Here is a 57,671-nt window from a genome sequence, read left to right on the forward strand (position 1 = left end):
GGAGATGAGTATAAGAGACAGCTACTTTCCGATCCGCAACGCATCCGCGTAACCCGTCAGTTCCAGATAGGCTCGCCCTACATCCGCATTCTGTTGACTCACCCGTACCGCGCCTTCCCAATACACGGCACCGGTCGACTGTCGTGAGTCGAGTTCCTGATCGTCCATCAGCGGATCGAGTCGCCATGTCAGCGTTCCCGCTCTAACCGTCATCGAGACCGGATACGAAGTATTCGTGTGCGGCGAGCGCCACATGCGACGCGGCGTGAAGTCGACTTCACCGGGGTCGAAATTCGTTACCTGACCATCGGGTCTGCGAAGCGTCGCGTGGGCCCATATTGCATGTCCGTCGCGGCTGCGGATCTTGAATGCCATTAGCGCCGAGCCGTCCGTCAAATTGGCGCCGAGCCAATCCCATCCGACCGCATTGGCGTCGAGCAACGTGCTCGACCACTCGTGATCGAGCCATGCGGTCCCCGTCACTGCTGCATCGCGCGTCGTATCGTTTCCACCTCCGGCTGGGCGCACCACAGTGCCCGTCACGCGGAGTTGCGGTTCGCTGTAGTAATAGCTCGCCTGTTCGGGCCGCGGTCCTTTGCGCGAGTAACCGCGCTCGCCCTGAATCAGCGGAGGCTGCGTTGGCGTGAGTTGGAGGTGTAGCGAGAATCCACTTGCATCGGCGGTGACGTCGTAGTGGCCGTCCGCGGCGCGCATCATTTTCCAGGCGTCGAGTTTGACGTCGGTGTTGGCGGTCTTCGCGTAGGCGAGCCCGAGACCCTGCCGAGCGATGCGTTGATCGTGAACGAGGTGTCCGATGGCCGGATCGCTCAGCGCAGCGTGCGCGATGATCAGTTGCGACGGGGCGAAATCGCTGGGATCGGCGGCATCGTGACCAGTCGCTGTACGGAAGAACGTGATCTGGAATCCGAGCGGTCGGTTGTCGGGCGTCGTGAGCCAGCCTGTCGCGTACCACCACTCGGTGCGGAAAGCCGGATGAGCACCGCTGTCCCGCGGAAACGAGATCGGATGGTCTGGCGTGACTGCCGCGAAGGCGACCGGGGTGGATCGAGTGGAGTCGCTACTAGCGGCGAAAGAGGGCCACACAGCGGCTATGCCAATCCAAAGTAGCCCTCGGAAAAAAAGCTGAAGGCGCCGCGGAGGTGACCCGCCGTGTCGGCGCGCGATGCACGTCGCGCAGCCATCAAGCGCAGAGCAAACCTGGCGAGTGGCCGCGCTATCCCAGATCAACCGCATTTTCCACGCACGCCGCGCAGCTGGCATCACCAGTCCTCCTTCACCGCGCGCACTGCATCCACCGACACCGCGCCGCGTCCCGCGACTACCGCCGTCGTACACGACAGCACCAGCATTACCAACGCGACTGTGCCCAGCACGAACCACGGTACATGCAGCGACATGCTCCAGTGAAACGACTGTGGATTGACGACGAACACGAGAATCAGGCTGATCGCGAAACCAAGCGCGAAACCGAGCGCAATGCCGCATGCGGTGAGCAGACCGCCCTCCGAAGCGAGGATCGCGAGAATCTGCGCGCGCGTCACCCCGACGTGGCGCAACATCCCGAACTCACGGGCGCGCGCGAGCGTCTGCGCGGAAAACGTCGCTGCGACGCCGAACAATCCGATCACGATCGCCACCGCCTCGAGCAGATACGTGACCGCGAAACTGCGATCGAAGATCGCCAGCGTGCGCGCACGGATCTCGCCCGGTTGCGACACCTCGAGCGAAGCGCCGAACGGCAGCGCCTTCAAACTTGCGACGACGCGTTCGACAGTCACGCCCGGCTCGACGGTCACGGCGACATCGGTTGCGGTGGAGTCGCCGGTCAGCCGCCGATAATCGGCAAGCCGTATCTGGATCGCGCCGCTCTGCCGCGCGTAGTCGCGCCAGACGCCGGCTACGACGAACGTCTGGCCATGCTCGCCGAGCGACAACCGCACACGTTGACCTAACTCATACCCATACAGGTCGATCATTGCTTCGGAGACCCAAATAGGTATGTCGCCGGCGCGAAGCGCGGACGGCGGCAGCACCGCGCCGGTCATCTGCAGAGTCGCGCCCGGATCGGTCGCGTCGATTTCGCGGGCGAGCAGCGCGACGTCCGGGCGCGCGGGATCGAGCGTCAGATGTGTGATGCGCGCGAACGCGGCGTTGCCGATGCCGGGCACCGTCGCGATGCGCGTCTGTTCGTCGGGCCGCAAGCCGCCACTGTCGCCGCTATTGCCGCCCGACGCTACGCGCACATACAGATCGGCGGACAGCAGATGCGTGATCCAGTCGTCGACAGACACGCGGAAGCTGGCCACCATGATCGCCATCGCGACGATCAGCGCGAAGCTCGACAGCACGCCGCCCATCGCGATCGACGCCTGCCCCGGCGCATTCGCGAGACGCGCAATCGCGAGCGTGCCCGTCGCGCCCGCGCGGCGTCGCGTGCCGCGCGCGCGGCCTGCCGCGCCGAATATCAGCGCGGTCACGCGCGGCATCAGCGCAATGCCGCCGACGAGCAGCAACGCGACCGCCAGATAACCGGCGATCGGCGCATCGAACCACGGCGGCACGCGCGTCAGCGCGGCGGCCGCCAGCAAACAGCCGAACGCCGGCCACGGCGTGGCGAGCCGCGCCAATGCGCTTTCCTCGGCACCGGCCTTGAGTGCCGGGGCAGGCCGTGCGCGCGCCGCGTCGATAGCGGGCGCTACGCTGCCCAACACCGACACCGCGACCCCGAGCGCGAGAAACACCGCGCTCGCGAGCGGCTCGAAACCGACTCGCGGTTGCACGCCCGGAAAATAGCCGCCGCCGAGATCGCTGCCGAAGAAGCGCAGCGCACCGCTGGCCATCGCGTAGCCGAGCGCAAGTCCACACAACGAGCCGAGCAACCCGAGCAGCGCGCCCTCAAGCAGGATCTGCCGCAATAGCTGAGCGCGCGTGAGCCCGAGCACGCGCAGCATCGCGAATTGCGATCGGCGTCGCACGACACCGAGTGCCTGAGTCGAAAACACGAGGAACGCGCCCGTGAACAGCGCGACCAGCGCGAGCACGTTCATGTTGATCCGGTAAGCACGCGACAGGCGATCGGTGCGGCTCTCAGTGTCGCGCGTCTCGACGACTACCCATGTGCTGCCGAGCTGCTGTTGCAGATCGCGTTTGAAGCGTTGCCGATCGACGCCGCGTGCGAGTTGCACGTCAACGCGCGTCAGCTTGCCCACCTTGCCGAATCGCCATTGCGCGGCGGCGATGTCCATCACCGCGAGCCGTTGACCCGGCCGCGTGCGCACGAGCCCGCCCGCGACGCGCAGATGCAGATCCGACGTACCGCTGCGTAGCGTGACGTCGTCGCCGGTCTTGACGTTCAGCCATTGCTGCGCGGCCGTCGACAGAAATATCGCATCGGAGGCGAGCGTGTCGAACGGGCGATCGGGCGAGGGCACGCCGATCAGATCGGGCGTGATCGACCTCGCCTTGAAGACATCGATGCCGAGAACGGGCAGTGCACCGGTGCGGCCCGGCACCGCGACGTCGAGCGCGAGCACGGGACTCGCCAGCACCACGCCCGGTTCGTTGGCGAGTCGCGGATAGAGGGACTCGTCGACAAAAGGCTGCGCGCCGCGCACCTGCAGATCCGCTTCGCCTGACAGACTGCGCGCGGCCGCCGAGAATTCGTTGAAGGCGGCGCTGTTGATCAATTGCACCGCGTAGCCGAGCGCGACGCCTAGCGCGATCGTCGCGATGGCGACGAGTGCGCGTCCGCGATGACTGCGCCATTCCGCGACCATCAGCCAGCGCGCGAGAACACGATATCCCGGCGCGCGCGGCAGTGGACGAAGGTCAACGGCCATCGTGGGTCGAGCGGGCCGCGGCGTGCGCGACGTTCGCGGCCTTATCGCGCGCGCCATGCAAGCCGCCCTCGCTGAGGATCAACACGCGGTCCGCCACGGCGGCCGCGGCCTCCGAATGCGTGACCATGATCGTCGCCGCGCCGGTCGCCTTGCTTTGCGCGCGGAACAGGCCGAGCACGTCGCGCGCGGTGGCAGGGTCGAGGTTGCCGGTCGGTTCGTCGGCGAGAAGCAGCGTCGGACGATGCACGAGTGCGCGTGCAATGGCTACACGCTGCAACTCGCCGCCGGAGAGATCGCGCGGAAAGTCGTCGCCGCGTCCGCCGAGGCCGACCGCCGCGAGCATGTCGAGCGCGGCGGCCGTCGGTAGATCATTGAGCAGCAGTGGCAGCGCGACGTTCTGCGCGAGCGTCAGATGCGGCAGCACGTGAAACGCCTGGAACACGAAGCCGAGCTTCTGGCGCCGCAGTCGCGTCGCGGCGTTGTCGTCGAGTTGTTCGACCGGGCGTCCGTCGATTAGCACGCTGCCGCTATCGGCGCGGTCGAGCCCGGCGATCAGGTTGAGCAATGTCGACTTGCCGACGCCCGAGTCGCCCATGATCGCGACGAACTCGCCCGCAGCGAGTGTGAAGTCGAGCTGCGCGAGCACGATGCGGCCGGTGCCGTACCGCTTGCTCAGGCCGCGGCATTCGAGTGCGGATACGACGTCGTCACGAAGCGCCATGCGAGGAGGTCCGGAAAAGGAGTCGGGCGAGGGGAGCCCGCTGCGCGAATTGAGTGTGCCTCGCCGCGCGAGTTTCTGCAGCAGTAACAATCGCGCGGCGGCGGTCTGTGTAAGGAAGATGGAAGATTCGTGCGCCTGGAGCGGAACAGTTTCAGCGCACCTTGATCGAGGCGCGCGGCACCGCTAGCGACTTCCTCGCCGGTCGGTTTAGACCGCCCGCACAAAAATTTTTTTATCGCCGACGAGGCAAATTTTTGTTTGGTTGCCGCTCGTCCCCGACCGTCAAAAAGCACTCGACAGCACGATCCGTTCCAGTCGAACCAGCCCCATAAACAGCGAATGTCTAACAGCGGCCAACCTCCGGCTAATTGCCAGCTTTTGCTGCGAAACTGCCAAGGCCTATCGACGCCTTTGTAACAATGTGCAAACGCACATTTCGATCCATTTTGCAAGCGCCCACGTCGCAACAATGTATTGTGGCGCGGATTTCGCGGCTGTTGCGATGCAAAATTATTCTTATCTTGGTAATCTCCCACCCTTGGTAAGTTGGCTGCGGGTAAACGTGTAGCGGGAATCCCCTCCACGTGTCAATTTCAGCGAACTCCAACTTACATTTCCATTTCAATGTCTGCTTGTTTCAGGGGGCGTTGACGCGGCGTTTTGTACTTCAAGTTTTGACAGAGCACATGCCATTGCCTCTCCTAAGTCTTCTCATCTGGATCCCCATCGTCGCCGGGTTCGTCGTTCTGCGCGCCGGGTCGGACGCGGCGCGTGATCGCACGCGCTGGCTCGCGCTGATCGGCGCGGTGGCGGGTTTCTTGCCGGTGATCCCGCTCGTGGCGAGTTTCCGTAACGACGTGACCTCGATGCAGTTCGTCGAGAACGTCCGCTGGTCGCCGACGTTCGATATCGCATGGCATGTGGGAATCGACGGGATTTCGCTGTGGCTGGTCGCGCTGACCGCGCTGACGACGATCATCATCGTGATCGCGTCGTGGGAGTCGATCACGCAGCGCACCGCGCAGTACTTCGGCGCGTTCCTGATGCTGTCGGGCTTCATGCAGGGTGTGTTCACGTCCCTCGACGGCATGATGTTCTTCATTGCGTTCGAGGCGACGCTGATCCCGCTGTATCTGCTGATCGGCACCTACGGTCACAAGAACCGCACGTATGCGGCGGTGAAGTTCTTCTTCGTGTCGTTCCTCGGCTCGCTGATGATGCTGATGTCGCTGCTCTACCTGTATAGCCAGACGCATAGCTTCGACCTCGCCGTGTGGCGCGAAGCGCACCTCGACATGGTGCCGCAGGCGCTGATCTTCCTCGGCTTCCTTGCCGCGTTCGGCGTGAAGGTGCCGATGTGGCCGCTGCACACGTGGCTGCCCGACGTGCACCTCGACGGCCCGACGGGCGCCGCGGTGATGATCGGCATGCTGAAGATCGGCGGTTACGGTCTGCTGCGTTTCGCGCTGCCGATCGCGCCGCAAGCGAGCCATTTCTTCGCGCCGATGATGATCACGCTGTCGCTCGTCGCGGTGATCTATTCGAGCCTGCTCGCACTCGTGCAGACCGACATGCGCCGCCTGCTCGCGTATTCGACGGTCGCGCATATGGGCCTCGTCACGCTCGGTCTGTTCGTCTTCAACCGCTTCGGCCAGTCCGGCGCAATCGTGCAGATGATCTCGTACGGCGTGGTGTCCGGCGCGATGCTGTTGTGCACCGGCATGCTCTACGACCGCACGAAATCCGCGTCGATCGCCGAATACGGCGGCGTCGCCAACACGATGCCGCGCTTTGCCGCTTTCGTGATGCTGTTCTCGATGGCCAACATCGGTCTGCCGGGCACGTCGGGTTTCGTCGGCGAATTCATGGTGCTGATGGGCGCGATCCGCTTCAACTTCTGGATCGGTGCGATCGCCGCGACCACCCTGATCCTGAGCGCGGCCTACACGCTGTGGATGTACAAGCGCGTGATCTTCGGTGCGATTGCCAACGCGCGCGTGGCGAAGCTGAAGGACCTCGGCAAGCGCGAGTTCGCGCTGCTCGGTGCGTTGGCGCTGCTGGTGCTCGCGATCGGTCTCGACCCGAAGCCGTTCACCGATGCGATCGATCCGTCGGTCGGCACGCTGCTCGCGCAATCGGAACGCTCGGCGCTGCCTTCGGACTCGGTGCCGACGGAGGGCGGCGAGCATCTGCAGGCAGCGGCGCCCGGACCGGCTCCCGTCGCCACGCAGACTCCGGGTTAAAAGAACAGAGCGCAAGAATCGGTGTCGCACCCGCGCGTCAGGATGCGGCGACGCTTTTGCGCTTTTGCGCGTCGTTATCAATCCCTTTGTGAATGCATGCGTGTTGCAGTACGTCGAAAACCGCTGCGCGTCCAGCGATTTTTAGCGCTTGTTTCAGGGGACTTTTGCGATGCGTCAGCTTTTCGATGCTTCGTTTCGAAGCGTCGCAAACGACGCTGGTGAATAGGGTGCGCGGGGAAATGCGGCAACGTGTCGCACTGCGTCGCGACGCAATAGTTCGTTGCTAAATCGAGTGTTTATTAGCATCCGATGCCCCCCTATTATGCGAGCGCTTATTAATGGAGAGCCGTCGAATGACGTTCGTTGAAGCCAAAAAAACGAGGCAGTGGATATGAAAGGACGGACGCTAGGAAGGCCGGCAAGTTTCATTTCCGCCAGCCTCATGTTGCTGCTTTCGGGTTGCAGCAACCTCGATATTCTGAATCCGAAGGGCAGTGTGGGACTCGCGGAGCGTGATCTGATCGCGACTTCGACGTGGGCCATGCTGATCGTCGTGGTGCCCGTCATTGCGTTGACTCTGTTTTTCGCGTGGCGTTATCGCGCGTCGAACCGGAACGCCGAGTACCGTCCGGGTTGGACGCATAGCACCGCAATCGAAGTCGCTGTCTGGACGATTCCGACGCTGATCATTCTGTTCCTCGCCGTGTTGACCTGGAAGAGCACGCATGAGCTCGATCCGTATCGTCCGCTCGAGTCGCAGGTCAAGCCGATCAACGTCGAAGTCGTCGCACTCGACTGGAAGTGGCTGTTCATTTATCCGGACCTCGGCATCGCATCGGTGAACCAGCTCGCGATCCCGGTCGGCACGCCGGTGAACTTCCGGATCACGTCGGACACGGTGATGAACTCGTTCTTCATCCCGCAGCTGGGCGGCCAGATCTACGCCATGGCGGGCATGCAGACGCGCCTGCATCTGATCGCGGATCACGCCGGCGACTACGCGGGCCTCGCGGCAAACTTCAGCGGCAAGGGCTTCTCGGACATGAAGTTCCGCACGCTCGCGACGTCGCCTGAAGACTTCAACGCGTGGGTTGCGAAGGTGCGCGCTTCGTCGGACCGCCTCGACATGGACCGCTATCACGCGGTGTCGGAGCCGAGCGAAAAGGACCCGGTCCGGTACTTCTCGACCGTCGATCCGAAGCTCTTCAACAACATCATTGCCCGCTACAACAACGGCAACGTCATCGACAACTTGAAGGACGCCAACTGTGCGCCGAAGGGGTAACGCATGTTCGGAAAACTAACGCTCGATGCGATTCCGTATCACGAGCCCATCATCGTTACGGCGGGCGGCGGCATGGTGCTCGCCGCGCTGGCCGTGCTCGGCGGAATCACGTATTTCGGCAAATGGCGCTACCTGTGGAGCGAATGGCTGACGTCCGTCGATCATAAGAAGATCGGCGTCATGTACATCGTCGTTGCGTTCATCATGCTGCTGCGCGGCTTCGCCGACGCGATCATGATGCGTATGCAGCTGGCGCTGTCGTACCTGAGCCCTGGCTTTCTGCCGCCGCATCACTATGATCAGGTCTTCACCGCGCACGGCGTCATCATGATCTTCTTCATGGCGATGACGTTCATGGTCGGTCTGATGAACCTCGTCGTGCCGCTGCAGATCGGCGCGCGCGACGTCGCGTTCCCGTTCATCAACTCGCTGAGTTTCTGGATGACGGCCGTCAGCGCGATCCTGATCAACATTTCGCTGGTGATCGGTGAATTCGGGCAGACGGGCTGGCTCGCTTATCCGCCGCTGTCCGAACTGCAGTTCAGCCCCGGTGTCGGCGTCGACTATTACCTGTGGAGCTTGCAGCTCTCCGGTATCGGCACCTTGCTGACCGGTGTGAACTTCTTCGTGACGATCGTGAAGATGCGCGCGCCCGGCATGTCGTTCATGAAGATGCCGGTGTTCACGTGGACCGCGCTGTGCACGAACGTGCTGATCATGGCGTCGTTCCCGATCCTGACCGTCACGCTCGCGCTGCTCGGTCTGGACCGATACCTCGGCATGCACTTCTTCACAAACGATGCCGGCGGCAACGCGATGCTGTACCTGAACCTGATCTGGGCCTGGGGTCACCCCGAGGTGTACATCCTGATCCTGCCGGCGTTCGGTATCTTCTCGGAAGTCGTCGCGACCTTCGCGAAGAAGCCGTTGTTCGGCTACAAGACGATGGTGTGGGCGACGTGCGCGATCATGGTGCTGTCGTTCCTCGTGTGGCTGCACCACTTCTTCACGATGGGTTCGGGCGCCGACGTCAATGCGTTCTTCGGTATCGCGACCATGGTGATTGCGATCCCGACCGGCGTCAAAGTGTTCAACTGGCTGTTCACGATCTACAAGGGTCGTCTGCAATTCACGACGCCGATTCTGTGGACCCTCGGCTTCATGGTGACCTTCACGATCGGCGGTATGACCGGCGTGATGATGGCGATTCCGGGCGCGGACTTCGTGCTGCACAACAGCCTGTTCCTGATCGCTCACTTCCATAACGTGATTATCGGTGGCGTGCTGTTCGGCTATCTGGCCGGCTTCAACTACTGGTTCCCGAAGGCGTTCGGCTTCAAGTTGAACGAGAAGATAGGCAAGGCCGCGTTCTGGTTCTGGCAGGTTGGCTTCTGGGTTGCGTTCACGCCGCTGTACGTGCTCGGCTTCATGGGCATGACGCGTCGTCTGAACCACTACGACAACCCGGCATGGCATCCGTGGCTGATCGCCGCCGCGTTTGGCGCGGTGCTGATCGCAATCGGTATCGCTTGCCAGCTGCTGCAACTGGTCGTCAGCATCCGCGATCGCAACCTGCCGGAAAACCGCGACCTCACGGGCGATCCGTGGGACGGTCATACGCTGGAATGGGCGACGAGCTCGCCGCCGCCGGCCTATAACTTCGCGCACATTCCGGACGTCCGCTCGCTCGACGCGTTTACCGAAATGAAGTCGCGCAAGGGCGGTGTGAAAGTGCCGGTGTATCGCGACATTCACATGCCGTCGAATACGTCCGCGGGTCTGTTGGTGGGTCTGTTCTCGCTGGTGCTCGGTTTTGCCGGTGTGTGGCACATCTGGTGGCTTGCGATCGTTGGCGCGGTCGGCGCGATCGCCACCGTGATCATCTACAGCTTCATGGACAACGACGGCTATTACATTCCTGCCGACACTGTCGCGCTGATTGAAGAGAATCGCAACGGCGGTGCTGGTGCCGTGGCCGGTGTCGGCGCAAGCGCCGGCAAGCAGGTCGCGCTGGAGGTGGACTGATGTTACAGAAGACAATTGCGGTTGAGCCGCAACTCGCGCCGGACCACGTGCCGTCGCACTCGGTGTTCGGTTTCTGGCTGTACCTGATGACCGACTGCATCATCTTCGCGGCGCTGTTCGCGGTGTTCGCGGTGATGAGTCACCAGTTCGCGGGTGGTCCGAGCGGCAAGGACCTGTTCGAGATTCCGGGCGTCGCACTTGAAACGACGATGCTGCTGCTCTCGAGTATCACGTACGGCTTCGCGATGCTCGGCGCGCACAAGAACCGCAAGGGCGTGCTGCTCGGCTGGCTCGGTGTGACGTTCCTGCTGGGCCTCGCGTTTCTCGTGCTGGAAATGCGCGAGTTCTCGCACCTGATCGCCGAAGGCGCGGGTCCGAGCCGCAGCGCGTTCCTGTCGTCGTTCTTCACGCTGGTCGGCACGCACGGTCTGCACGTGACGTTCGGTCTGATCTGGATGGTGGTGCTGGCGCTGCAGGTGATGCGTCATCGCGACCTGACCGAACGCGACATGATCCGTCTGACGTGCCTGAGCCTTTTCTGGCACTTCCTCGACGTCGTGTGGATCGGCGTTTTCACCTTTGTCTATCTTGCGAGCGTGATCTAAATGGACCATAGTCATAGCGCCCATGGCGCACACTCGGAAGGCGGCCACGGCAGCTTCGGCAGCTATACGGCGGGCTTCGTGCTCTCCGTCATTCTGACCGTCGCGGCCTTCGCGATCGTGATGACCGGCACGTTGACGGGCCAGAGCGCGTTGCTCGCGATCGCGGGTCTCGCGGTCGTGCAGATCCTCGTGCATCTGGTGTTCTTCCTGCATATGAACACGTCGTCGTCGCAGCGCTGGAACGTGACGGCGTTTGCGTTCACCGTGATGACCGCTGTTATCGTGGTTGGCGGGACGTTGTGGGTGTTGCATAACGTCAGCATGAATATGATGTCGCGGTAGGCGGATAACGCTTTAGCGTCAGCCTCGGAAAAAAGCCCCGCAAGATTTCGATCTTGCGGGGCTTTTGGTTTGTCTGGACGGTTTGTTTTTTTACCATGCTCATGGCGCGCGCTTTTGCTGAAGGCGCCATATGGCGTGGCGAATTGCATTGCGGCTCCAGCGAAAAGCTTTGAGAAGCGGCCGCATCCGGTTGCCGCGTACTTTTTCGAGCGGCCGTGCGGCTTGTGGTGCGAGTTGTTCGACCACGGCTTCCGGGGTCGTGAAGAGACGGGTTTTCCAATCGAAGTACAGTGGGTAGCGCAGCAGCACGCCCGCGCACAGCATGTCGAGCGTCAATGTGCGATGACGCCACGGCAGCGGCGCGAGCGCGTCGTGGGTGAGTCCCCAGCCCGCGTAGAACGGCAGCCCGTAGGTGAACACCGCTTTGCCGCGCAACAACGCGTCGAAGCCCGCAAGCGACGAGAGCGTGTGAACTTCGTCCGCCGCATCGACGAGCGACAGCAGGTCCGCTTCGGTATCGACGACGTCGGCGAGTTGCTGCGCGTCGATCAGACCATGGCGATTGCCTGATAGCACGTCGGGATGCGGTTTATAGACGACGAATGCGTCGGGACGCAGGCGGCGGACTTCGCGCAGCAGCGCATCGGCGGTGCCGATTGCGCGCGTGCCGAGGCGGATAGATGCATCGTCGGCGACCTGGCCGGGGACCAGCACAATTTGCTTGCCTGACGTTGCGGTCCATGCAGGGCGCCGGCGGCCGAGGTTGTACTTAGTGACGCCGAGTTGCACGACCTTGTTGCGAAGTGCCGCGGCGCGCGCCAACTCGGTGTCGCTGAACTCGGTCTCGTTGAGCAGCACGCTCAGATCGCTCGGCTGACTCGCATCGAAGTACAGTCCGCGGCGATCGATCACCTGACTGCGCGGCGCGATCATGTCGGAGCCGAGACCTGTCGAGTGGAAGAAGCCGTCTTCGATCCGGACGCGACGAATTTCCGGCGCGAGGTTGTCTGCGCTGCGCGCGCCCCACAGTACCGCGCACTCGTGGATTTGCACCGATTGCGGTTCGGCGGTCCAGCGTAATGCCGGATTGCCCGCGGTGATGTATGGCGTCGCGAACGGGCGCTTCCACCATTGGAAACGCAGTGCTGCTACGTCCTGCAAATCGGCGAAGCGTTGCTGGACCGCGTGTTGCAGCTCGATGCTGTCGAGCAGATCGTCGAGCGTGCCGGGAGCATGCGTGGTCGGGTTCAGATAGCGCGTCGAGCGGACGAACACTACGTCGAACAAGGTGGCTAGCGTGGGACGCGCAGTTCGGTTCGGCAAGGGCTGATCGTCATGCGTCAGGCCCCAGCCCGCGTAATACGGTGCGCCGAATACGTGGACGCGCGCGCCGGCCAACAGAGCATGCACGCCTTCCGACGCGCCGAGCGTGTAGACGTGATCGACGTGAGGCAGCGCGGCGCACAGGGATTCGTGGTCGGCGATACGCCGGATGTCGGCGGGCAACATCGGTTCCGATGAAGCGGAGAGCCAGCGGCCTCGTGCTGGATCGGTCGATCGAGCGATCCAGAATTCGGCTTGTGGATGCGCGCTCATCGCCGCTTGCACCATTCGCGCAAAAGCTTTGGACGAATGGCGCGTTGCGCTCGCGCTCGATCCTTTCGATCGCACGCGTTCGTCGATGAGCAGTACGCGTTCCTTGCTTCGTGGCTCAAGTAGCGCTACCGGGCAGGAGGATTGCGAGTCACGTATTGCCGATGCGTGACTGCGCGCGAACCGCTGCATCAACCGTTGCGATTCGGAGGCCGTCTGGGCGCTGCGATCCTGCTCGATTGCGGCCGCGAGTGCTTTGTTCAGCGCGGCGGCGAATGTCTCCGCGCGGGCATCGGCAAGCGGCATCGAAAACCACGACAATAGCGGGGTGCCCGATGGTCCATGGGACCAGACCGGTCCAGGCCACGCGGCGTTGATTTGCTTGCGGAGTAAACCTGCGACGCGTAATGCAATGCGCCCTTGCCAACGGTCGATCCATACATGCTCGACGCTCCGTTGACGGAGTCCGCTCCACAGACGAAAGCCGCGCGTGAGACTGCGCAGATCGATTGCGAGGTTCGCGGATGCCTGTTCGTTGGCGATGACGCGTTGCTTCATTTAGCGCAGCGTTTCCAGAAAGGCGTCGACGCGTTCGAAATGCTCCGCCCACGTCGGCTCGCGGAATCGTCCCATGCGGCTTAGCTGCGCATCGCGCTCGGGGCTATTCGGCTGCGCGTAGGCCTGAATGCGCGCGAGCCAGCCGGGGCCGTCGAGTGGATCCAGATAGTCGGGAATGTCGTCGGCGATTTCCTGGAAGACGGCGAGACCGCTAGCGAGTACCGGTACTTTTAGCGCGAGTGCTTCGGCGAGTGGCATGCCGTAGCCTTCGACGAACGAAGGGAACAGCAGCGCCTGGCAGTGTTGCAGATAGGCGTGCAGTTTTTCGTCGGAGCAGTGGGGTTCTTCTATTACGACGCCTTTTAGCGGTTCGCAGCGCTCCAACATGTCGATGACGTTTTCGCATTCCCAGCCGCGGCGGCCGATTACGACGAGCTTGGGTGCTGCGGTGCCGAGTTGTTCGACGAGGCGGCGCCAGGCTTGCAGGATTAACCAGTGGTTTTTGCGCGGTTCGATCGTGCCTAGCATCACGAAGTATGGTGTGACGATGGGGCGCGGCGCGAGTGGGCGTGGGGTTACGCCGGAGGCGAGGCGGGCGACGACGGTTGGTGGAAGCGGAAGGTTCGCGCGTTCGGCTTCGGCGGCGAGGGAGTCGAGCGTGGCTTGCGAATTCATGATGAGGCCGCTTGCGTGCTCCAACGCCGTGTGCATGCGATTGCGATGCGTGGCGTCGACGCCGGGGCGGCAGTATTCGGCGTGAGTCAACGGGATCAAGTCGTGGACCATGAATACGGGGCGAATTTGACGTCGTGTCACCGCACTGTAATAACGACCGAATTCCATTCCGTTGTGACTGGTGTGCAACAGCACGCCATTAAGTCTTGTTTCTCGCAAGCAATTAAGGCAAGCGCGTGCGACCAAAGTGCGGATGGCGTTTCTATTGCGGATCGATGAGAGAAGCATCGCAAACGTTTGCTGCGAATCTCTCTCGGACAGAACTGTGGCAAAACCGCGCTCGCTAAGGATTGCGCGCGCTCGAGCGCCGTATTTTTCAATGTATTGGAGCCCGACGCGATCTACGCCAGTGGGCAAAAGCCCGTCGTAAAGACGCGTAAGGAGGCGCGTGACGTCCAGGTGGATGGTTGACACGAGATTGCAGTACGGTTGTAAGCTGGCGCGCAGACTATTTTAGTGTTTCGAGTGTGGATTTTTTTCACAGCACGCCATTCTACCCGAGTGCGTGAGACAATTCGCGCCGAAGTTCTACTTACCAACTCTTGCTAAGTGCTGTAATCAATGTCTCGTCGTCTTGTTTTTGCCGTGATCGCCTTTGGGGCGATCTCGCTTGGCGGTTGCTCGGCTATTCCGACTTCCGGGCCCAGCAGATCGCAGATTAGCAGGGCTGGGGGGGCGGCCAGCCCGGAGGGTATCCAGATTGTCGATGTGACGGATGACGTAGCGCGCAGGCTTTTTGCGGAGCGCAGCATCGGTGATTTTTCGACCACGTTAGGCAATAGCACTTCATACCAGCAGCAGCTCGGTGTTGGCGATACGATCGAAGTGTCGATCTGGGAAGCGCCGCCAGCGACGTTGTTCGGCGCTGGGCAAATCGACGCGAAGGGCGGCACGAGCAATGCGCGTGTAACCGTTTTGCCGGATCAGACGATCGATGGCGACGGCAGGATCAATGTGCCCTTTGCGGGGGAATTGAAAGCGGTTGGCCGCACGCCAACTGAGCTGCAGCGTGACATTGCTGCGCGGCTGAAGAATATTGCTCATGATCCGCAAGTGCTGGTGAAGCTTTCGCGGAACGCAACGTCTTATGTGACGATGGTGGGTGATGTGGCGAGTAGCAACCGGATGCCGCTGAGCGCGCGTGGTGAGCGCGTGCTGGATGCCCTGGCAGGTGCGGGTGGGGTAAAGCAACCGGTCGACAAGATCACGATTCAGGTGACGCGTGGCGACACAGTGGCCTCGTTGCCACTTGAGACGGTGATTCGCGATCCGCATCAGAATGTACCGTTGCACGCTGGTGACGTGGTGACTGCACTGTTTCAGCCGTTCAGCTTCATGTCGCTTGGAGCGACCGGGAAAAGTCAGGAAATCAATTTTGAGGCGCAGGGGATTACGCTTGCGCAGGCTTTGGCGCGATCCGGTGGTCTGGAAGATTCGCGATCTGACGCGCAGGGTGTGTTCATTTTCCGGTTCGAGAGTGCGAAGGCATTGCCGTGGCCAAATACGCCGGTACACACGACGGCGGACGGCAAGGTGCCAGTCGTCTATCGGGTGAATCTGCGCGATCCGAATTCGTTTTTCGTGGCGCAGAACTTCATGATGGACGACAAGGATCTGCTGTATGTGTCGAATGCCCCGATCGCCGAGGTGCAGAAGTTCCTGAACGTGGTCTTCTCGGTGGCGTATCCGGTCATTACAGGCGTTCAGACATTTAAGAAATGATGGTCGGGGTGGAAATAGTAGCGGCCGAGTGAATTTTTTTAATTGCCCGGCCGCAAATGACAATTCAAAGGAATCCGATAGAGAGAACTAGAGGATATGACGTTTGCGTACTCGGAACCATTACGCATCACGGTGATGAGTGGTTGGAGGCGCACCCTTTCAGGGCGCCTCAGCGTTCGAGTCGTCTGCCTACTTTATGCGAAGTAATTCGCTCAAGTGCGTCTTAACCAAATGGGGCTGAGCGACTAGAAAATAGTTCTCCGAGAACGGGCGAGTGGCAAGGAAGGGGCGAATATCAGCAATGGCAAACTCTTCAATCGTGCCATCATCGTGGACCGCATATGCGGCCCGGCCGTTCCCGCCACAAAGTGGAATGAGGTCTTCAATCTGATGCGTGCCTTCCCATCGCCGCATATTCAATTCGATCATAGTCGCGCAGTCTTCCGAATTGGCTAAAGTCTGGGTCGCACCCTTTAAGATTTTTGTTTCGTAGCCTTCGGCGTCCAGCTTGATCAAATCAATCTTTCTTGACATCGGTATCAAATTGTCCAGCACTTTGATTTCGACGTCGACAGAGTAATCGGCATCCTGTTCGCCAAGTAAATTGGCAGATGCCATATTGCTGTTTGAGCGGGTTAATGTTGCGGTCGCCTCCACGTCGCCGAGAGCGTAGTTGAAGATGCGACAGTGACCTGTCAAATTATTGATTTTGATGTTCTCGAGGCAAACGGCGTTTACCTCTGGATTGGGATCGAATGCAAACAGCGAACCGCTGGGTGTAATTTTCGTGCCCAGCTTGACTGTGTAGTACCCCATGTTGGCGCCTATATCCAACACGTTCATACCCGGTTGGGCGTAGGCCATCAAAACACGATCAACATTGGGCTCCCAATGGCCTCCCATGATTATCCAGGGAGTAATATTTCGGTCCATCGTGTTGACGAAAAAAGGCTGACCCGTATTTAAATGAGTAAGCCCCCATCCATCATTGAGTGGATAATATGGCCGACTGCTGCGATGGCCATAGGTTTCAAAGTGATTTGAAGAAACATGCAGATTTTTATCAAGATATGCCAGTGCGACATTCAGGGCTTCTTCAATTTTAGAAACTTTCTGCGCCAGCTCCTGCAAATCAATATCATAATCGTTTATATCGCTGCCTCGCATTTGCCCTTCCTCTTTATTGCCCGGATGGAAAATTTAATTGTTATGTTGCTGATGCGGATAAAAATCACGCAATCTCCAAATTTACCATAGCATGGTCGCGTGGCAACTTGGTGAAAATGCTACACGGGAGTCTACTGACCCGGGAGCGCATTCGGTACTCTGCATTATTGGTCCAGCGTGATGCGAGCACGGGCGTGGTGACGGCGACGAAGTGCAGGCCCGCCAAGGTGTCGGAAAGGCGCTCGTAGCCGAGTGCGTACCGCTGAAGCGGTTAAGCCAGCCGAAGCTGCATTCGACCATCCAGCGACGAGACAACGGCACAAAGCTTTTCTTAGCCTCGCGCAGTTTAACGACCCGCACTCAATGCATTCTATACGTGCGGCCTGCGTAGTCGCGGGCATCGGCGGTCATGGTGAAAACTTCGCCGGGTCGTTTAAAGGAAGCACCTAAGATGACGCACTATTGAGCGACATGCACGTGCTGTCGAACGTTGGCAAAAAGCGCGGCGTAAAAGAGTTACGCCGCCGGCAATTTACGCTTGCTCGACGAGTCGAACTACTGCGGTTCCACGCGCATGCTGGCGTCTCGAACCAGTGCCAGGCCAACGAGCAAAAGCATCAGACTAGTTGTCACCATGTAGCCAATGTCATAGTGTGCCTTGACGAGCGGTCCAAAGTAACCGCTGCGTACCATTTCAACGCCATGAACCATTGGAAGCAAGAGAACCAGTTTTTGCGCGAAAGGAGGGAGCCATTCGACCATGAACAGCGCCCCTGACAACGGAAACATAAGATAAGTGATGGTGTGCCAGACGCGATCGACTGTTTCGCTTCTCTCGCTCAATGAGCCGACGGTGAAGCCAAGGCCCAGTCCAAGAACTGCCAGGTATACCCAACCGAAAATGATTAACGTGATGTTGTGCGGGGGTTTCATTATCCCGATGAAAACAAACAGCACCGTTAGCATGATGAAAGACATCGTCGCGCCAGCCACTTCGAGGAGTACTCTGGCCAGGAACAGGTCAATGACGCGGACATTGCGGTGATAAAGCAGGCTGTGGTTGGGCTCGATCGCAAGCGCGCAACGATTGGCGCAATTTCGCCAGAGTAGAACCGTGGAGTACCCGGTTACGGCGAATTCAACGATCGGCAGGTTCGAGCCGTGAGTGGCCTTCGTTGCGACCCACAGTCCCGTTACACCCAGCGTAAACAACATTGGTTCGAAGAAGATCCAAAGAAAGCCAATATTGTGGCGTCCATAGCGCGTCAATATTTCGCGCATTAACAGCGCGTAGACCACGCGGCACTGAATGTGAAACGCCCGAAGTGCGGTCTTATCCCTATTCATGTTTTATCTCTCTCGCCGGTCAACGCGACGAAATGGTAGTAGCCGATTGCGACCGCTGCCGGGCAGGTTGCCGTTGGAGCGAGGGTCTATCGATGTTCTGTGTCGAGGGCATCTCGCACGTGGTCTGCGTTGTCGCGGTGCCGTCAGATGTGTTTTCCAACATATTTCCAAGCTGATTGGCCTCATTGTGTTTGCTGCCGCAATGAAGCACAAATGTCAATGATGTTCGCGCCAATCCGCTCGCGAACCTTCAAATTATATGCGAGGCCGACGCGATCGACACAGGGGGCAGGAGTGCGTTGTAAAGGTGTGTGACCGTCTAGGAAAAGGGTTGGCACGGCAGTAGCGCGGCTTTTTTTAGCTGGCGCGTTGAATGTCGGGTTGCGCGCTGTGAATTTTTAAACACAGCATGCCATTCTACCCGACTGCATGAGACAATCTGCGCCGAAGTTGCACCCACTAACTCCTTTCAACTTTCGCAATAAATGCCGCGTTTGTCTCGTCGTCTTGTTTTTGCCGTGATCGCCTTTGGGGCGATCTCGCTTGGCGGTTGCTCGGCTATTCCGACTTCCGGGCCCAGCAGATCGCAGATTAGCAGGGCTGGGGGGGCGGCCAGCCCGGAGGGTATCCAGATTGTCGATGTGACGGATGACGTAGCGCGCAGGCTTTTTGCGGAGCGCAGCATCGGTGATTTTTCGACCACGTTAGGCAATAGCACTTCATACCAGCAGCAGCTCGGTGTTGGCGATACGATCGAAGTGTCGATCTGGGAAGCGCCGCCAGCGACGTTGTTCGGCGCTGGGCAAATCGACGCGAAGGGCGGCACGAGCAATGCGCGTGTAACCGTTTTGCCGGATCAGACGATCGATGGCGACGGCAGGATCAATGTGCCCTTTGCGGGGGAATTGAAAGCGGTTGGCCGCACGCCAACTGAGCTGCAGCGTGACATTGCTGCGCGGCTGAAGAATATTGCTCATGATCCGCAAGTGCTGGTGAAGCTTTCGCGGAACGCAACGTCTTATGTGACGATGGTGGGTGATGTGGCGAGTAGCAACCGGATGCCGCTGAGCGCGCGTGGTGAGCGCGTGCTGGATGCCCTGGCAGGTGCGGGTGGGGTAAAGCAACCGGTCGACAAGATCACGATTCAGGTGACGCGTGGCGACACAGTGGCCTCGTTGCCACTTGAGACGGTGATTCGCGATCCGCATCAGAATGTACCGTTGCACGCTGGTGACGTGGTGACTGCACTGTTTCAGCCGTTCAGCTTCATGTCGCTTGGAGCGACCGGGAAAAGTCAGGAAATCAATTTTGAGGCGCAGGGGATTACGCTTGCGCAGGCTTTGGCGCGATCCGGTGGTCTGGAAGATTCGCGATCTGACGCGCAGGGTGTGTTCATTTTCCGGTTCGAGAGTGCGAAGGCATTGCCGTGGCCAAATACGCCGGTACACACGACGGCGGACGGCAAGGTGCCAGTCGTCTATCGGGTGAATCTGCGCGATCCGAATTCGTTTTTCGTGGCGCAGAACTTCATGATGGACGACAAGGATCTGCTGTATGTGTCGAATGCCCCGATCGCCGAGGTGCAGAAGTTCCTGAACGTGGTCTTCTCGGTGGCGTATCCGGTCATTACAGGCGTTCAGACATTTAAATGAGTTAGGCACGAGCATTTGCGCGATAGGCGGGATCGCGTCCCGTTGTCGCGCAAATGAGGCGCCTTGCTACGGGGTTACTCAAACAAAGAAAGGATGAGATGAAGCGCGTTGTCGCAATCGATGGGCACAATCTCGCGCTGCAGCGCGGGACTGGCGTAGCCACTTATGCCAAGAACTTAGCTAATAACATCCAAGAAATTGGCTGGGATTCGTGGACCTTGTATGGCGGACCAATCTCGGGCCGCCAGTTGCCGCTTTTGCGCGAAATTTCTTTCTTTGACTACTTGGGCGGTACGACTCCTAAAATGGGTTGGGCATCTGATGCGTACGCCCAAGCTAAGGAGCTTTTTCGGGCACCTCTGGGATATACAGCGATCGATATCCCCACGACCGGTAGAGTTGAAGCGCGCCGGTTCTCAGGACGATTGCCAGATGAGTCGAGGATTTTCAACGTCGAAAATCTGTTTAACGTCTCGCGCCGTTATTTCCGAAAATACAATAAATTTCTGAAGGTTAGGTTTTCAGAGAAACCCGATATCATGCATTGGACCTATCCATTGCCAATCAAGGTGGTTGGGATTCCAAATATTTATACCATTCACGATCTCGTGCCCTTGCGTCTTCCGTACACGACGCTTGACAACAAACGGTACTATCATCGTCTGATTAAGGGTTGCATCGAAAACGGCGATCACATTTGTACCGTTTCCGAAAAATCCAAAGAAGACATTCTTCACCTGTTTGATTTGCCGGAATCAGGAATTACGAATACATATCAATCGGTAGAAACTGATCTGTTGACGGACTCCAAGAGCCAGCGTGACGCGGAGCAGGAAGTTTCCGGCATCTATGGACTTGCGCCGCAGAGTTACTTCCTGTTCTTTGGCGCGATTGAGCCCAAGAAGAACGTCGCTCGACTGGTCGAGGCATTTCTGTCTGCGAGGCTTGATGCCAAGCTTGTGATTGTCGGTTCTCTCGCCTGGAAATCAGACGAGGAGATGAAATTGTTGAACAGTATGCTCAAGCAGCGTTCGGGTTTGAACCAGCGGATTCAGGTCTTCGATTATGCTCCCCGTCCATTTCTGCTCAGTCTGATCCGTTCGGCGAAGGCGGTGGTATTTCCGTCCTTGTATGAGGGTTTTGGCTTGCCGGTTCTCGAAGCTATGCAACTGGGCGTGCCAACCCTTTGCTCAACCGAGGGATCATTGCCCGAAGTAGCCGGCAATGCGAGCCTGAACGTCGACCCATACGACGTCGCAGCGATTGCACGCGGTCTGCAAATACTTGATCAAGACTGCGAAGTCTGCCGGCAATTGGTTCTTGCCGGCACCGAAAGGGCGAAGATGTTCGACGCGGGCAACTATAAGACAAGATTGCGGAACATGTACGAGAAGGTAGTGTAAAGGCACGGCCGAACGCCGATGTTGCGTCACCAACCTGCGCAGCGGATGTTGCGCAGGCGTGTCTTCCGGTTTTAAAAGTCCCGCAATTTGCTACGATTTGTCCCAGCCCGGCTCTTTCGGCAATGCAAGCCGATCATTGTCAACGGCGATGTTACGGTAATGCAACGCCAGACGCCAGAGCGGGAGCGATGCAATCGATTGCCGATAAACCTTCGCCCATTCGATGTAAGCATATAACTCAGCGTCAAGACGATTTCGTTCTTCGGAACTTGCTGTCAGTTTTGTTAGAGCGTTGTCGCGCTCTAGCATAGTCTCTTCGAGCGAGTGGGCAAGTCGATCGAGGTCAGCCGCCAACGCGGCGTGCAGTTTTTCGTTTTCCGCTCCTTGATGTACCAATTCTCTCGCGACATCGTCTTTGTCTTTACATAACTTCTGATTGTGCGCGTGTAGATCGTTTCCTCGCTTGACCTCGGCGTTGAACATTTGCTGGAGTTGCTGCTGGTCTTCGCGCAAGGCTGCTTCGATTGCTCGCATTTTGTCGCACTCAGCGGTGGTTTCAGCGAGTTCCTCAGAAAGCGTTTCGGACTTCTTTGTAACTGCCAGTGCTTCAAGTCGGGCCCTATCGCGCTCCTCGGTCAAAATTGCAATTTGCTTCGTCAAATCGTCTCGGTCAGTAGCAGCGGCGCGCCATTCTTGCAGTAGCCCTTCCTTTTCGGAAACGTTTTCGGCAAATTTTGCTCGCACGGTATCAAGTTCGAAAATTAATTCGGCTAACTTCTGATTCACGCGATCCCGATCGGCGACCGCCGCTTTCCATTCCGATTCGAACACGTTGCGTTGGGCAGTCGCTTCGCCGAGTTGGCGTTCCAACTGTTCGCGCAAGCATCCTTGCGAGCTACGGTCTGTATTCCTGACGCATCCTCTGAATCTGAATAAGCCCGCGGCTTTCTCGAGCGTCCATTCAGTTGTGTCCGAAAACCATTCCATATGGTCCTCGGCCGTACTCACGGCCCTCATCAATTCGATGAGCGGATTGATGTTCTTATCGAGAACCTCATGAGACAGGGCGAGCCGATTAGTCAGAAAGCAAAGAATAGACGCGACTTGATCGTCGTTTAGCGTAGGCGCATCAGCAATTTTCGCGGGATCGCTCTCGCACCATTTGTTGTAAGGCGAACGTCCGGTGACAACAACGCGCTTTTGAAAGAGGAGCCCTGTCATCGCCGTAGTGGACGAAATGGTTACCATTCCATCTGCAACCAGCAGCATCGGCTCAGAAAGACCTCGCGACAACGTTTGCGGAAGAAAGCGCAGCCGAGGCGTCGCTGCAGCTAGGGCAGCCTCCATTTCTTCGGTCAGTTGCTGTCCGCCGTGGTAGGTGGGCACGCCGATCCAGCCCGGCGGAAGCGCCTCAGACCACGCATAAAGTAGGTTCTCGAGTTCTATTGGCTGATACGAACCCTCATATGTCACCGCATCAGTAGGCTGCGTCACGAGAAGGGCGACCCGATTCTCTCGCCGAAGTTCTTCCAGTGCTGCTGCAACCTGAACGCCTCGCGCGTCCGCGACGTTCGCAGTCTGCTTGATCGCAGATAGTAGACTCAAAGCCTGGCGACGAACCTGCGGTGTCAGGGGAAGCGAACTGATCCGGTCGGCTTGCGTTTCCAGCAATGACATTGTCTGATGTCCGCTTGGATCGAACGCTGTGCGCGTGGGATGACCGAGCCGTGGCAGAGGAGCCTGCTCGATGGAGAGGATAGGCAAACCTGCGAACGCGTGCCGTGCAAACGAGTTTTGCGAAGTCATCACGACGAGGGTCGGGCGAAACAATTCGCGAATCTCCGCGAGCCGGGTAAACAGTGGGTTGTTCCCCTCTGATTGACCATAAGCTGCTTTGGCGTAGTTTTTGCGTTCGTAATCGAATGCAGCTAGCGTTTCAAACGGATTGACTTCATAAAGCGTTATCGCATCAACCGTCTCCGGTCGGAGGGCCGTCCAGTTGGCGCAGGTCGACGTGTTGGCCGTTAAGGCAAAATGCCAGCCTTCTTGGGCGCAGGCGCATCTGAAGTAGTCGACCCACTGAAAATGGGCTGATATCAGTGATGGCGAGTTCCGGAAGATGACAGGCTCGAGAAAGAAAAGAACTCGCATCATTTCTCCTTTTTTTTTTTTGAAGGCATAGATAGATAAGCGTGCGTCGACTGAACGTGGGGTTTGCCGGGTATCATCGACGCTCGTTCAAAGGTCGTGCGCTCGATTGCCACTTTATAATCTCGAACATCTGTTTCCTCATTTTTCCCGTTCGCTTTCTTCCTCGCTACCGCGACCTTTCTATCTATTCGCTGATCCGCTCTGCTTCATGAACACTTACGGTCTTCCATGCGTGAGATTGGAGCAACGTGTGTACGTAAGTCGTAAGCGACTCGTTCCATGCGGGCATGATGTCAATTCCGAGCGCCTGCAATCGCGCGTTCACCGCCCCTTCGTTCGGAGAGACTTTCGCAAGCCTCGCGAAGGCAGGTCCTGGACGGACCTTGCATGCCAAGCCTGACGCCTCGACGATCGCTGCAACATATTCAAACCGGCTGACGACACCGTTGGCAACAACGTTGAAGATCCCATTCACCCCGGAGTCAATAATCTTCATGACTTGGCGGGCGACATCCTCTACGTAGGTAGGATTGCCGCGCTGAGAAGCGTCACTTGTCATTTCCGTCTTATCGCGTGCTTCGAGCAATCGTTTCCAGACGAAGTTTTTGGCTAGGGCAGGGGCTCCGCCGTAAAGCCACCCTGTACGGACAATAATGTGACGGCAGCCGCTTTGCACTATTGCCGCTTCCCCGTCCAGTTTGTTGCAGTGGTGCACAGTAGTCGGATGCATTTCATCCGCTTCTACGTACGGTTCGGCTTTCCAGTCGCCATAACAACCGGTACTCGAGAAGTGAACCAGCAGCGCGTCGGTCTCCTTGCACGCCCGGGCAAGGGCACCAGGTAGGCGCGCATTTGCTGCGGAGTCTTCTTCGGGATTTTGCTCTGCGCCCTCTACGTTGGTGGCCGCAGCACAGTTAATGACGATGCTCGGTTGCAGGAAGCGAATCGTTTCGATCAGCGCTTCCTCGGTCTCCGTTTGCAATTGATCGCGGTGCAGGCGTGTCAGATCGACGCCGGCTAGGACGTCATGAAAGGCGCTGCCCAGCAGACCGCCCCCCCCGGTGATAACGAACTTATTCATCGAGTTTCGAGCCAGGACCAGGTGAATGCTTCAGTATCGCGCCTCTCCGACTCCATGGGATCATGCGGGATGCTTGCCAGGTTAAGTAACAGATTGACACCTTCTCCCAATCCTCCAAATGCAACCCAAAGCTTTGGAGGAATGGTCAGACGCGCATAGGTTTCGGCGGTGCTTGGACTCAGACGAAAGTCCCGGCTTGTGTCCGTTGTCTCGTCATAGACGCGAACCTGTATTTCGCCGCAGGGAACCACGAAGTTAAGGGTCATGGCGCGATGAAGCTTCCACCCTTTAACTGCGCCTTTATTTACCATTGAGAAGTAGGCCTCGCCGAAACCGGAAAAGCCATGGTCAGTGGCCTTCATGCCATGTAGCACATCGCCACCGGGGGTGGCAATTCGCTTTAAAGGAGTGAGTGAGATTCCCTGCATATTGCGTCGCTCCTATTGTGTCCAGGTTCTTTGGCGCTCACCGGCAACGCGCTCGTATTCCGCGATCTGGCGCGAAGTCAACTCGGACGCCGAGGCATCAGCTTTTTGAACGTCGCGATACCAGACTCCCGTTATCTCCATGCACTCCGAGTAGGAGAGATTCGGTTCCCAGCGCAATTCCAGCAATGCCTTGTCGATATTGAGCTTGAGCAGACTGGATTCCTGAAAGGGGGAGTTGTTAGTGACGACGTAACCTTCGCCCGGATCTGAAAAACCCCAGATTTTGGCTAGCGATCTCAGAAGTTCGAGCACCGTTGCGTTTTGTTCCGCACGGGGGCCGAAGTTAAAGCTCTCGCCGTGCAACTCGACCCGGTCGACCATTTTGCTGGCAAGCGTCAGGTAGCCGCTCAGCGGTTCCAGCACGTGTTGCCATGGGCGGGTGGCGTTCGGGCTGCGCAGATCGACGGGCTTCCCGTTGCACCAAGCACGAATACAGTCAGCGACGATGCGGTCAACCGCCCAATCTCCACCGCCGATCACGTTGCCCGCGCGTGCCGTTGCCAGACGGACGGGGCAGTCTGGCTTCGCGAAAAACGAGTGGAAGTAAGAATTGAAGACGAGTTCCGCCGCACCTTTCGAACCGCTATAAATGTCTTTGCCGCCGAGACGGTCGGTTTCGCGATAACCCCACGGCCATTCGACGTTGTCGTAAGCTTTATCGCTAGTAATGACGACTGCTACGCAGGGCCAATCGACCAGCCGCAGTGCTTCGAGTACCGCTGCCGTCCCCATCGCGTTCACGCCGAAAGTTTCGAATGGTTCGGCATACGAGGTCGAGACAATGGCTTGCGCGGCAAGATGAAAGACAAAATCCGGCTTGTATTCAAGGCACAGGGCACGCAAACGAGCTACGTCTCGAATGTCGCCGAGCTCGTGGCGGATGTTCTTTTGAATGGACGCTGCTTCGAAAAGAGATGGAGTTGTCGGAATACCGTTGGAATATCCGCATACCTCGGCTCCCAGCTTTGTCAGCCAGCTCGCAAGCCAGCTCCCCTTGAAGCCAGTATGTCCAGTAATCAGAACCTTGCGGCCTTTGTACGCGTTGTTGAAGAGCGACACGTTGAATTCTCCGGCTTTAAGCATTATTTCCAGCACTTCCACGGGGCATTGCCCTTGTCCCACAGTTCTCGCAGATAAACGAGATCGCGAACCGTGTCCATACATTGCCAAAATCCATCATGGCAAAAGGCGCTAAGTTCCTTATCTTTAGCAAGCATTTCAAGAGGAGTGCGTTCCAGAATCGTGTCGTTCGATCCGATCAGGTCGACAATTTGCGGTTCAAAAACCATGAATCCGCCGTTGATCCAACCCTCGCCGATCTGCGGTTTCTCCGTGAACGTGGTAATCGTCGAATCCTGGATTGCAAGACCACCAAAGCGAGCAGGCGGACGCACCGCCGTCAGTGTCGCGAGACGACGCTGTGCACGGTGATGGGCGACGAGATCGCTGATGTTGATATTCGCAACACCGTCTCCGTACGTCGCCATAAAAGTGCGGTTCCCGAGAAATTGGGAGGCTTGCTTGATACGGCCACCGGTCATGGTTTCAGCACCTGTTTCAAGCAAATGCACCTTCCACGAATCCTTGCCGGAATTCTGATGCATGGTGACGCCACCGTTCTCAAGGTCGACGGTCAGGCTGCCTTGGCGGGTATGGTAGTTCAGGAAGAAGTCTTTGATCTTCTCGCCTTTATAGCCAAGACAGATGACGAATTCGTCAAAGCCGAATGAGGCATAGTTTTTCATGATATGCCACAAGATCGGATAGCCGCCCACTTCCACCATCGGCTTCGGTTTGGTTTCCGTTTCTTCTCTTAGGCGGGTTCCCAGGCCGCCGGCCAGAAGTACAACGGGAATTTTTTGGTCCTGTTCCATATTGGTTCGATAGTTAATGTTGTTTTCAGTAATCACGGAAATTTATCGGGTGATGCTAACTCAGCCTTTTGAGCGCCACGCCGGAAAGCGCGAATTCCGAAAGCTTGCTCACGTGTAACCGGAATTCCACGCCTTCGAGCGCCTCGTGAACTTCAAACTCAAGCGAAAAAGTTTTCTCGCGGTCCAACTTGTTTATCGGCGTCGACTTGACAACCAGAATTTCACCCGCGCCAGCAGTCACGTCAACAACCGTATCTTTCAGGGATTTGTGATCATCGAAGGTATACGAAAGCTTGTATTTTCCCTTCTTGACATTGATGTAAGGTCCGTAGACAAGATGACCCGCCGAGCGGTTCGTCAGAATCCTGTTACCGCTTTTGATGCCAATGGCAGTCTGCAATTGAGCGGCATCTTCCGAGTATTCGAATTCCTTTGGTTTGGCGATGTCTCTAAGCAACGTGTTTGCCTGACCACCTTTGGTGCGTGAATGATCGAGATAGATCGAGCCGGCGTCATGCCAGGAGCACGCAAAGTGGTGGCATAGGCTTGTATTTTCACTCAACCCATTCAGAATAAATGGTTGCGCCGGATTACCGGTAGGGCAGAGCGGTGAAAACCAATCCTGAGGATAGATTTTGGTGTTTGCAACGACAATGGGGGCGTCGAGATTTGGGGAGGTTCCCATGCCGTCGACATTATGCTTGTTATTGGCGAAGTACAGTGCTACTAGCTGCGGTGCCCAGAAATAGAAACCCTTCTTGCGCCACGCCGTGAAGCTACCGAAGTTGGTGTAGAGATCGCACATGAACTTGCTAATCTCGCTGCCAGGTTTCGAAGCCATGGAGTGCGCGGTATACCAGCCACCTTTCTTCTCGTCAATGCCAATAAACGCGTCGTATTCAGAGTGCTCTTCAAGTTCCTCGATCAAACGTCGGTAGACATTTCCGTTCACAATCTCCACGTCGGCGTCGAGATATGATCCACCGAATTCGCGGAGCACATACCACCGGAAAAAATCGGTTAGGAAGGCGTGGTCACGTTCGGCGTAGAGTTTCTTGACGTACGGGTTGATGTCCATCGGGAGATTCGACGCATTCCAGTGCATGATCTTGAAGTCAGGCAACTGTTCTTCCCACGTCCGCAGGTAGGCTTGGAACTGGTCCGGCTTTCCGTCGAAGCCGAAGTAAATCCGGTGGAGTATTTTTAGAGATTTTGTGTTCGCCGGAGTACGCGTGGTTTCCATAACCGCAGTCTTGACTTGGTCGAGATTCATCTCGACGGATTTGATGGTCATATGATCGATGTTCTGAACGGACAGTACGATTTCCAGATTTTTCGCGCCTTTCTCGGAAGTGGAGAATGGCACGAGCAGATCACCGTCGCTGTTCAGCGGGAAAGACATGTGCGCTTCGGTCAGAGTGTTCGAGCCGTTTCGCTCAGTAATCGCAACATGGGCGGTGCCACGTTGTGGGAGCGGTTTGCAATGAATTTTTGCTACATATTTTCCCGGTGGCAGAGTTGCATAGGGGCCATAGAGGGCGACGCCGTCCGCAGCATTAACCACTATGCCAGCTTCGGTTTGGACGCCCACGCGTGTTTGCATCCATGACGCGTCGAAATGTCGGGGAAATGCCGAGGCCTTTGCAAGCGATTCTCGATACTCCGAAAATGTCAATGCCTGTTCCCGGGCCTTCTTGGAAAACTTGTTTTTCGAGAAGTCGACATTTGAATTGGCAAACATGTGATAAATGCATGTTTTGCCTTCCTGGTAGTCGAGCGTGTCGCCCAGAATGGTGAACTTTGGCGAGAAATAGGTTTGTGGGTAAACCTTTGCTCGTTCGGCTACAACGGGGCTCTCCAGATTCTTGAAAAAACCATCGTCCGCTACATTGACACCGTTTTTCAGGAAATACAGCGACATCAGTTGCGGTCCGATCAGCCCACGCTTTTCGCGCCACGGCCAAAGATCGGCCAGGCAATTCTCGTACAGATTTTTCATGAACTGAACGAGCTCGGCTCCTTTCTTCGCAGCGAAAGTTTGCGCAGTAGGGTGTCCATTTTCTTTTTCTTCAACACCGAAGAAGACATCGTATTCGTTCTGCGAATACAATTCTTCCATCAGTTCATGCAGAACCTTGCCGTTGAGCAACTCACAATCAGCGTCCAGATAAATGCCGCCATATTCCGCGAGCACTTTCCAGCGAAAATATTCCGAAAGAAAAACGGGTGCACTGTTTTTGAAAGCGGTGGTCGTCCAGGCGTTCTCGTGAACGTCAAGGTTCGTCATGTTCCAGCGCATCACTTTATACTCAGGCATTTCCCGCTTCCACGATTCCAGGTAGTGCTCGAAGGGATCATGGAAAGGTGCAAAGTTATCGAAATAGATTCGATGAATGATCTTCGGATTGCTCTGTTTCAGGATCGACATATTTGGCCCTTCGCTGATTGGTCTTGTTGACGCTAACTCGTGGATCTATTGGTACGTAGCCGCCGTCAATTCGCTACGATCGCGGCGACGACTGTTTCGGCACTTGTTTTCAGGAAGCTCTCGGCCTCCATGGCAGTGCGTTCGGCGTCTCGGTTCGAGGAAAAGGTAGGTGCTACACCATCCTGATAGCAAGTGTAGGCATCGTCTATGTTTTCGAAGTTGTAAAGCTTTCCTTCGATAAGAACAGACGCCCGGTCGCAATGCTCTCTAATATATCCGGCGTCATGGCTCACTATGATGAGCGAGCGGTCTTTGCGGCGTTCGAACAATTCATGATGGCATTTCGTGTGAAATCGACTATCACCGACCGCAATGATTTCATCAATCAGAAAACAGTCGAATTCGATTGCCATCGAGATAGCAAATGCGAGTCTTGCGCGCATACCCGACGAATATGCTTTTACAGGTTCGCGAAGATAATATCCCAGCTCGGAAAAATCATGGACAAATGGCTCTGCGATTTCGGCGTCGGCTCCATAGATTCTGCAAATGAAGCGAAGGTTGTCCATGCCCGTCAGGCTACCTTGAAAGGCACCGCCGAACGCCAGGGGCCAGGAAACGCTCATTCCTCGCACAATGGAACCGGATGTGGGCAATTCGGCACCGCTCACCATTCGGATCATCGTCGATTTGCCAGCCCCATTTCGACCCAATATCCCTACTTTTTCGCCCTTTTCGACCCGCAGGTTGATTTTGTCCAGAACGGTTCGGCGACCTTGTCGGGTCCGGTAGACTTTGCTCACATTCTCTAACTGAATCATTCCGTCTCCACATACGTGCCAACGCTACCCGAAAGTAGGAAATCAGTTAAAACGAGTCGGGCCAACACGATCACGCGTTTGGCGTCATGGTACGGTTTCGTGAACGATTCAAAGTAGTTACCAACCAACGACTCTGTTCGGCCTGTACACCCCGGAACAACGACTAGTGGCTCAGTTTCGACCCAACGGGCGGATCGATAGCACTGAGCCTGGTATGATCCGCATAACCATGTTTCGTTCTTCATGGTCGATGTCTCGTTAGTCACGATGCTCGAGCATGCCGGCGAGCAACAGACTCAACACACCCCATAGGATCATTCCCAACGCAAACACTTCAAATATAGACTTCAGTCGTTTTGGCTCGATGGCCACATCGGGGGCATTGGGTTGAACGAGCCTTTCAAGGTAGAGCTGTTTTCGTTGCGCATCGGCACGAGCGTTTTCCAATGCAGCCATCGCGGATGCCAATTGTCGATCGGCGAATTGGGAGTCCAGTTGCAGGCGTGCATAGGCAGCAGCCTTGTTCGACAGCGAGTTCTTGCCGCCAGAGACTCCGCCGGTTGCCGCTTCGATTTGCTTCTCCAGCGTGGCGATGCTGGTTTTCAAGACCGGAATCTGGGGATTCTGCGGCGCGATCGATTGCAACTGAATCAACTGAGTCTGGGCGGCAAACATTTGCGTCTGCAGCGCCGTTACCTGTTGTAGTTGCAGAGCGGACTGGCGGTCCGGATCGAACACTGTATAAGTGTCGCGGTAAGAAGCCAGGGCAGCTGCAGCATCCTTGGCTTTGCCTGCAGTGATATCGACCTGGCGCTGAGCGAACTCAATTGTGTCGGCCGCTGCACGCTCATTCATCCGATTCACCAGACGTTCGCTCATATCAAGCAGTTTTGCATCGATATTTTCTGCGTCCCTGGACGTATAGCTGCGGACCTGGAGCGTCGTAATGGACGACGTCGAGTCGAAATCGACCGAAACGATGTGCTTGCCGTAGTATTTCCACAGCGCTTCGAAGCTGTCGTCGACGCGGCGCGAGAAATGGCTCAGAAAGTCACCATGATTGCCGTACGCATCGGCAATATAGCCGTTCTGATTCAACTCCTTGAGCGCGTCCCGCGACTGAATGTAGTCGATCACCGGGTACGTGTCGTCTTGGGCACGCGAAAAACCAGTACCCTGCAGCAAAGCGCCAACGACGCTGGTCTGACTTTGCCTTTGCGCGCTGCGGACCACGAAGCGCGACTCGGAGACGTAGACGTCCGAAGCGATCAGTCCAAAGTACACAACCGCAACTGTGGTCGGCAGGACGACAGTCAGCGCGAAGAGGCGGTTGACGCCCTTGATCCGCTCGACCAGTCCTTTCTTTTTCCCCGGGGATGGTCGTGTTGTATTGTTGCTAGATACTTTTTCCAACGTTCTATCCAACCTGTTCGGTTCTTTCAGTTCCTTTGCCACCGGTCCAACGAAGTTCGGCGAACGGCGGGAACGTCTAATGACCACCTGTGTGTTCCGAGGTGGCAGAAAACAATTTGCATCAGCGGATAGAGACTCAGCCGCGGAAAGAAAGTGTCGGCGCACATGCCCGATAGAGCAAAGGCGCTCGATTATAGCCATGCGATATGGCTCGCGCTATGCATCTTCGTAACCTTCCAACAAATTTCGTATCCTTCCAACACATTCGTGTTGCGCTTCTGTTTTCTTTTTTCTTCTCTCCACCGATGCTGTATTATCCGAACCTCGCTTAAGGCCAGCAGCTAGTGCCAATCAACAATTATTCAAACAAGTCCAAGGCCCCAGGGGAAAAGGTCGCGTAGGTGGAGCGCTCTTTTTAGTCAGGCCGAGGATGCTTTCGACGTACTCTACATGCACCGCTCCTTTCTTGCCTTGCAGGGCACGGCTTCACCGTTCTTTAGCCGGCTCGCCGCTGCATTGCGCGAACGTGGTCACGCCGTAGGTCGAGTTAATTTTTGCGGCGGCGACCTTGCCTACGCCGGCAAGGAAAAGACGTGGAATTTCATTGGCGCGCCGGAGGCGCTAGCGAATTGGTATGTCAACAAAATTAAAGGCGAAGATTTCACTGACGTAATTATGTTTGGCGACTGCCGCGAAATCCACCGTCCGATTCATCCGATCGCGCAGTCTTTGGGATTGCGTGTCCACGTCTTCGAAGAAGGTTATGTCCGCCCGCATTGGCTGACGTTGGAGCAACATGGCGTTAACGGCCGCTCGCAATTGCCTCGCGATCCCGCCTGGTATGTCGAACAACGTCGATTCACGCCGCCGAGCCCCGCCGGCGAGCATACCGGCTACAACCTGTACGAACGAGCCTTTCACGACATCCGCTATCGTTTCGCCAATACCTTGTTCGCACCGCACTTTCCGCACTATCGCAGCCATCGGCCACGAAACGGCTTCCTGGAATATGCCGGGCTTGCCACGCGCCTGGTGCGTCGGCGCCAGCATGATCGGCATTCGGATCGGGTGGCGCGGGATCTTCTCAGCGCGAAGAAGCCGTACTACATCTTCCCTTTGCAATTGAACTCGGACGCCCAGATCGTCGTTCATTCGCCATTCAGCGGTGTACGCGAAGCTATCGGAAAAGTAGTGGAGTCGTTCGCGCGATACGCGCCCGCGGATACTTGGCTCGTCATAAAGAACCACCCCCTCGACACCGGCCTGATCGACTATCGTAGCTACACTGAACAACTCGCCCGCGACCTCGCCATCACAGACCGCCTACGTTTCATCGACGCCGGCCATCTACCGACGCTGCTGGACAACGCGCGCGGCGCGGTGGTGGTGAACAGCACGGTGGGCCTGTCGGCGCTGCACCACCGCCGCCCGTTGATGGCGCTGGGTTCGGCCATCTACAACATGCCCGGCCTGACCTGGCAAGGCTCGCTCGACGATTTCTGGCTGCACGCCGACCAGCCCGACATGAAGCTGTACCAGGCCTTCCTCGACTACGTCGTCCACCACACGCAAATCAACGGCGACTTCTACACGAAGACCGGCATCGCGATGGCGGTAGCCGGCGCGGTGCAACGCCTGGAGGCGGCTGCGCATGCGTAAAGCCGCGCCGCGCCACATCGTGATCACCGGCGCGAGCGCCGGTCTCGGTCGCGCGCTCGCATCCGCTTACGCAGGGCCGAGCGTTGTACTGGCCCTGCTCGGCCGCGACGCGCAACGTCTCGAAGCCTCGGCACAAGCCTGCCGCGAAAAAGGCGCAAGCGTGTGGACCGCCCTGATAGACGTGCGCGACGCACAAGCCATGCAAACCTGGCTGCACCGTTTCGACGACGCACACCCGATCGACCTGCTCATCGCCAACGCCGGCGCGGCCAGCACGCTCGCATCCGCGACCGACTGGGAAGACCTGGCGCGTACGGCCGCGATCGTCGACACCAACTTCTACGGCGCGATGCACGCGGTGCTGCCGGTCATCGCCCGCATGCGTGCGCGCAAACACGGCCACGTAACACTGATCTGCTCGCTTGCCGCGCTGCGTGGCATGGCGATTTCGCCGGCCTATTGCGCGAGCAAAGCGGCGATCAAGGCCTACGGCGATTCGGTCCGTCCGATCCTGTCGCGCGACGGCGTTCGCATGTCCATCGTTCTGCCGGGCTTCGTGAAAACGGCAATGAGCGATGTGTTCCCCGGCGACAAACCATTCCTCTGGTCCGCCGACAAAGCAGCCCAACACATCCAGCGCAAACTGGCAGCCGGCCGCGCCGAAATCGCGTTCCCGAGCCTGCTCGCATTCGGCATGCGGCTGTTGCCGTTGCTGCCGGCGGTTCTCGCCGACGCGATTCTCGGCGGCCTGTCGTATCTGCCGCGCGAGGAGCATTGAGTGAACGCGACGCTCGCGCTCAATTTCGCGGCCGCTGCCGGCCTCGCGTTTGTGCCGGAAGCGCTCGCGCAGCCGCGTGCGTCGCTGCGTCGCTCGCCGCTTGCGTTCGCGTTGCATATCGCGGCAATCGTGTTCCTTTGCGCGTGCGTGTTGCTGATCACCGGGCGAGTGCGCTTTTCGGCGTTCGTCGCGATTGCACTGGTCGCGCTGCTTGCTTGCGTCAGCAACGCGAAATACGCGTCGCTGCGCGAGCCGTTCGTCTTCACCGACCTGAGCCTCTTCAGCCAGCTATTCGCGCATCCACGTCTTTACCTGCCGTTCCTCAGCGTCGGCACTGTCGTCGCGATCGTGCTCGGCATCGTTGTAGTCGTCGCGGCGTTTGTCGCGGACACGCCGCTGACGCACCGGCCCATCGCGGCGCTTTTGCTCGCCGCCTGCGCATCGATTGCGGCCGCCTACGCATGCGCCGCGCGCCTGCCGCTAACACTGCGTGCCGTCGACGATCAGCAACGCCACGGCTTTTTCGCAGTTTTCATCGCCTATCTGCTGAACGGCATGCGCCCAGCCACGGTGCGTCAGTTGCGCGCCGCGCTCGCCAACGGTCCGTTCGCGACCGGTACACCGCGCACGACGCCCGACGTGATCCTGATCCAGAGCGAGTCGTTCTTCGACGCGCGGCGTCTGTCCATCTCGATCAATCCGTCGATCCTGCGTAACTTCGATCTCGCGCGCCGTGAGTCGATCCAGCATGGGGAGCTGACGGTGCCCGCGTGGGGCGCGAATACGATGCGCACGGAGTTCGCGGTGCTGACGGGCGTCGATGACACGCAGCTCGGCTACGCGCGTTTCTATCCGTACGCGTTCGTGCGGCGCGCGTGCGCGTCGCTCGCAACGTGGTTCAAGCAGGGCGGTTATCAGACCCTCGCGATTCACCCGTATTACGCGGATTTCTTCGGTCGCGAGCGGGCCTTCAAACATCTGCAGATCGACCGCTTCGTCGACATCAAGGCATTCGCGGACGCCCCGCGCGCGGGCCCGTACGTCGCCGATATGGCGGTCGCGGATGCCATCGTCGAAGCGCTGGACGAACCGCGCGATAAACCCGCGTTCATCTTCGCGATGACGATGGAAAACCACGGCCCGCTGCATCTGGAAACGGTTCGACCCGGCGAGGCCGCCGCTTTCCATTCGCTCGGCGACGACGAGCAATGGCGCGACCTGACCGCTTATCTGCGGCATCTGGCGAACGCCGATGCGATGCTCGGCCGGCTGCTCGACGCACTGCGCGCGCGGCGCCGCGACACGGTGCTGTGTTTTTATGGCGATCACGTGCCGGCGCTTTCGCACGTGTACGCGCAATTTGACAACGAGCCCGCACACAGCAACTACTTTATCTGGCGCAACTATGGTGAAGCGCCAGCTACCCGAACAGATCTTTACGCCGGGCAACTTGGCGTCGCCCTCGTGGAAGCGCTTGCGCCGGCTGTATCGCGCGAGACGCCGACGCGCACGCTGCACCCAACAGAAGAACGATGACCAAACAGATTGCGATTGTGGGGATGGCCTGCCGCTTCCCCGGCCATGTTGAGAACCCCGAAGATTTCTGGGCGCTGCTGCGCGACGAAAAAGATGCGGTGACCGAAGTGCCGGCCGACCGTTTCGGCACGGAGTTTTACCAGCATCCGTCGAAGCGCGAAGCGGGCAAGAGCTACACGTTCTCCGCCGGCGTGCTCGACGACGTCGCCGGTTTCGACGCGTCGTTCTTCGGCATCTCTCCGCGTGAAGCGCAGCAGATGGACCCGCAGCAGCGTCTGTTGCTCGAACTCGCGTGGGAAACCTTCGAGGACGCGGGCGTACGCCCGCGCGACATGGAAGGCAGCAACTGCGCGGTCTATGTCGGTGTCGCGAGCCCGGACTACGGCAATCGTTTCGTCGACGACCTGAACGCGGTCGACCCGTATTCGGCGACCGGCAACACGCTCAGCATCGCGTCGAACCGTCTGTCGTATCTGTTCGACCTGCGCGGGCCGAGCGTATCGGTCGATACCGCGTGCTCGTCGTCGCTGGTCGCGTTGCACCAGGCGTGTCAGGCGCTGCAGGCGGGCGACGCCGAAGTGGCGCTCGCGGGCGGCGTCAATCTGCTGCTGCATCCGTTCGGCTTCGTGACGTTCTCGAAGGCGTCGATGCTATCGCCGCGCGGCCGCTGCCGTGCGTTCGACGCGACCGGCGACGGCTACGTCCGCTCGGAAGGCGGCGCGCTCGTGATGCTGAAGACGCTGGAGCGCGCGCTCGCCGACGGCGACACGATTCATGCCGTCATCGCGGGTACGGGCGTGAACTCGGACGGCTACTCGCAGGGCGGCATCAGCGTTCCGGGCGCGGCGACTCAGGCCGCGCTGCTGCGCACGGTTTATCAACGCGCGGGCGTCGATCCGCGCTCACTCGCTTATGTCGAAGCGCATGGGACCGGTACTGCCGTCGGCGATCCGATCGAGGCGCGCGCGTTGATGAGCGTCGCGTCGGCGGGGCGCCCCGTCGATCGGCCGCTGCTGATCGGTTCGGTGAAGACCAACGTCGGTCACCTCGAAACGGCGTCGGGCATGGCCGGACTGATCAAGGCGATCCTGTGCCTGAAGCACCGCGCGGTGCCGAAAACGCTGCATTTCGAAACGCCGAATCCGGCGATTGATTTCGTCGGCGGCCGGCTGCGTGTCGTCGATCGTCTGACGCCGCTCGAATCGCCCGATGGCGCTGACGCGCCGCTCGTGGTCGGCGTCAACTCGTTCGGTTTCGGCGGTACGAACGCGCACGTCGTGCTGTGCGAGGCGCCGGTTTCTAGCCTCGCCAAAACGCCGAGCCCCGAAACCGGCGACGCAACCACGCCGCTCACGCCGCTCGTGCTATCGACACGCGCCGCGGCCGCATTGCCGGACCTCGCGGCGCGCTATCTGGCATCGCTCGATCAAGGCGCGTCGTGGAATCTGTTGGCTGCGAATGCGGCGCATCGCCGGCAATGGCTCAAGCATCGCGCGATCGTCGCACCGTCGACGCTCGCCGAAGCGCGCGCGGCACTCGTCGAGCTGACCACGTCGGTGCAAGAGCACGCGGACATGGCGCTAGTGAAAGGCGAAGCACCGGCCGACGATGGCCGTCTCGCGCTAGTGTTCTCCGGCAACGGTTCGCAGTGGGCCGGCATGGGCAAGCAGTTGCTCCAGCAGGAGCCGGTGTTCAGCGCCGCGCTCGAAGAGATCGACGCATTGTGGCACGCCGACGGCAGCGCGTCGCTGCTCGACATGTTGCGCGAAGGCGTGAGTGCCGAGACCCTCGCGGCCACCGAGCATTCGCAGCCGCTGCTGTTCGCGATCCAGGTCGGTGTGGTGCGCGTGCTCGAAGCGCGTGGCGTCACATATGACGTGTGCGTCGGCCACAGCGTCGGCGAAGTCGCGGCGGCGTGGGCATCGGGGGCATTGACGCTCGCGCAGGCCGTGCGCGTCATCAAGATCCGCAGCCGCGCGCAGGCGAAAACGCGCGGCACCGGCCGCATGGCGGCCGCCAGTCTCGGCGAAGCGGGGATCCGCGCGTTGATCGCGCAACACGATCTCGACGCGACGGTGGAAGTTGCTGGCGTCAACAGTCCGCAGGCGGTCACGCTCGCCGGTCCGCTCGACGCGCTGCAAACGCTCGAAGCGGCCGTCAAGGCGAGCGGTCGTTTCTTCCAGATGCTCGACCTCGACTACGCATTCCACAGCTGTCAGATGGACCCGATCGAGCTGGACGTACTCGTGGGTCTCGCGGACCTCGCGCCGGGTGAGACCACGCGCGGCTTCGTATCGACGGTGACGGGCGACGAGCTGGCGGGCACCGAACTCGACGCACGCTACTGGTGGCGCAATATCCGCGAGCCGGTGCGCTTTGGCAACGCGATCGCGCGCATCGCGCAGAACGGCGTGCGTCTGTTCCTCGAAATCGGCCCGCATTCGATTCTGCGCACCTATGTGACACAAACGCTCGACGACGCGCGCATCGCGGGCCGCTCGCTGCCGACGCTCAAGCGCAATCACGACAACGCGGAGACGCTGCATCACGCGCTCCACGCGATGATCGCGAACGGCGCGAGCGTCGACGTCGATCGTTTCGCGCCGCGTGCGTTGTTGAGCCAGCGTGTCGCGCTGCCGTCGTATCCGTGGCAGCACGAACGCCATTGGCTCGGCCCGACCGCCGAGGCCTACAACCTCGTGTACCGCCGCCGCGAGCATCCGCTGCTCGGCTATCGCCTGCACGAGCATGCGCTCGCGTGGGAAAACCAGCTCGACCCGGCGGGGCTGCCGATGCTGGCCGACCACGTCGTCGATGGTGGCGCGGCGTTTCCGGGCGCCGGCTACGTCGAGATGGCACTCGCCGCCGCGCGCGTGCATTTCGGCACCGCGAGCTGCGCGGTCGAGAACGTCGAAATCCGTTTGCCTGTCGTATTCCAGCCGCAGCATTCGAAGCTGTTCCGCTTCGCCGTCGACGTGCGGACCGCGAACTTCACGATCGAAACGCGCGATCGCATGTCGGACGAAGCGTGGTCGCTGAACGTGACCGGCCGTTTGCTCGCGAGCGGTTGCGCGCTCGGCGACGCGGCGGCCAACTTGCCGCTTTTCGATCTGACGAGCCTGCTCGCGCAGCCAGCGATGTCGGGCGACACGCTGTACGCGAACACCGCCGCGATCGGCCTGAACTACGGGCCCGCGTTTCGTTGGGTGCGCTCGGTCCACGTCGACGCAAACGCGGACATGGCGCTTGCCGAAGTGGACATGCCCGCGGTGCTCGCGCAGTCCGCCGACGCCGCGAACGCCTACGCATTGCATCCCGCGCTGATGGACAGCGGCTTTCATCCACTGTTTGCGCTGCTCGCTTCGCCGTGCCATGGCGAGCTCGAGCATGCGGCTTATGTGCCGGTGCAACTGGGCCGCATCGACTATCTGCGCGGCGACGCGATCCGCTATGTGCTCGCGCGCATCGAGCGGCGCAGCCCGCATTCGGTCGTCGCATCGTTCGAATTCGCCGATGCGCAAGGAGTGGTCGTCGCGCGTCTGAGCGCGTGCCGCTTCCGTCGCGTCGATCTGCTGAGCCGGCGCCAGCAGGCGCCTGGACGCTATGCGTATATCGTCGAAGCGAAGCCGCTTGCCGACGATGTCAACGCGCACGCGTTGCCCACGGCCGCCGCGTTGCTGGCCGATGCGACGAGCGCGCTCGCCGTGCAGGAAGACGAAGCGCGCCGGCACACGCATCTGACCGAGATGCTGCCGCTGCTCGACGTGCTTGCCGGCGCGTACGCGTTGCAGGCGCTCGACGCGCTCGAGGACGTGTTCGCGCAGCCGGCGCTCCCCGATTGCGCGCATCCGGCGTTGCTCGCGCGACTCGTGCAGATCGTCGTCGAAGATGGCCTCGCGCGTCGCGAGGGCACCCGCCTCGTGCGCGACGACGCCGCCTGCGCGAACCTGCCCGCCATCGACGAGCTGTGGCGCGAACTGCTCGCGCAATCGCCCGCGCATGTGGCGGAACTGACACTGCTCGCGCATTGCGGCGCGGCGTTGCCTGCCGTGCTGCGCGGCGAATTGAGTGGCGCGCAGATTCTGCCGCCGTCGCGCAGCAGCCTCGTCGAGCATTTCTTCGAAGCGTCGCCGACATGGACGCATGCGAATGCGCTGACCGGTGCGTGTCTGCATCGCGCGATCGAAAGCTGGAGCGAACCGCGCCGTCTGCGCGTGCTCGAACTCGATTCGCCGCTTACCGACGTGCTGCAACCGCTCGCGATCCACGTGCCGGTCTCGCGTTGCGATTACACGATCGCGGGTACGCGTGAACAGTTGAGCGGCTTCGACACGACTGAGCATCCGTCGCTCCATATCGCGACTGTCGAATTCGGCGATGCGCCGCGCCTCGTTGGCGTCGACGCGGGCGAGCACTACGACCTCGTGGTCGCGAGTCACGTGCTCGCCGGGCAAAGCGAGCCGCGCGCGCTGCTCGCCGCGTTGCGCGGCTGGCTCGCGCCGGGCGCACTGGTGGTGATCGCGGAGCCGCGCAACAGCCGTTTCGCGGATCTGGTGTTCGATCTCGACGCGGACGCCGCGCATGCCAACGCGCGGCGCGCGGCGTGGCTGTCGCCGCAGGCGCTGACGCAACTGCTCGAACAGGCTGGCTTCGAACAGGTCGCGCGCCATACGGAGCACGGGCTCGACCTCGAAGGCGCGCCGACGCTGCTGGTAGCGCGGGCGCCGCTTGAAGTGGCTGGGAACGATGCGGCGGGCGCGACTCAGGCGAGCACGTCGCCTGCGCATTGGTCGTTGCTGTACGCGACGTCCGACGCGATCGACGACACGCTGAGCACAGCGCTGCGAGCCGCCGGCCACACGACGTCGAGCACGACACTTCAGGCATTGCGTCACGATATGAGCAAGCTGGCCGCGCCGGCCGGGGGTGGGCAGCACATCGCGCATCACTTGGTGTTCGTTGCGCCCGATCAGCCGTTGTCCGCCGACGCCGACGGCGCCGAAGTGATGCACGCGCAGCGGCAGACCACGCTCGCGCTCGCACAGCTCGTGCGCGACCTCGCGGTGGCGTCGAACGAAATGCGCCCGCAACTGTGGGTCGTCACGCGTGGCGGCGCACCGGTCGCGACGCCGTTCGTGGATGCCGCGTCTCTGCGTCCCGAGCAGGGCGCGCTGTGGGGGCTCGTGCGCGTGCTGGCCAACGAGCATCCCGAACTATCGTGCCGTCTGATCGATGTGTGCGCGACGCAAGCCGACGCGGGCGCGTTGCTCGCGCGCGAACTGCTTGCGTCCGACGGCGAGGAAGAAGTGCTGCTGACGCCGCGCGGCCGCTACGTGACGCGTATGCTGCCCACCCCGAACGCGGCGCTGCGCGACATCGTGGCCGAGCCGCTGCGTGCGCGCAATGAAGCGGCGGTGCTCGGTTTCGCGTCGCCGGGTTCGTTGCGCAACCTCGAATGGTTCCCGCTGCCGCAGAGCGAGCTCGCTGCGGATGAGGTCGAGATCGAACCGGCCGCGACGGGCCTCAATTTCCGCGACGTGATGTACGCAATGGGCCTGCTGTCCGACGAGGCTGTCGAAAACGGCTTCGCGGGCGCGACGGTCGGCATGGAGCTGTCCGGGCGCGTCGTACGCGTCGGCCGCGACGTGCAGCGTTTCGCGGCGGGCGATGCGGTGCTCGGCTTCGCGCCGGCGTCGTTCGCGAGCCGAGTGCGCACGAAAGCGGAAGCGATTGCGCACAAGCCCGCGCGTCTGACGTTCGAGGAAGCGGCGACCGTGCCGACGACGTTCTTCACCGCGTACTACGCGCTGTGCGAGCTCGCGCGTCTGCGCCGTGGCGAACGGGTGCTCGTGCACGGCGCGGCGGGCGGCGTCGGGATCGCGGCGATCCAGCTCGCGCGGCATCTCGGCGCGGAAGTGTTCGCGACCGCGGGCAGCCGCGAGAAGCGCGAGTTCGTGCGTCTGCTCGGCGCCGATCATGTGTTCGATTCGCGCAGCCTCGCATTCGCCGATCAAGTCCGCGAGCGCACGCAAGGCGCCGGCATCGACATCGTGCTCAATTCGCTGGCCGGCGAAGCGATGGTGCGCAGCATCGACACGCTGCGTCCGTTCGGCCGTTTCCTCGAACTCGGCAAGCGCGATTTCTATGAAAACAGCCGCATCGGCTTGCGGCCGTTCCGTAACAACATCAGCTATTTCGGCATCGATGCGGACCAGTTGATGAGCGCGTTGCCGGGGCTGACCGCGCGTCTGTTCGAAGACGTGATGCGGCTGTTCGCGGACGGTGTGCTGCATCCGCTGCCGTATCGCGCGTTCCCGGCCGAGCGCGTCGAGGAAGCGTTCCGCCATATGCAGCAGGCGCGGCAGATCGGCAAAATTCTGGTCACGTATCCGGCCGGCACGCCGAGCCCTGCGCGTTCGGCGCAAGCCAGTGCGACGCTGCGACTCGATCCGGCGGCCGCGTATCTGATCGTCGGCGGCACGGGCGGGCTTGGCTTTGCGAGTGCACGCTGGATGATGTCGCGCGGCGCGCGTCATCTGGTGCTCGCGAGCCGCTCCGGCACGCTCGCGCCCGAACTGGCCGAAGAAACCGCACGCTGGCGCGCAAGCAACGGCACCGAAGTGCGCACGGTCGCCTGCGACGTGACCGACGCGGCCGCGCTCGATGCGTTGCTTGCAGACCTCGCGCAACGCGGCACACCGTTGAAGGGCGTGCTGCATTCGGCGATGGTGATCGACGACGGTCTCGTGCGCAATCTCGACGACGAGCGCTTTGCCGCCGTGCTCGCGCCGAAGGTGGCGGGCGCGTGGAACCTGCATCGCGCGACGCGTGAGCTGCCGCTCGATTTCTTCGTGGTCTATTCGTCGGCGACGACCTTCCTCGGCAATCCGGGGCAATCGAGCTACGTCGCGGCGAACAGCTTCCTCGAAGCACTGATCGCGCAGCGGCGCGCGGCCGGTTTGCCGGGCACCTGCATGGCATGGGGCCCGCTCGACGACGTCGGCTTCCTCGCGCGCAACGCGGAAACACGCGAAGCGCTGCAGGCGCGGATCGGCGGTGTGTCGATCAGCTCGGCCGAAGCGATGGCCGCGCTCGAACGCGCACTCGTCGCGATGCGGGCGTGCGAGGCGGTGGTGCGGCTCGATTGGCACGCCCTTGCGTTCGGCATGCCGGCGGCGCGCGCGCATCGCTATACCGAGCTGCAGACGCGCGGTAGTCACGAACCGGCGCCTCAGGGCAGCGTGCAGATGCGCGAGCAGATCGCGGCGATGGCGTTCGACGATGCGCAGCGATTGGTCGAGGAGACGCTGCAGGCGCAGATCGCGCGCATTCTGCACATGTCGCCGGAGAAGATCGAAACCGGCCGCTCGATTCTCGACATGGGCATGGATTCGCTGATGGGCATGGAACTCGGCATGGCCGTCGAAGAGCGCTTCGAGGTCAAGCTGTCGATCATGACGATGGCCGAGGGCGCGACCGTGCATTCGCTCGCGCAACGGATCGTCGAGTCGATCCGGACGCAGGATGAGGCTGCCGAGCCGAACGGCGCCGCCGCGCAGATGGCGGCGCAGGTCGCGGCAGTCGCCGCGCAACATGCGCTCGATGTGGGTGCCAACGCGCTGGCCGACGTCGCGGATGCGCTGTCCGCTCAGTCGAGCGCGATGGAGCCCGTCTAATGCGCGCGCCCGCGGGCTGGAGTCATCGGGAGGGGACGCTCGCACACGTGCTGACGGTGAGCGGTCACGGCTTGCACACGGGCCGGCGCGTGAACGTGCGGATCCTGCCGGGCACGGCGAACAGTCCGCGCGGCATCGTGTTCAGGCGCATGCAGCAGGGTCGCGTGCTGGCCGAATTCGCGGTGAGTCCCGCGTTGCGGCGCGGGCAGCCGCTGTGCACGATGCTCGAATCGGCCGATGGCGTGCGCGTGCGCACGGTCGAGCATCTGCTGGCTTCGCTGCTAACGTGCGAAATCGATCGCGCGACGATCGAGCTCGATGCCGAGGAGGTACCGATTCTCGACGGCAGCGCGCAACCTTGGCTCGACGAGATTCGCGCGTGCGGACGCATCGAGCTGCCGCATGCGAAGCGCTTCATTCGCGTGCTGCGGCCCGTGAAGATTGCCGACGGCGCCGGCACGCGCGACGAACGCAGCATGTCGATCGAACCGGCAGCCGCCTATGAATTGAGTGTGCGCAACGATCTGAAGGGCTTCGGCGAATTGCGCTGGCGCGGCGCGCTGACGCCGGCGAGCTTTGCCAGCGAGATCGCGCCGTCGCGCTCGTATGGACGCGTCAAGTGGGCGATCCCGGCGATCGCGGCGGGCTACGTGCGCGGCACGCCGATTCTGCGCGGCGCGCGGCTGTCGTGCACGGCGGCGATCGTCGGCAATCGGGTGCTCGGCGGCATGCGCGTGCCCGATGAGTTCGTGCGGCACCGCGTGCTCGATCTGGTCGGCGACATGGCGATGGCCGGCGCGCCATTGCTGGGCCGCGTGAGCGCGTTGCGGCCGAGTCACGAAATGAACTACCGGCTCATCGCCGCGCTGCTCGTGGATCGCGCCGCGTGGGAATGGGCCGAATTCGCGAGCTGAACGTACAGGATTAGCGAAACACTATGGGACTGGGTGATCACCTTCGCCAGCAACTCGCCGCGAAGGCGTTGATGAGGCAGCTGGAGCGCGTGTCCGACGAGGCGCGCGAGCCAGGCGCGCCGCTCGCGTCGAACGGCACGCGCGCGGCGCAGGACGCCGCGCGCGCAGAGCTGTGCAGCTTCGAAAGCATGCCGGGTTATCAGCAGGTCGAGATACTGCGGCAGATGGGCGACAAGCTGCAGGTGCGCTCGCCGTTCTTTCGCGTGCATGAGGGCGTGGCCGGCGCGACGACGCGCATCGGCGGCGCCGAGTATCTGAACTACGCGAACTACAACTATCTCGGCCTCGCCGGCGATCCGCACGTATGTGCGCGATCGAAAGAGGCGATCGACCGCTACGGCACGTCGGCGTCCGCGAGCCGCATGGTGGCGGGCGAGCGGCCCGTGCAGCGCGAACTCGAAACGGCGCTCGCGTCGTTCTACGAGGTCGACGATTGCGTCGTGTTCGTCAGCGGCCACGCGACCAATGTGACCGTGATCGGCTCGCTGTTCGGTCCCGGCGACCTGATCGTGCACGACTCGCTCGCCCATAACAGCATCGTGCAGGGCGCGCAATTGAGCGGCGCGAAACGGCTGAGCTTTCCGCACAACGACTGGCAGGCGCTCGACGCACTGCTCGCGCGCGTGCGGCACGACTACCGGCGCGTGCTGATCGCGATCGAAGGCCTGTACAGCATGGACGGCGACATTCCCGATCTCGCGCAATTCGTCGACATCAAGCGCCGTCATGGGGCGTTCCTGATGGTCGACGAAGCGCATTCGCTCGGCGTGCTCGGCGAGCGCGGCAAGGGCGTGCGCGAGCATTGCGGCGTGGCGAGCGGCGACGTCGATATCTGGATGGGTACGCTCAGCAAAACGCTGGCCGGTTGCGGCGGGTTTATCGCCGGCACGCAGGCGTTGATCGATATCCTGCGGCACCTCGCGCCGGGCTTCCTGTATAGCGTGGGGCTCGCGCCTGCGTTGGCGGCGGCGTCGCTCGCGGCGCTCGAGCGTCTGATCGCCGAACCCGAGCGGGTCGCGCGCTTGCGCGCACGCGGGCGGCAGTTCATCGACGAGGCGCGTGCCGCCGGTCTCGATACCGGCAAGAGCGCGGGGTATGCAGTCGTGCCGATCATTTCCGGCAGCACGCTGAAGGCCGCGCAATGGGCGAACGCGATGTTCGCCGAAGGCATCAATGTGCAGCCGATCTTCTATCCGGCCGTCGAGGAAAAGGCGGCGCGCCTGCGCTTTTTCATCTGCTCGACGCATGAACCCGAACAGATCAGCCGCACGATCGTCGCGCTCAGGCGCATCGCTCGCTAACCACACCGCAACAATCAAACACGGGGCAGCCTGTCATGTATGCCGTAGATCCTGCGCGCGCGGATTCGCCCGATCGCGAACCCGAACCGGTCGCGCTGCGCTGTCGTGCCGCGCGCGCAGACGATGCCGAAGCGTGCGCGCCGCTCGTGTTCGCATCGGGCGTGCGCGAATTCGGTTTCTTTCTCGGCGAGCCAGCCGATGCGTGCACCGAGTTTCTCGCGTTTGCGTTTGCATCGAAGCTCGGGCGCTTTTCGTATCGACGCCACCGTGTGGCCGTGACTGAAGGCGACCAGCCGGTCGCGGTGCTAGCGCTCCATGACGGACGCAACACATGGTTCGACGATCCGCATGTCGCGCTGATGCTGCTGCTGTTCTTCGGCCTGCGCCGCACGGTTCGCATGCTGTTGCGCGGCCTTGTGCTCGAAAGCGAGTTGCCGGCACCGAAGTCGTCGCAGACGCTGATCGCCCACTGCGCGACGCATCAGCGCCTGCGCGGCACGGGCGTTTTCAGCGCGCTGTTTGCGGATGCGATGCGCGCGCGGGAGTTGATGAATTCGCAGACTCGCGCGGCGCATGGCGAACACGATCGGCAACAGCTCGTGCTCGACGTGTTGGTGAGCAACAAGCGCGCATACGCGCTGTACCGGCGTCTCGGCTTCGTCGAATTGCCGCGCCGCGCGCCGCTTTCGGCGCGCTTGCCGCGCGAGCTCAAGTCGGTGCGAATGGAGTGGCTTGGCAAGCAATAAGTGGCGCGGAAAAAAAGACGGCCAGCAACGTACGACGCAAGCAAGACGCAGATGCACGATGCAGTCGATTGATAAGACACAAACGAGGACCTGAAATATGCACATCCATCCCGTAATTCTTTGCGGCGGCAGCGGCACACGACTGTGGCCGATGTCGCGTGGCGGCTACCCGAAGCAGTATCTGGCACTGACCGGCGAACACACGCTGGTCCAGCAAACCGCGTTGCGCCTGCGCGGCATCGATGATGTGACCGCGCCGATCGTCGTCACGAACAACGAGCAGCGTTTTCTTGTCGCCGAGCAACTGCGCCAGGTCGACGTGGGTTCGTCGCGCATCGTGCTGGAAACGGCGAGCCGTAACACGGCGCCGGCCATCGCCGTGGCGGCATTGCTCGCGTTGCGCGACGCGCCCGACGCGTTGCTGCTGGTGCTGCCGTCCGATCACGTGATCGCCGGCGAGGTCGCGTTCGTGAAGGCGGTCGAAGCGGCAGCACAGATCGCGAAGGACGGGCGTCTGGTCACGTTCGGCATCGCACCGACCGAACCGCATACCGGCTACGGTTACATCCGCGCGGGCGCGGCGCTGATCGACGGCACGCAGACGTTCGCGGTCGACTCGTTCGTCGAGAAGCCCGATGCCGCGACCGCTCAGCGCTTCGTCGATGAGGGCCGCTACTATTGGAATAGCGGCATGTTCATGCTGAAGGCGTCGACCTATATGGACGAGCTGCGCCGCTACGAGCCGGAGATCGCGCGTCAGGCCGAGCTGTCGCTGCAGAACGCGCAGCAGGACTACGATTTCGTGCGTCTCGATGCCGAGGCATTCGCCGCCTGCCCGAACATTTCCGTCGACCACGCGGTGATGGAGAAGACCCAGCGCGCGGCCGTCGTCGCGGTCGCCGATCTTGGCTGGAACGACATCGGTTCGTGGACCGCGCTCGCCGACATCGCCGAGCGAGATGCGCAGAACAACGCGCTGATCGGCGACGTGCTGACCGAGGCGGTCAACAACTCGTACATTCGGGCCGAGCATCGGCTCGTGGCGGCGATCGGGCTCGAGAACGTCGTGATCGTCGAGACCGCGGACGCGGTGCTGGTCGCGCATCGGGATCAGGCGCAGGACGTGAAGAAGATCGTCGCGCAGCTCAATGCGATGGGGCGTCACGAGTCGGTCACGCATCGTCGCGTGGTGCGGCCGTGGGGGTCGTATGAAGGCATCGATAGCGGCGAGCGCTTTCAGGTCAAACGCATCGTCGTCAATCCGGGCGCGCAGCTGAGTCTGCAGATGCATCATCATCGCGCGGAGCACTGGATCGTCGTGAAGGGCACCGCGCTCGTGACGAACGGCGACAAGGAAATCATGCTGACCGAAAATCAGTCGACCTACATTCCGCTCGGCGTCACGCACCGGCTGCTGAACCCCGGCAAGATTCCGCTCGAGTTGATCGAGGTGCAGTCGGGCGCGTATCTCGGCGAGGATGACATCGTGCGGTTCGAGGATACGTACGGGCGTGTGGCGAAGGTTTAACGTCGTCGACGTTTAGCCTCGGCGACGTGTTTCAAAGGCCACTGGTTGAAGGACCGGTGGCTTTTTTCATTTGCGTGAGCGCATCCGGAACCCGACTTACCGCACGCGAAGGGGCCTTCGAATAAGAGCATGAAGCGCGCGATGCGGCCCGATCGTACCAACCCGGGCCGCAACACATGCATGATTGCGCCGTCGTACGCAGCGGCGCTGGGCCTCGTGCTTACAGCGGCACGATTTTGCCCGGCTCCGGATGGCAGACCGGGGTGTAGACCGGCCCGCAGCCGTAATGCACGGGCTGGCAGGGGTTGTAGGAGGGCGGGTTGTAGTACGACGGGCCGCGAACCGGCGGTTTTTCGCCGTAACACGAAGGCGGGTATTCGTGCGGGAAACACGAGTGGCCGCCGCGCACGGACTGTGCAGCTGCGTGGTCGAGGTCGTCGCAGCGCGACAGGTCGGCAAAGGTCAAGTTGGACATGATGAATCTCCGGCAACGTTGGATGGGTAGCGAGCGCGCAAATGCTTTGCGCTCGGGCGTTCCAGTTGCACGCAACATGCCATGCGGCGGGATTCAACGTCTGTGCTGGCTCGAGCGCTGATCGACCGTATCTGCGCAGTCGAAAACTGATCGGCGTTGGCCAACTTGCGGCAAGCCGGTGTCGTTCAACCGCCAACACGTCGGTCGATCAGCGCGTGCCCCATCCCGCGAGCAACGCCGGTAGCTCAGCCATCTCCCTGAACACGTGCACCGCGCCCGCGCCATGCAACGCGGTCGCGCTGCTATGGCCGAGGTGCGTCGGGCAATAGCCGAATACCGTCGCGCCGGCCGCGACGCCCGCGGTCGCGCCCGTCACCGTATCCTCGATGACCGCACAGCGTGTCGGCTCGACGCCGAGTGCCGCGGCCGCGGCGAGGTAGACGTCGGGAAACGGCTTGCTGCGCGGCGTTTCGTGGCCGCTGAAGATGCGTCCGTCGAAGCAGTCGAGGATGCCGGCCTTCACGAGCTGCAATTCGATCTTGATGCGATCCGCGCCCGACGCCACCGCGATGCGTCCATTCAACCTCTGCTGCAGCGCGCGGACCGCGAAAGGCGCGCCGTCGATCGCGCGCAACTCATTGTCGAGCGCCACGTTGCGACGCGCGCGGAACTGCGCCAGCCACCCGGCCGTGATCGCGAAGCCGGTGCGCGCCTCGATCAACGCGGCTTCGTCCCTGACCATCTTGCCGACGAAAATGCGCATCGTCTCTTCGACGCTCAAATGCCAGCCGAGCTCGCCGAGCATCTCGGTGAGCACGCGGTTCGTGATGGGTTCGGAATCGACGAGCACGCCGTCGCAGTCGAAGAGCACGGCGTCGAAAGGAAAATCGGCCATCGGGGAGGGTAGGGATAAGGTCGCGGACCGGCAAGGATAGCGCACCGGGCCGCGTGCCGCAGCCTGGAAGGTGCAGCGCGGCGGCGTCCAGCGCGGCTGCTCAGTCCTTGTACCCGTCGCTCAGCGTCTTCATGAACGCGATGATGTCCTGGATGTCTTGATCGGTCATCGCGGGCTGGTCGCCGAACTTGCGGTCGAACGGCGCATCGGCGACATCCACGTTCGCATGGTATTGCGGCGGCAGATCGTCGTACTTCTGCACCTTGCCCGACGCATCGCGCGGATAGATTCTGTCCGGCGACGTATTGCGCAGGTTGTAGAAGTCCAGCACCTGCTTGAGGTCGTGATACACGCCATTGTGGAAGAACGTCTTGCGTTCGGCGGAATTGCGCAGTGTCGGCGTCAGGAACATGCCGCAATACTGCGTCTCGCTGGCCATGTCGGTCCGGAATGGCCCACAAATGCCCATGTCGTAGAACTTCGGATTCCTGTTCTGCGCAAGTTCGCGATTGCGCGGCACGCCGAGCGCTTCATACTGCGTGTCGGTAAAAAGAGGTGGAAGGCCGTCCGACGTCGGCTGGCTCAGGTGGCAACCCGCGCAATTGGCCTTGTCCTTGTCGTTGAACAGACGCAAGCCACGTAGTTCGGCTTGCGTGAGGCGTGCACGTCCTTCGAGCCAGGCGTCGTATTTGCTCGAGAATGGATGGAACGCCGGGTCTTCGAATTGATACCGACTGATCGCGAACATGGCTTCCGACACGAGCAGATGGGGATCGTTGACGACGTGCGGACCGAAAAGTTGTCTGAGCGTATCGATGTGCTTCGAGTGCCTTAGCTTGTCGGCAACCGAAGCCAGATCGGGGTTCGCCATCTCGACCGGGTTGGTCAGCGGCCCAAGCGCCTGGTCCTGCAGCGTGCTTGCCCGGCCGTCCCAGAAGAGTCCTCCTTGCGGCACCATAGCCGGCGCGGCAGGCGCCGCGCCCGCGGTTTTCTGGGCGCGCTGCACGCCTAGCGCGGCCGATGCCTGCGTATCGAGGCTGACCGGTGCGGCGTCGGTATCGCCCTGATCGGGACCGATGCTGAACGGCGCCTGGCGATACAGGTACGCGAGCGATGGCACCGGCCGATAGCCCGCTTCCGTCATGTGAAGGCCGCCTGGTTGTACCGTCAGGTCGTTGGGAGGCGAGAAAGCGTGCGCGGCGCTGTGGCACGACGCGCACGACTGTTTGCCCGACGCCGAAAGCGACGGATCATTGAACAGGTCCCTGCCGAGTACCGCGACCGCGCTAAGGGGCGCGACGGGGGGACGCTGGAGCTTGACCGGATGGGCGTTGAGGCCCGTCAGATTCTCGACCGTATCGCCGATCGGCGCGGGCATACGCTCGGGATAGATCAGCGCGTAGCCAACCAGAGCGGCGCCCAGCAGCACGATGCCCAGCACTATCCGGAGGATCGGGCGACGCCACGTGCTGCTCGCAGCGCGAGGGGACGGGCCGCTTCCGGTGGGTAGTTGCGAAGACAAGGTGGCGTTCGAACGACGATTCATGGCGATAGCGGTAGTCAAGCTGAACTGCAAACAAGCACGTCGAGCCACCGTACCGGCTGGCTCGACGTCATCACTGATTGACGGGCATCAACAGCTCCGTTCCCTGAACGTCACACCGCGTACTTCCCTGTGCGGCAGAACGGACGGATAAACGGTGGCTCCTTAGTTCGTTGCAGGAGGAGCCGACAGCTTGGTGCCAAGGTTCGTGTCGAGGTACAACGCCGGCGTTTTGCCACCGTTGGTGAAGTCGAACAGCGACGCGATGCTCCCCGTCGTCGCATCGTGCGATCCGTTGCCGATGCGGGTGCCGCCGAGCCAGTTGTCTTCGATGAACCTGACAACCGAAGCCTGAGTGACCGCCGTGTGGTCAACGTAGTTGCTACGTGCGTACGGCGAAATCACCAGAAGCGGAACACGCGTTCCCGGGCCGCAACGGCCGTTGACAGCCGCGCCTGTCACGCCGACGCCTTGCTTAGCGCCCGTTGCGTTGCAGGTGCCCGCGCCGTTCAGCTGGTCGGCGGTGGCGTCAAACGACGAAGTCGTCGGCGTCGCATAAGCGTGGTCGTACCAGCCATCCGAATCGTCGTACGTGATGATGACGGCGGTGTTCTTCCAGTCCGGCTGTTGTTGCAGGAAGTTGACGACCTTCGTGATGAACGCCTGCTCGTCGATCGGATCCGAGTTGCCCGGGTGCGCATCGCCGACGGCCGGTGCCTTCAGGTAGCTGACCGACGGGAAGTTGCCCGCCGAGACGGCCGTGAAGAAGTCGTTGACGTCGTATTGATGGTGCACCGGCGTAGCCGTCGAATCGAGCGGGTCGGTCTGTCCAATCAGCGCGGTCGACGTCGGGCGCGTGTGCGCCAGGTTGGCCGTCGTAGCGTAGTACTGGAACCAGTTGTGGTGAGGTACGTAGTCCGTCTTCGTTGCGCCGAGGACCGACGAGTAGGTACTGCGCTTGCACGCCGTGGTGCCGTTCGAGTTGGTGGCGCTCAGGTCGAAGCCGCCCATGAAGCCGCCCCACGTAATGCCTTTCGCGTTGAGGAGGTCACCGATATTTTTGTTACTCGAACTCAGCGTGGCCTGGCCGCTCGACGTCGAGGTGTTGCACACGTCCCCGGTCGGGTCGGAATCGCCGTTCATCGTGAAGCTGCCCGCGCCGTCGGCAATCACGTTGTCGCCTTGAGCGGCACCGTTCGCAGGAATAGCGCCATTGGTCTGGCCGGAAACCACCTCGAGCGCGCCCGGTGTCGACGGACCGTACGTGTCGGTGTACATGTTGTCGCTCATCGCGAAGTTCTGCGCGTAATTCCACAGCGCGGTGACCGTGTTGCCGTCGAAATAGCCCATCACGAGACCCGGCGTGCCGAACGTCGAACCGCTGCCGGCGCTGTTGTTACCCGTGTACTTGGGGAACAGGTCCGCCGCGCCATTGTTGTAGGCGAGCTGTTCCTTCATGTAGTCGTGCGACTGGCCGTTGGTGTTGGCCTGGCTGCGGTCGAGGCGGAACGGATTGATACCGCTGCCTGCGGAGGCCGCGTTGTTCGCCGCGTTCAGGAAGTTCGGGTTGCTCGTCAGAAGCGAATTCTGATTCAGATTGTTGATCTGGGCCGGTGTGTTCGCCGCCGTGAACGCCGGTTCACCGGCCGGGTTCTGCGCGTTCGGATAGGTGCCGAAGTAGTGATCGAAAGAACGATTCTCACCGAAGATCACGACAAGGTGCTTGATCGGCGTTGCCGTGGCCAACGCGTCCTGGGCGGATACGGTAGCAGCCGGCGCGGAGGCCGGCGCGGATGCAGTCGAAGGAGAGCTGACGCTGCTGTTGCCGCATGCGCTCAGCACGAACAGTGCGGCGGCAAACGGAATGGGCAAAAGGGCTTTTCGGAACATTCTTTGGTGGCTCCACATTCGCGGTCCAGCCCTTCCATCGATAGGTATGAACGGTGCTGGAAATTGTTGTTAGAAGCGTAACGGCCGACGCCAGTGATTGCAGCCCGGGCATTGGACCATCAAAAGGTGAAAATTTCCGGGCAATACGCCGACTATTGCCTTTCATGAGCCCGACTGTATTTGTGCTTTTTTGCCAAAAGCGCGACGGATTTCTTCCGCTGCCGCGTTCAAGTAGAAACGGGGCCGTCCTGGGCGCCGACTTGTTCCAGCTTTGAAGGGAGAAATCGACATGAACACCAACCGCATCAGTCGTTTGCTCGGTACCACGCTGAGCGCCGCGCTGTGCTGCGCGGCCACGCTGACGGCCGCGCCCGCCTCCGCACAAGTGATGATCGCGCCGATGGCACCGCCGCCGCCGCGCGTCGAAGTCGTGCCCGCGCCACGGGACGGCTATGTGTGGGATCAGGGCCGCTGGCGCTGGGAGCACGGCCGCTATGTGTGGGTGCCGGGCCACTGGCAGCCGGTGCGCGTCGGCTATCACTGGGTGCCCGGGCATTGGGCGCAACGTGGGCCGCACTGGCGCTGGATCGAAGGACATTGGGCTTGAACGAGGCTTGCGATGAAAACACTCGTGATGATTCTGCTGGCGGCCTCGCTCGCCGGCTGTGTGGTCTATCCGGCACGCCCGGCCTATTACCGGTCGGCGGTCGTCGTATATTGACCGCGTACGTGATACCTGGCCGGATAGCGGCGTAGCGGCACGACAACATAACGACACGACAGCTGAAGGAGCGGCGGCAAGTGAACGACGTTGATCCCGTGATGCGGTCCTCACGCGAAAGCGCGCGCGTGATGTCGCGACCGAGCCGCACGCCTTGAGCGACGCACCACCCGATCCGGACGCCGAGCTGATCGCGCGGGTGGGCCGCGCGGAGCCCGGCGCGGTCCGCTCGCTGGTCGCGCGCAAGCTGCCGCGGCTACTTGCGCTCGCCACGCGCATGCTCGGCGATCGCATGGAAGCGGAGGACGTCGCGCAGGAGGTCTTCGTGCGAATCTGGAAACAGGCGGCCCGCTGGCGTGAAGGCGAAGCGAAGTTCGACACGTGGATGCATCGGGTCGCGCTCAATCTTTGCTATGACCGTCTGCGCGGCCAGCGCGAAGACCCGAGCGACGAACTGCCCGATTCGGCCGATCCCGCCGCGCCGCCCGACGCGCGGCTCGAAGCACGTGCCGACCACGCGCGCGTGCGCGCGGCGCTCGCCGCGCTGCCGGCGCGACAGCGCGAGGCACTCGTGCTGACCTACTACCAGGAGATGTCGAACCTCGACGCTGCCGCCTTGATGGGCGTCAGCGTCGATGGGCTGGAGAGTCTGCTGGGCCGCGCGCGCCGCAATTTGCGCGCTCAACTGGCCGGCAGCGGCCTTAGCAAGGACAAGTCATGACGCCCGAAAGATTCCATCAGATCGTTGCCGCTTACGGTGCCGACGCGCGCCGCTGGCCGGAGCGCGAACGCGAAGCCGCGCAGGCGTGGGCGCGCGCGCATCGCGACGAAGCCGATGCGGCGTTGAGCGATGCGGCCAGCCTCGACGCGTGGCTCGCCGCCGACGAGCTCGAGCCGCCGAGCCTCGAACTGCAGCGTCGCATCATCGACCGCGCGCCGTCGCGACGCCCAGCCGCGCGCTGGCGCTTGTGGTGGTCGGGCGCGGCGGTGGCAGGTGTCGGGCTGCTCGGCGGCGTGGCGGGGGCGTTCGCGGTGTCGTTCTTCGTGCTGACCGAGAACGCGCCGGTCGTGCATGAATCCTCGTATCTGACTTCGAGCTTCGGCGGCAGCTCCGCCGATTGGAGCGGCGAATGAACGGGCGCTCGTGGAAATTTGCGCTGCTGGGCTCGGTGGTGCTCAACGTGTTTCTGCTCGGCGCGATCGCCGGCGGCGCGTATCAATGGTTCGCCGCGCACGGTGCGAATCCGCCGGCGGCGGCGCAGGACCGGCGCGCGCTGCGGTTCGCCGCCGAGCCGCTGTCGGCGCAGCAGCGGCAGGCGTTTATCGACGGCCTGAAGAGCGCGCGGCGCAACGGGCGCCAGTATGCGCGCGACGCTCGCGAAGGGCGTCGTGAGGTGCTGCGTCTGCTGGCCGCGCCGCAGTTCGATCGCGCCGCACTCGATGCCGCGCTCGCGCGCACGCGCGCGGCCGACGTCAGCCTGCGCGCGATGGTCGAAGCGAGCGTCGCCGATTTCGCGGCGACGCTGACGCCCGAGGAGCGCGTCGAATTCGCCGAGAGTTTGAAGTTGCGCGGGCAATGGCGCGAAGCGCAGCCGGCGCCGAACGCGAAAAAACCGGCGGCGAATGCCGCATCGAGCGAATAAAAAATGCGCGCGATGGCGACGGATTTCAGCGTGTCGGCCGTTTAACGGACATGCAGGTGTCCTACCTGCCGACGAGGAGCGTATGGCCAACTCACCGAACCTGAATGCCGCGGCGATCGCACTGAACCGCTTCGGCCTCGGCGCGCGCGCCGACGACACGCCGCCCGCCGATCCGAAGGGCTGGCTGCTCGCGCAGTTCGAGCAATATCAGCCGCGGCCTGACGCGTGGGCGAACCAACCCGATTCGATCGCATTGTCGACGCAGCTCGTGCAGCAGCGCATGCAGATGGAGCAGCAGTCGAAACAGAAGGCGGCTGAGGAGACCAACCCGAGCCAGAATGCGAACCACGGCGCAAACAACAGCGCAGCACCCAGCCAGACCGACACGCAAGCCGCCAGGCAAGCCGAAAGAAAAGCACTGCGCGTCGAGATACTCGACATGTACCGCTCGTCGGTCAATGCGCGCGTCGCAAGCGCGCTGACCACGCAGACGCCGTTCATCGAACGCCTCGTGCATTTCTGGGCGAATCACTTCGCGGTGTCGACCGAAAAGCCCGGCGTCGCGGCGCTCGCCGGGTCGTTCGAAGCGGAGGCGATTCGCCCGCACGTGCTCGGCCGTTTCGAGGACATGCTGGTGGCCGTCGAGCGTCATCCGGCCATGCAGCTGTTCCTCGACCAGACCCGCTCGGTCGGTCCCGACAGCATGGCCGCGCTGCGCGCCGCGCAGCGCAATCCGGACAACAAACGCGGACTCAACGAGAACCTTGCGCGCGAGATCATGGAGCTGCATACGCTCGGCGTGCGCAGCGGCTATAGCCAGGACGACGTGACCGAGTTCGCGCGTGCGCTGACCGGCTGGAGTCTCGTCGGCAATCCGGGGAGCGGCGGCGCCAATGCAAACCGGCGCGCGCTGGAACAGAACGGCGAACCCGGCGGCTTCGTGTTTCGTCCCGCGCTGCACGAGCCCGGCTCGCGCACGATCATGGGACGCCGCTACGACGAAGCCGGCGAACAGCAGGCGCTCGCGATCCTGCACGACCTCGCGCACGCACCGGCCACCGCGCAGCATATCGGCACGAAGCTCGCGCGCCATTTCGTCGCCGACAATCCGCCACCTGGCGTCGGCGAACGTCTGGCCGATGCGTTCACGCGCAGCGACGGCGATCTGCCGACCGTCTATCGCGCGTTGATCGATACGCCGCAAGCGTGGTCGCCGGCCGCGGTGAAGTTCAAGACGCCGTGGGAGTGGACCATCTCGTCGATGCGCGGACTCGGCTGGCACGAGCCCGGCAATCTGCAGAGCGCGCCGATCCTCACGCAGCTTGGCCAGCCGGTGTGGCGGCCCGGTTCACCCGCGGGCTACGACGATATCGCCGCGAGCTGGGCCGCGCCCGATGCGCTCGTGCGCCGCGTCGAAGTCGCGCAACGTTTCGCCGCGCGCGTGGGTGACCGGCTCGATGCGCGCTCGCTCGGCCAGACCTTGCTGGCTGGCTCGCTCAGCGAGCCGACGGCCACGGCGGTGTCGCGCGCGGAAAGCGCATCGACGGCGATCGCGCTGCTGCTCGTATCGCCCGATTTTCAACGGAGATGAACGCCATGCTGTCACGCCGTCAGTTTCTGAGCGTCGCCGCCGCCGGTGCCGGCGCACTGCTCGTGTCGCCGCGGATTGCGTTCGCGCATGTCGCGACCGACCGCCGCTTCGTGTTCGTGATCCAGCGTGGCGCGGCCGACGGGCTGAACATCGTCGTGCCGTACGCGGACCCCGCGTATGCGACGCTGCGCGGGCCGCTCGCGATCGATGCGTCGAACGCGCCGCATCTGGACGGCACGTTCGCGCTGCATCCGGCGCTCGCGCAGATGGCGAAGCTGTACGCGCAGCGCGAGGCGTTGTTCGTGCACGCGGTCGCCTCGCCGTATCGCGACCGCTCGCATTTCGACGGACAGAACGTGCTGGAAACCGGCGGCACGTCGCCGTATCAGACGAAGGACGGCTGGCTCAACCGGCTCGCCGCGCAACTGCCCGCCACCCGCGAAAACGCGATCGCGTTCGCGCCGACCGTGCCGATGGCGCTGCGCGGGCCCGCGGCGGTGACGTCGTATGCACCATCGGCCTTGCCGCAGGCGCCCGATGATCTGCTCGCGCGCGTGTCGCAACTGTACGAGCACGACGCGCAGCTGCGTGCGCTGTGGGAATCGGCGATGGCGGCGCGCGGCCTTGCGGGCGACGCTGGCGCGCGCCAGGACCCGGCGAGCCTCGGCAAGCTCGCGGCCAGTTTTCTGGCCCGCGACGACGGTCCGCGCATCGCGATGATCGAGACCGGCGGGTGGGACACGCACAGCGCGCAGAACGCGCGGCTCGCGAATCAACTGAAGGCACTCGACACGATGCTCGCGGCGTTGCGCGACGGCATGGGTTCATCGTGGAGCAAGACCACGGTGCTGGTCGCGACGGAGTTCGGCAGGACCGCCGCCGCGAACGGCACGGGCGGCACCGATCACGGCACCGGCTCGGTCGCGATGGTGCTCGGCGGATCGGTGCAGGGCGGACGCGTGATGGCGGATTGGCCGGGCCTCGCGCCGCATCAGCTGTATCAGTCGCGCGACCTGAAGCCGACCGCCTCGCTCGATGCGTTGATCGCCGGCACCGCGAGTGAAAGTCTCGGGCTCGATCCCGAACGGACGGCGGCAGCGCTGTTTGGCCGGACCATGGCGGGCAGACCGATGACGGGCGTCGTGCGAGCGTGACGCGTTGATCGAACGACGGCGTGCAATGACGATGCCACGGAGGCGTG

Annotated in this window: 39 protein-coding genes and 2 pseudogenes; 22 read left to right on the forward strand and 19 right to left on the reverse strand. The window is 61.4% G+C overall.

Translation table 11 applies throughout. The annotated features are described in order from the left end of the window. Positions 1-21 precede the first annotated feature (21 nt). From F6X40_RS20790 to F6X40_RS20800, 3 genes are all read right to left on the reverse strand, one after another. Complete coding sequence (locus F6X40_RS20790) at positions 22-1,104, reverse strand: lipocalin-like domain-containing protein (RefSeq protein ID WP_187629043.1); 1,083 nt, start codon at positions 1,102-1,104, stop codon at positions 22-24. Between the two features lie 176 nt (positions 1,105-1,280). Further along, the gene (locus F6X40_RS20795) at positions 1,281-3,860 is read right to left on the reverse strand and encodes an FtsX-like permease family protein (protein WP_187629044.1); all 2,580 of its coding nucleotides are present in this window, start codon (positions 3,858-3,860) and stop codon (positions 1,281-1,283) included. After that, positions 3,850-4,581 carry an ABC transporter ATP-binding protein gene (locus tag F6X40_RS20800; RefSeq protein WP_184072885.1) on the reverse strand — a complete coding sequence of 244 codons (732 nt, stop codon included), beginning with the start codon at positions 4,579-4,581 and terminating at the stop codon, positions 3,850-3,852. Before F6X40_RS20800 ends, F6X40_RS20795 begins: the two co-directional genes overlap by 11 nt. A 686-nt stretch (positions 4,582-5,267) precedes the next feature. Between F6X40_RS20800 and F6X40_RS20805 the strand changes: the two genes are divergently transcribed. From F6X40_RS20805 to cyoD, 5 genes are all read left to right on the forward strand, one after another. Continuing rightward, entirely contained in the window at positions 5,268-6,824 is a 1,557-nt protein-coding gene (locus tag F6X40_RS20805) for a NuoM family protein (protein ID WP_187616796.1), read from the forward strand. A 391-nt stretch (positions 6,825-7,215) separates the two neighbouring features. Then, positions 7,216-8,109: a ubiquinol oxidase subunit II gene (gene cyoA, locus F6X40_RS20810; protein ID WP_187629045.1), complete on the forward strand. Its 894-nt coding sequence runs from the start codon at positions 7,216-7,218 to the stop codon at positions 8,107-8,109. A gap of 3 nt (positions 8,110-8,112) precedes the next feature. Then, positions 8,113-10,134 (forward strand): cytochrome o ubiquinol oxidase subunit I, encoded by a 2,022-nt coding sequence (gene cyoB, locus F6X40_RS20815; RefSeq protein WP_184072891.1) that lies wholly within the window; start codon positions 8,113-8,115, stop codon positions 10,132-10,134. Next, complete coding sequence (cyoC, locus tag F6X40_RS20820; RefSeq protein WP_018425052.1) at positions 10,134-10,739, forward strand: cytochrome o ubiquinol oxidase subunit III; 606 nt, start codon at positions 10,134-10,136, stop codon at positions 10,737-10,739. The genes cyoB and cyoC overlap by 1 nt, the downstream gene beginning before the upstream one ends. Further along, positions 10,740-11,081, forward strand: a complete 342-nt coding sequence (gene cyoD / locus F6X40_RS20825; protein ID WP_187629046.1) for a cytochrome o ubiquinol oxidase subunit IV — start codon at positions 10,740-10,742, stop codon at positions 11,079-11,081. It abuts the gene before it with no gap. A 99-nt stretch (positions 11,082-11,180) separates the two neighbouring features. On the opposite strand, the gene F6X40_RS20830 is transcribed toward cyoD, so the two are convergent. After that, a complete protein-coding gene (locus F6X40_RS20830) occupies positions 11,181-13,232 on the reverse strand; it encodes a capsular polysaccharide biosynthesis protein (protein WP_187629047.1) in 2,052 nt (683 codons plus the stop codon). Then, entirely contained in the window at positions 13,233-14,381 is a 1,149-nt protein-coding gene (locus F6X40_RS20835; protein WP_187629048.1) for a glycosyltransferase family 4 protein, read from the reverse strand. It lies immediately after the preceding gene. Positions 14,382-14,528: 147 nt separating this feature from the next. Here F6X40_RS20835 and F6X40_RS20840 point away from each other — a divergent pair, with 147 nt between their 5' ends. After that, a complete protein-coding gene (locus F6X40_RS20840; RefSeq protein ID WP_187629049.1) occupies positions 14,529-15,689 on the forward strand; it encodes a polysaccharide biosynthesis/export family protein in 1,161 nt (386 codons plus the stop codon). A gap of 189 nt (positions 15,690-15,878) precedes the next feature. Here the strand turns inward: F6X40_RS20840 and F6X40_RS20845 are convergent, their stop codons facing one another. Together F6X40_RS20845 and F6X40_RS20850 are read right to left on the reverse strand one after the other, a co-directional pair. After that, positions 15,879-16,856 (reverse strand): FkbM family methyltransferase, encoded by a 978-nt coding sequence (locus F6X40_RS20845; protein WP_187629050.1) that lies wholly within the window; start codon positions 16,854-16,856, stop codon positions 15,879-15,881. A gap of 555 nt (positions 16,857-17,411) precedes the next feature. Next, on the reverse strand, positions 17,412-18,203 hold the full coding sequence (locus F6X40_RS20850; protein WP_187629051.1) for an ABC transporter permease: 792 nt from the start codon (positions 18,201-18,203) through the stop codon (positions 17,412-17,414). A 485-nt stretch (positions 18,204-18,688) separates the two neighbouring features. Here F6X40_RS20850 and F6X40_RS20855 point away from each other — a divergent pair, with 485 nt between their 5' ends. Next, the gene (locus F6X40_RS20855) at positions 18,689-19,855 is read left to right on the forward strand and encodes a polysaccharide biosynthesis/export family protein (RefSeq protein ID WP_187629052.1); all 1,167 of its coding nucleotides are present in this window, start codon (positions 18,689-18,691) and stop codon (positions 19,853-19,855) included. 98 nt (positions 19,856-19,953) lie between these two features. After that, positions 19,954-21,258 (forward strand): glycosyltransferase, encoded by a 1,305-nt coding sequence (locus F6X40_RS20860; RefSeq protein WP_187629053.1) that lies wholly within the window; start codon positions 19,954-19,956, stop codon positions 21,256-21,258. 90 nt (positions 21,259-21,348) lie between these two features. Here F6X40_RS20860 and F6X40_RS20865 read toward each other — a convergent pair whose 3' ends face one another. The 8 genes and pseudogenes from F6X40_RS20865 to F6X40_RS20900 form a co-directional block, all read right to left on the reverse strand. Further along, entirely contained in the window at positions 21,349-23,412 is a 2,064-nt protein-coding gene (locus F6X40_RS20865) for a hypothetical protein (RefSeq protein ID WP_187629054.1), read from the reverse strand. 181 nt (positions 23,413-23,593) lie between these two features. Then, positions 23,594-24,490: an SDR family oxidoreductase gene (locus tag F6X40_RS20870; RefSeq protein ID WP_187629055.1), complete on the reverse strand. Its 897-nt coding sequence runs from the start codon at positions 24,488-24,490 to the stop codon at positions 23,594-23,596. Then, on the reverse strand, positions 24,487-24,918 hold the full coding sequence (locus F6X40_RS20875; RefSeq protein WP_187629056.1) for a dTDP-4-dehydrorhamnose 3,5-epimerase: 432 nt from the start codon (positions 24,916-24,918) through the stop codon (positions 24,487-24,489). The genes F6X40_RS20870 and F6X40_RS20875 overlap by 4 nt, the downstream gene beginning before the upstream one ends. Before the next feature lie 12 nt (positions 24,919-24,930). After that, positions 24,931-26,079 carry a CDP-glucose 4,6-dehydratase gene (gene rfbG, locus F6X40_RS20880; RefSeq protein WP_316251824.1) on the reverse strand — a complete coding sequence of 383 codons (1,149 nt, stop codon included), beginning with the start codon at positions 26,077-26,079 and terminating at the stop codon, positions 24,931-24,933. Beyond that, entirely contained in the window at positions 26,061-26,852 is a 792-nt protein-coding gene (rfbF, locus tag F6X40_RS20885) for a glucose-1-phosphate cytidylyltransferase (RefSeq protein WP_222946121.1), read from the reverse strand. The genes rfbG and rfbF overlap by 19 nt, the downstream gene beginning before the upstream one ends. Before the next feature lie 55 nt (positions 26,853-26,907). Further along, entirely contained in the window at positions 26,908-29,280 is a 2,373-nt protein-coding gene (locus F6X40_RS20890; RefSeq protein WP_187629057.1) for a glycosyltransferase family 32 protein, read from the reverse strand. Positions 29,281-29,459: 179 nt separating this feature from the next. Next, positions 29,460-30,101, reverse strand: a pseudogene (locus F6X40_RS20895) (ABC transporter ATP-binding protein); the annotation flags it as partial. 258 nt (positions 30,102-30,359) lie between these two features. Then, positions 30,360-31,514 (reverse strand): hypothetical protein, encoded by a 1,155-nt coding sequence (locus F6X40_RS20900; RefSeq protein WP_187629059.1) that lies wholly within the window; start codon positions 31,512-31,514, stop codon positions 30,360-30,362. Positions 31,515-31,964: 450 nt separating this feature from the next. Here F6X40_RS20900 and F6X40_RS20905 point away from each other — a divergent pair, with 450 nt between their 5' ends. The 8 genes from F6X40_RS20905 to F6X40_RS20940 all read left to right on the forward strand — a co-directional run bounded on the left by F6X40_RS20905 (position 31,965) and on the right by F6X40_RS20940 (position 47,712). Beyond that, positions 31,965-33,173, forward strand: a complete 1,209-nt coding sequence (locus F6X40_RS20905) for a capsule biosynthesis protein (protein ID WP_187629060.1) — start codon at positions 31,965-31,967, stop codon at positions 33,171-33,173. Next, a complete protein-coding gene (locus F6X40_RS20910; RefSeq protein WP_187629061.1) occupies positions 33,166-33,951 on the forward strand; it encodes an SDR family NAD(P)-dependent oxidoreductase in 786 nt (261 codons plus the stop codon). Before F6X40_RS20905 ends, F6X40_RS20910 begins: the two co-directional genes overlap by 8 nt. Further along, the gene (locus F6X40_RS20915) at positions 33,952-35,487 is read left to right on the forward strand and encodes an LTA synthase family protein (protein ID WP_187629062.1); all 1,536 of its coding nucleotides are present in this window, start codon (positions 33,952-33,954) and stop codon (positions 35,485-35,487) included. After that, entirely contained in the window at positions 35,484-43,163 is a 7,680-nt protein-coding gene (locus F6X40_RS20920) for a type I polyketide synthase (RefSeq protein WP_187629063.1), read from the forward strand. Before F6X40_RS20915 ends, F6X40_RS20920 begins: the two co-directional genes overlap by 4 nt. Beyond that, positions 43,163-44,077 carry a UDP-3-O-acyl N-acetylglycosamine deacetylase gene (locus F6X40_RS20925; protein WP_187629064.1) on the forward strand — a complete coding sequence of 305 codons (915 nt, stop codon included), beginning with the start codon at positions 43,163-43,165 and terminating at the stop codon, positions 44,075-44,077. Before F6X40_RS20920 ends, F6X40_RS20925 begins: the two co-directional genes overlap by 1 nt. 23 nt (positions 44,078-44,100) lie before the next feature. Next, entirely contained in the window at positions 44,101-45,438 is a 1,338-nt protein-coding gene (locus tag F6X40_RS20930; RefSeq protein WP_187629065.1) for an aminotransferase class I/II-fold pyridoxal phosphate-dependent enzyme, read from the forward strand. A 35-nt stretch (positions 45,439-45,473) separates the two neighbouring features. Then, positions 45,474-46,184 (forward strand): GNAT family N-acetyltransferase, encoded by a 711-nt coding sequence (locus F6X40_RS20935; protein WP_187629066.1) that lies wholly within the window; start codon positions 45,474-45,476, stop codon positions 46,182-46,184. Between the two features lie 97 nt (positions 46,185-46,281). After that, positions 46,282-47,712 carry a mannose-1-phosphate guanylyltransferase/mannose-6-phosphate isomerase gene (locus tag F6X40_RS20940; RefSeq protein WP_187629067.1) on the forward strand — a complete coding sequence of 477 codons (1,431 nt, stop codon included), beginning with the start codon at positions 46,282-46,284 and terminating at the stop codon, positions 47,710-47,712. A gap of 220 nt (positions 47,713-47,932) precedes the next feature. On the opposite strand, the gene F6X40_RS20945 is transcribed toward F6X40_RS20940, so the two are convergent. From F6X40_RS20945 to F6X40_RS20960, 4 genes are all read right to left on the reverse strand, one after another. Further along, complete coding sequence (locus F6X40_RS20945; protein WP_187629068.1) at positions 47,933-48,187, reverse strand: hypothetical protein; 255 nt, start codon at positions 48,185-48,187, stop codon at positions 47,933-47,935. Between the two features lie 208 nt (positions 48,188-48,395). Then, positions 48,396-49,082 (reverse strand): HAD family hydrolase, encoded by a 687-nt coding sequence (locus F6X40_RS20950; protein WP_184060269.1) that lies wholly within the window; start codon positions 49,080-49,082, stop codon positions 48,396-48,398. Between the two features lie 100 nt (positions 49,083-49,182). Next, a complete protein-coding gene (locus F6X40_RS20955) occupies positions 49,183-50,628 on the reverse strand; it encodes a cytochrome-c peroxidase (RefSeq protein WP_187629069.1) in 1,446 nt (481 codons plus the stop codon). Positions 50,629-50,790: 162 nt separating this feature from the next. After that, complete coding sequence (locus tag F6X40_RS20960) at positions 50,791-52,515, reverse strand: phospholipase C (RefSeq protein WP_187629070.1); 1,725 nt, start codon at positions 52,513-52,515, stop codon at positions 50,791-50,793. A gap of 289 nt (positions 52,516-52,804) precedes the next feature. Between F6X40_RS20960 and F6X40_RS20965 the strand changes: the two genes are divergently transcribed. The 6 genes and pseudogenes from F6X40_RS20965 to F6X40_RS20990 all read left to right on the forward strand — a co-directional run bounded on the left by F6X40_RS20965 (position 52,805) and on the right by F6X40_RS20990 (position 57,624). After that, the gene (locus F6X40_RS20965) at positions 52,805-53,122 is read left to right on the forward strand and encodes a YXWGXW repeat-containing protein (RefSeq protein WP_187629071.1); all 318 of its coding nucleotides are present in this window, start codon (positions 52,805-52,807) and stop codon (positions 53,120-53,122) included. 244 nt (positions 53,123-53,366) lie between these two features. Continuing rightward, positions 53,367-53,957 (forward strand): annotated as a pseudogene (locus tag F6X40_RS20970) (RNA polymerase sigma factor); the annotation flags it as partial. After that, positions 53,954-54,370, forward strand: a complete 417-nt coding sequence (locus tag F6X40_RS20975) for a hypothetical protein (protein WP_184072944.1) — start codon at positions 53,954-53,956, stop codon at positions 54,368-54,370. The pseudogene F6X40_RS20970 and the gene F6X40_RS20975, both read left to right, overlap by 4 nt. Continuing rightward, positions 54,367-54,879, forward strand: coding sequence for a periplasmic heavy metal sensor (locus F6X40_RS20980; protein ID WP_187629073.1), 513 nt, complete (start codon positions 54,367-54,369; stop codon positions 54,877-54,879). Before F6X40_RS20975 ends, F6X40_RS20980 begins: the two co-directional genes overlap by 4 nt. An 82-nt stretch (positions 54,880-54,961) precedes the next feature. Next, entirely contained in the window at positions 54,962-56,470 is a 1,509-nt protein-coding gene (locus F6X40_RS20985; RefSeq protein WP_187629074.1) for a DUF1800 family protein, read from the forward strand. Positions 56,471-56,475: 5 nt separating this feature from the next. Continuing rightward, positions 56,476-57,624: a DUF1501 domain-containing protein gene (locus tag F6X40_RS20990; RefSeq protein ID WP_187629075.1), complete on the forward strand. Its 1,149-nt coding sequence runs from the start codon at positions 56,476-56,478 to the stop codon at positions 57,622-57,624. Positions 57,625-57,671: the final 47 nt, after the last annotated feature.

The organism is Paraburkholderia sp. UCT31 (assembly GCF_014397655.1).
Classification (GTDB): domain Bacteria; phylum Pseudomonadota; class Gammaproteobacteria; order Burkholderiales; family Burkholderiaceae; genus Paraburkholderia; species Paraburkholderia tuberum.

Excerpts from the sequence above, each read along its gene's own strand:
- F6X40_RS20865 (WP_187629054.1), bottom strand. The coding sequence starts at position 23,412 with ATGATGCGAGTTCTTTTCTTTCTCGAGCCTGTCATCTTCCGGAACTCG.
- F6X40_RS20805 (WP_187616796.1), top strand. The coding sequence starts at position 5,268 with ATGCCATTGCCTCTCCTAAGTCTTCTCATCTGGATCCCCATCGTCGCC.
- F6X40_RS20800 (WP_184072885.1), bottom strand. The coding sequence starts at position 4,581 with ATGGCGCTTCGTGACGACGTCGTATCCGCACTCGAATGCCGCGGCCTG.
- cyoA (WP_187629045.1), top strand. The coding sequence starts at position 7,216 with ATGAAAGGACGGACGCTAGGAAGGCCGGCAAGTTTCATTTCCGCCAGC.
- F6X40_RS20910 (WP_187629061.1), top strand. The coding sequence starts at position 33,166 with ATGCGTAAAGCCGCGCCGCGCCACATCGTGATCACCGGCGCGAGCGCC.
- F6X40_RS20855 (WP_187629052.1), top strand. The coding sequence starts at position 18,689 with ATGCCGCGTTTGTCTCGTCGTCTTGTTTTTGCCGTGATCGCCTTTGGG.
- F6X40_RS20960 (WP_187629070.1), bottom strand. The coding sequence starts at position 52,515 with ATGTTCCGAAAAGCCCTTTTGCCCATTCCGTTTGCCGCCGCACTGTTC.
- cyoC (WP_018425052.1), top strand. The coding sequence starts at position 10,134 with ATGTTACAGAAGACAATTGCGGTTGAGCCGCAACTCGCGCCGGACCAC.
- F6X40_RS20840 (WP_187629049.1), top strand. The coding sequence starts at position 14,529 with ATGTCTCGTCGTCTTGTTTTTGCCGTGATCGCCTTTGGGGCGATCTCG.
- F6X40_RS20975 (WP_184072944.1), top strand. The coding sequence starts at position 53,954 with ATGACGCCCGAAAGATTCCATCAGATCGTTGCCGCTTACGGTGCCGAC.
- F6X40_RS20890 (WP_187629057.1), bottom strand. The coding sequence starts at position 29,280 with ATGTCGATCCTGAAACAGAGCAATCCGAAGATCATTCATCGAATCTAT.
- cyoB (WP_184072891.1), top strand. The coding sequence starts at position 8,113 with ATGTTCGGAAAACTAACGCTCGATGCGATTCCGTATCACGAGCCCATC.
- F6X40_RS20965 (WP_187629071.1), top strand. The coding sequence starts at position 52,805 with ATGAACACCAACCGCATCAGTCGTTTGCTCGGTACCACGCTGAGCGCC.
- F6X40_RS20845 (WP_187629050.1), bottom strand. The coding sequence starts at position 16,856 with ATGCGAGGCAGCGATATAAACGATTATGATATTGATTTGCAGGAGCTG.
- F6X40_RS20945 (WP_187629068.1), bottom strand. The coding sequence starts at position 48,187 with ATGTCCAACTTGACCTTTGCCGACCTGTCGCGCTGCGACGACCTCGAC.
- F6X40_RS20940 (WP_187629067.1), top strand. The coding sequence starts at position 46,282 with ATGCACATCCATCCCGTAATTCTTTGCGGCGGCAGCGGCACACGACTG.
- F6X40_RS20795 (WP_187629044.1), bottom strand. The coding sequence starts at position 3,860 with ATGGCCGTTGACCTTCGTCCACTGCCGCGCGCGCCGGGATATCGTGTT.
- F6X40_RS20990 (WP_187629075.1), top strand. The coding sequence starts at position 56,476 with ATGCTGTCACGCCGTCAGTTTCTGAGCGTCGCCGCCGCCGGTGCCGGC.
- F6X40_RS20980 (WP_187629073.1), top strand. The coding sequence starts at position 54,367 with ATGAACGGGCGCTCGTGGAAATTTGCGCTGCTGGGCTCGGTGGTGCTC.
- cyoD (WP_187629046.1), top strand. The coding sequence starts at position 10,740 with ATGGACCATAGTCATAGCGCCCATGGCGCACACTCGGAAGGCGGCCAC.
- F6X40_RS20860 (WP_187629053.1), top strand. The coding sequence starts at position 19,954 with ATGAAGCGCGTTGTCGCAATCGATGGGCACAATCTCGCGCTGCAGCGC.
- F6X40_RS20950 (WP_184060269.1), bottom strand. The coding sequence starts at position 49,082 with ATGGCCGATTTTCCTTTCGACGCCGTGCTCTTCGACTGCGACGGCGTG.
- F6X40_RS20905 (WP_187629060.1), top strand. The coding sequence starts at position 31,965 with ATGCACCGCTCCTTTCTTGCCTTGCAGGGCACGGCTTCACCGTTCTTT.
- rfbF (WP_222946121.1), bottom strand. The coding sequence starts at position 26,852 with ATGGAACAGGACCAAAAAATTCCCGTTGTACTTCTGGCCGGCGGCCTG.
- F6X40_RS20875 (WP_187629056.1), bottom strand. The coding sequence starts at position 24,918 with ATGCAGGGAATCTCACTCACTCCTTTAAAGCGAATTGCCACCCCCGGT.
- F6X40_RS20830 (WP_187629047.1), bottom strand. The coding sequence starts at position 13,232 with ATGAAGCAACGCGTCATCGCCAACGAACAGGCATCCGCGAACCTCGCA.
- F6X40_RS20955 (WP_187629069.1), bottom strand. The coding sequence starts at position 50,628 with ATGAATCGTCGTTCGAACGCCACCTTGTCTTCGCAACTACCCACCGGA.
- F6X40_RS20935 (WP_187629066.1), top strand. The coding sequence starts at position 45,474 with ATGTATGCCGTAGATCCTGCGCGCGCGGATTCGCCCGATCGCGAACCC.
- F6X40_RS20870 (WP_187629055.1), bottom strand. The coding sequence starts at position 24,490 with ATGAATAAGTTCGTTATCACCGGGGGGGGCGGTCTGCTGGGCAGCGCC.
- F6X40_RS20925 (WP_187629064.1), top strand. The coding sequence starts at position 43,163 with ATGCGCGCGCCCGCGGGCTGGAGTCATCGGGAGGGGACGCTCGCACAC.
- F6X40_RS20920 (WP_187629063.1), top strand. The coding sequence starts at position 35,484 with ATGACCAAACAGATTGCGATTGTGGGGATGGCCTGCCGCTTCCCCGGC.
- F6X40_RS20930 (WP_187629065.1), top strand. The coding sequence starts at position 44,101 with ATGGGACTGGGTGATCACCTTCGCCAGCAACTCGCCGCGAAGGCGTTG.
- F6X40_RS20850 (WP_187629051.1), bottom strand. The coding sequence starts at position 18,203 with ATGAATAGGGATAAGACCGCACTTCGGGCGTTTCACATTCAGTGCCGC.
- F6X40_RS20985 (WP_187629074.1), top strand. The coding sequence starts at position 54,962 with ATGGCCAACTCACCGAACCTGAATGCCGCGGCGATCGCACTGAACCGC.